This is a genomic window from Novosphingobium resinovorum (assembly GCF_001742225.1).
Taxonomy (GTDB): Bacteria; Pseudomonadota; Alphaproteobacteria; order Sphingomonadales; family Sphingomonadaceae; genus Novosphingobium; species Novosphingobium resinovorum_A.
The window spans coordinates 449,913-505,941 of record NZ_CP017075.1 but is presented as its reverse complement, the minus strand read 5'-3'; the positions used below and the strand labels follow the sequence as shown (position 1 = coordinate 505,941).

Here is a 56,029-nt window from a genome sequence, read left to right as displayed (position 1 = left end):
GTTCTTCGCGGTTCCCGGCGCGTTCACCCCGACCTGCTCGGCCAAGCACCTGCCCGGCTTCGTCGACAAGGCGGAAGAGTTCAAGGCCAAGGGCATCGACGAGATCGTCTGCACCTCGGTCAACGACGCCTTCGTGATGGGCGCCTGGGGCAAGGCCGCCGAGGCATCGGACGTGACCCTGCTGGCTGACGGCAACGCCGACTTCGCCAAGGCGGTGGACCTGACCATGGACGGTTCGGGCTTCGGCATGGGCACGCGCAGCCAGCGCTACTCGATGGTCGTCAACGACGGCGTGGTCGAGCAGCTCAACGTCGAGGCGCCCGGCTCGTTCGAGGTCAGCTCGGCGGAGCACATGCTCGGCCAGCTCTGAGGCTGAGACATATCGGCAAAAGGGCGCCCTTCCATGCGGAGGGGCGCCCTTTTCGTATCGGCGGGGCGGTGGAATGGCCTCGTACCTTGGCCTTGGCGGGGTGCGCGGGTAGCACTTGTGCGAACAATTCATTTCAGGGGTTAGATCATGGCGCGCTCGGTTATCGTCACCGGTGGTTTCGGGGTTCTGGGGCAGGCAGTGGCGCAGGCCTTCGCTGCGGCGGGAGACAAGGTCGCCCGCGTGGACTTCGCGAAGACCGCGCATGAGCCGCTGGACGGCGCGCTCGACATCGGCGGGGTCGACCTGACCGATGCGGCCTCCACCCAGGCCGCGCTCGACACGGTCGCGGCGGCGCATGGCGGGGTGGACGTGCTGGTCAACGTCGCGGGCGGCTTCACCTGGGAGACGCTGGAGGACGGCTCGATCGATGCCTGGGTGAAGATGCAGGCGATGAACCTGCTGACCGGCGCGACGATCACCAAGCTCGCCCTGCCCGCGCTCAAGGCTTCCGCAGCGGGCCGGATCGTCAACATCGGTGCGGGCGCGGCGGGGAAGGCGGCGGCCGGCATGGGTGCCTACACCGCGTCGAAGTCGGGCGTCCACCGGCTGACCGAGGCGCTGTCCGAGGAGCTTTCCGGCACCGCCGTCACCGTCAACGCGATCCTGCCGAGCACCATCGACACGCCGACCAACCGCGCCGACATGCCGGACGCGGACTTTGCGACATGGGTGCAGCCCTCGGCGATCGCGGATGTGATCGTGTTCCTCGCCTCGGCACAGGCGCGGGCGATCAGCGGGGCGCTGATCCCGGTGACGCGCGGCGGATGATGCGCGGCACGTAGACGACGATGCCTTCGCCTGCATAGATCCGCTGCCATGCCCGGCTGCGGGCGAGTGCCTCGGCGAGCGGCGCATTATGGTCATCGTCGAGCACGAAGGCGGCCGGGTTCCACTTGTGCACGACGTCGACGAGCGGGACGATGCCGTTCTCGATCCCGCCATTGTACTGCCATTCCTCGCGCGCGTAGCGGTAGTAGCGGCCGTCGTAGGCGACCTTCCAGTCCGGGTAGCCGGTGTCGATGATGACGCCGCCGAACGGGAAATCGCCGTAGACCGTCCCGCGCACTCCGAATTTGCGCAAGTGCTCCACCGCTTTCAGCGGCAGGGTCGGCGCGAAGCGGGTCGGGGCGAGCAGCGGGGTGACCACAGCGACGAGCGCGAGCGGAGCCAGCACCGTCAGCCATTCCGAACGGGCGGGTTTCGCGCCCTCCTTTCCGGCAGCGCGGGCGATCACCGGCACCATCGCCACCGCCCAGAACAGCACGAAGCGATAGGCCGTCAGCGTCATCACCGAAAGGCCGATGACGACGGCGATTTCCGCCAGATCGACGCACCCGCCCCGACGCACGATCAGCCAGAGCGTCAGCACGGTCACCACCAGCACCGGCAGGGCATTGGCGTAGTTGGCGGGTGTCCAGATCGGGAACCACTCGCTCGCGCCGATGGCTATGCTCGCCTGCGCGTTGGCAGCCGAGGTCGCGAGTATCGAGGCGCCGTCGGGCGTGGCGAACATCGCCGCCACCGAAAGCACGCCGAGGGCGCTCAGCCCCCATGGACGAGCGGCGGCGCGGCCGGTTGTCCAGCGATACCATCCGGCCCCGGCGGCAAGGTTCAGCGCCGCCACCGCGACACTCACCGAAGGATGCAGGTTCTGCCACGCAATCAGCACCGGCAGACCCAACGCCACCATCGGCAGCGGCCGCAAGTCCAGCCGCTGCAGCGCGAGCAGCAGCCCGAAGCACAGGCAGGCAAAGCTCTGCGGGCGCACGCTTGCGGTCGGCAGCGCCGCGACGAAGACCAGCGCCAGCGCCAGCATCACGGCCTGCAGACTAGCGCCCTTCCAGCGGCATGCGGCGGCGACGGCCCAGAAGCCGCCGAGCCAGCACAAGGCGTCGAACACGCGCAGCAGGTCCCAGCCGCCGATCCGCCGCACCGTCGCCATGACCGCCTGCCCGGCCCATGCGACGGCGGGCAGCGGTTCTCCGGCATGGAGCGCGGCGAAAGGCTCGGTCGGCACCGGACCGTCGCGATCGACGATCAGTTCGCCCAGCTTGAGCTGCCAGAAGATATCGACGTCCCACACCGGCCGCAGCAGCAGGACCAGCAACGTCACCGCGGGGACGAGCGCCAGCAGCAGGCGAACGCGCGCCGGTCTTGCCTGAAATGCCCCGTTATTCTGCTCGATCATCTGCCTGTCCGCCTCCGGCCTGCCCTCACCGGATGCCAGCGGCTCTGGCCGCAGGCGCGGCGGCGTTCAAGCGCAATCTTTCGCGGAAGGAAGTCTCCCGCGCGTAGCTCCCCTTCGACCGACCGCGCCGCCACCCCCTGCTTTCGTCATTGCGAGCGTAGCGAAGCAATCCAGGGCAGTGTTACGTCGCCCTGGATTGCTTCGCTACGCTCGCAATGACGAAACGTGGTGGGCCACGGAATTACCGCACCGCCCGCCACGCTGCATAGTCGGCGATCAGTTGCGGATATTCCTCCAGCTCCGGAAAGCGGTCGTAGCGACGCTCCACCTTCGTCTCCACCCACCGTAGCTTCTCCGCCACCTGCATCTCGATGTAGGGGGTGAACACCGAACGATCGTCGAGCAGCGTGGCGCGCGCGTTGACGAATCCCATCGACGGATCGACGCGGGTGAAGACCCAGGACTTGCACCAGACGCAGTGATGGTGATGCGCCTCGTCGCCGTGGATGCCGCCGATCTCGGTCTCGCCGGTGACGACCTCGAAGCCCTGCACCGGCACCGAGATCGTGGTGGAGAAGGCGCTGGCGGTCATTCGCTGGCAGCCGGTGCAGTGGCACAGCCCCTCGATCAGCGGAGGCGCCGTCAGGCGAAAGCGCAGGCGCGAGCAGCGACAACCGCCCTCGAGTACCTGCGCATGACCCATGACGCCTCTCCGCGTATTCAGTAGCCCATCAGGCTGAGCACTTCCTTGCGGGAACGTTCGTCCTCCAGGAAAGTGCCCATCATGCGGCTGGTGATCATGCCGACGCCCGGCGTGCGCACGCCGCGCGCGGTCATGCAGGCGTGGTTCGCCTCGATCACGACCGCGACGCCCTGCGGCTTCAGGTGTTCCCAGATGCACTGCGCGACTTCGGCGGTCAGGCGCTCCTGAATCTGCAGGCGGCGCGCGAAGCCGTGCAGCACGCGCGCCAGCTTGGAGATGCCGACAACGTGGTTGCGCGGCAGGTAGGCGATCGCGGCCTTGCCGATGATCGGCGCCATGTGGTGCTCGCAGTGCGACTGGAAGGGAATGTCCTTCAGCAGCACGACCTCGTCGTAGCCGCCCACTTCCTCGAAGATGCGCGACAGGTGGACCGCCGGATCTTCCTGATAGCCCTGGCAGTATTCCAGCCAGGCGCGCGCCACGCGCTTGGGGGTGTCAACCAGGCCCTCGCGCGTCGGATCGTCGCCGGCCCACTCGATCAGCGTGCGGATCGCGTCCTGAACGTTGTCGGGCACATCCGGCTTGCGCAAGGGGTCATGGCGCGGGCTATCCTCATCGGGACTTACCTGGCTGCTCATCCGACTTGCTCCTTCTCAATCTTTTCATCAGGCGCACACGCATCAGGTGTCCCTTGCCGCGGAACAACCCGCGTCGCGCGATAGGCTCGAACATTTCGCCGGGGCGTTCCGGATCGAGCACCCCGCTTTGGCCGAGTGCTCTTTCAGCTTCCGACAAGTTCTTCAAGGGCAAGGGTTCGAGATATTTCTTTCCGGCCTTGGGTCCGTCGCGATTGAGCGCGTCCACCATCGCCGCCATCGAGCCATGCCGCTCGATCCCGGCCGCCACTTCGCCTTCCGCGATACCGCAGTGCTCGGCCAGCAGGCGCAGGCGCAATTCGGTGATCGTCGCGGGATCGACGTGGGCATTGGCGGGCCGGGCAAGGTCGATGAAGACGTCGCACTCGCTGTCGAGGCCCATCGAACGGTTGTTCATGTTCGCCGAGCCGACGCGCAGCACCTCGTCGTCGATGATCGTCAGCTTGGCGTGGACGTAGATCGGCTCGCCCTCGGCGTTGGAGGGAGTAAAGATGCGGAAACGACCATGCGCGTCCACCGCCTGCAGCGTCTCGACCAGTTCGACGCGGGCGGTGTCCATCGCCTGCTGCTCCAGCCAGCCGTCGGCGGTGACCGGGTTGACGATGAAGAACTCGGGCGGATTGTCCTCGGAGAGCCGCTTGCAGATGGCCTCCGCGATCGCGCGCGAGGCGAAGTACTGCGTCTCGGCATACATGAAGCGCTTCACGCGGGCGATCTGCTCGACGAAGAGCTTCTCGATCTCGGCGACCTGCGGGCAGTCGTTATACTCCGCGCGGGTGCGGGCGATGCCGATCTCGACGTTCTCGAACTCGGCCGTCAGCCCCTCCGGCCAGGGAGTCCCCTCGCGCGGGCGACAGGGCGCGAGGTCTTCGCCGCCGGCGACCTTCCAGCGCTCGCGCCCCAGTTCCCCCAGCGTCGCGGCGACCTCGCCCTCCAGCATCATCGTGACGTCGTGCCAGGGACCGTAGAGCCGCCCGGTCGGCCGCTTGCGGCGCGGGTCGCGGGGCAGGTGGTCAGGCGTGTCCCACCGGTCGGAGGTCATGTCGATGCCGCCGCAGGCCGCCACCTTGTCGTCAATCACCACGATCTTCTGGTGATGGCTGCAGCCGACCGGATGGGCGGCATCGAACTTGAAGTCGATGCGCGGATGCTTCGCCCAGCGCACCACGTCGAACAGCATCGTACCCCGCAGCAGGTACTTGAGCATGGCGACGTTCCACTTGAGCAGCCTGATCTCAAGCTCCGGATTGCGCTTCACCACCCAGAGCATGAACGAGCCGAGGCGCGCGGGAAACTTGCGCTTGCGGCCACGCTGCCACCAGCGCCGCCCGGAGGTCAGCAGGATGCGGGAATCGAAGTCCCACCCGATCATGAAGATGCGCTGGCGCGCGCCTTCCATCGTTTCGCGAATGGCCTCGAAGTAATCGGCCGCGTCCACGACCACGTGCGCGCGCGAAGCCTTGGCATAGCGCCATACCGAAGGCGCAACGCCCTCGTCGTTCTGATCTTGCATCGTCCATCCTGCCGGAGCTTCCACCACGGCCGGTTCAAACGCCGAAGGGCGCGAATGTTCCCCTCGAATGTCAACTTGTGCACACGCAGTCAGACTTCGCCCGACGCGACGAAGCGTTCATCGCAGAGACCTTTGCGATCGTCGGTCATGAGGACCAGACCCTGCCCCGGGTCACAGAGCATCGGGATTCGGGAAGCGATGACCGCCTGGTGGTGACACCGACAACCACTCGCCCACAATCGAAACGGCGAGAACGGCCGAAATCCGCTGTTTTCCACAAGGGCTGACCGGCTCATCGCGGGAATGGCTCGATTCGCCCCTTGTACACGCAACCGTTCACCCTGCGCTGGATTTGCCTGACTATACCTGTCCCTCACCCCGTCTGCCGTGTGCGAAGTTTCGCCGCGGCGGGGCCGGCGAAAGTCGGACGGGGTAACCCCAGCCCGGGTTCGCCGGGCCGCATTTCTCGCCCCTTCAGGGGGGCTTGTTCCGGGCCCGTCCTCCCACGGGTCCCGCAAACAAGGAGTACGCCATGAAGAAAACCCTCATCACCGCCGCCATCGCTGCGGCCGCACTCGCTCCTGCTGCCGTGATGGCTCAGGCCGCTGCACCGGCTGCCGCTCCCGCCGCGGCGGCGACCGCAACCGCCAACCCGACCACCGGCGCCAAGGTCTTCGACGCCGCAGGCGCTGACGTCGGCACTGTCGAGGCCGTCCAGGGCGACATCGTCACCGTCTCCACCGGCACCGCGCGCGCCGGTCTCCCCAAGAATGCCTTCGTCATGCGCGACAAGGGCCTGACCATCGGCATGACCAAGGCCGAGCTGGAATCGGCCGTGAACGGCGCCAAGGCCGAGAACACCGCCGCCAAGGATGCTGCGATCGTCGCCGACGCGCCCATCAAGAGCAGCGACGGCGTCGTGCTCGGCACCGTCAGCAAGGTGGAAGGCGACAACGTCACCGTGGCCCTCAGCGGCGGTTCGGCCGCGCAGCTCAAGAAGTCCTACCTCGGCCTCGGCGCCGACGGTTCGCTGGCTCTGGGCATGAGCGCTGCCGACTTCGCCAAGGCGACCCAGTCGGCCGCCGGCGGCCAGCCGGGCGCCGACGCCGCCGCGACCGCAGGCGGTGCGGCTGCAGCGACCACGCCCGAAGGCCAGTAAGCCTCTGCCTCATCCTGCCCTGGCAGGGTGACCGGCAAAGTGGCCGAGGGCCGGAAGCGATCGAACTCGCTTCCGGCCCTCTCTATTTATCCGGGTCAAAAAGGTCTTGCGATTCGCGCACCCGTTGCCCCAATAGAGGCGCGAGCCCGTCCAGACGCGCAACAAGCGCGCCGCCAGACCATCTTGGGGTCCGCATTGACCATCTCGGAACGCTTCACGGCCTTTTTCAAGGCCGTCCCGGGCATCGACGCCTCGCTCGACCTTGCGCGGCGCCGGGCCGCGACGATCGGGGGAGCGGTGCTGCTCGGCCTGGTCGCGATCGCTTTCGCATGGGCGGGTGACACCGCGCAGAAAGTGTTCCGCGCCTTCGCCGCCGTCCACCCTTACGCTCCGCTCGTCATGACACCCGCGATCTTCGCTGCCGTCGTCTTCATCACCCGGCGCTGGGCGCCCGCCGCGCGCGGCTCGGGCATTCCGCAGGTCATGGCGGCGAGTGAAAACCTCGAACTCGCCCGCTCGCCGCTGCTGCAGATGCGCACCGCCATCACCAAGCTGTTGCTGACGGTGACGATGCTGCTGGCCGGAGGCTCGGTCGGGCGCGAGGGGCCGACAGTACAGGTCAGTGCCGCGATCATGGTTGCCTGCCACCGCGTGCTGCGCGTGCCGATGACGGCGGGCGTGCTCATCGCGGGCGGTGCAGCTGGAGTCGCGGCCGCCTTCAACACGCCGCTGGCCGGGGTCGCTTTCGCGATCGAGGAACTCGCAGCCGCTTTCGAGCAGCGCGTCGCGGTGCTGGTGATGGGCGCGGTCGTCGTCTCCGGCCTCGTCAGCCTCGGGATCGCCGGGGACTACGTCTACTTCGGAGCCATGCGACAGACGCTGGAAGTCGGCTCGGTCGTGATGATCGCGCCGGTCGCGGGAATCTTGGGCGGCGTCCTCGGCGGGCTGTTTTCGCGCCTGCTGCTGGCCTGCGCGCGCGGCGAACATCCCCTTCTCGCGGCCATGCGTTCGCGGCCGGTAGCGACGGCGCTGATCTGCGGGCTTGTCGTCGCGGTGCTCGGCGTCGTCACCGGCGGCTCTACGTGGGGCACCGGCTACGAGACTACCCGCCTGATGATCGACGGCCAGCAGAGCGCCTCCCCCTGGTTCGGCCCGGCCAAGTTCGTCGCCACCGCCGCGACGGCGATCTCCGGCGCGCCGGGCGGCATCTTCGCGCCATCGCTGTCGGTCGGCGCGGGCTTCGGCGAACTGCTGTCCTACGTCTTCTCAGGCGATCCCATGCCCGCCGTCGTCCTGCTGGGCATGACCGGCTACTTCGTCGGCGTCGTGCGCGCGCCGCTGACCGCCGTGATCATTCTGATGGAGACCACCGCAAGCCGCGGGATGATACTGCCGCTGTTCCTGACAGCGATCATCGCCGATACCGCCAGCACGCTGGTGTGCCGGGAAAAGCTCTACCACGGCCTCTCGCGCGGGTTTCTGGCGAAAGGGTGACCGAGCGCCGTTCATCATCACCACGCGTCGTCATTCCCGCGAAGGCGGGAACCCATCTCCTGATGTTCCCTGTCGAGGCGTCATCAGTTGGGTCCCCGCCTTCGCGGGGATGACGGGCAAAATATCAAGACCCGGTGCGGTCGCAGCGATGAAACGCCAAAACGAAAAACCCCGCCGGTGAGGGCGGGGTTTTTCGTTTTGGATGGTGGTGCGCCCGGAACGATTCGAACGTCCGACCCTCAGATTCGTAGTCTGATGCTCTATCCAGCTGAGCTACGGGCGCCTACCATTTTCAACCCAAACAAGGACCACATCACCCCCGGAAGGAAGAGTGGTGCGCCCGGAACGATTCGAACGTCCGACCCTCAGATTCGTAGTCTGATGCTCTATCCAGCTGAGCTACGGGCGCCTTGGAGGGCTGCCTCTAGGGGGGGAATCGGCATCGGTCAACGCCTATGTTCCGCTTTTTTGCATATTGTTTTCCACAGCCCCCAGATGCCGTTCGAGCGCCTCGGCCAGCGGGTAATCGAGCGGCGGCATCCTCAGTCCCGAGATCGCGCCGGGCGCGACCCATGCCACGTCGGCGGCCTCGATGGCGCGCGGCTCGCCCTGCCAGCGGGTGCAAATATAGAGAAGAATCACGAGCGGGCGCGACGGCCCCTTCCCGCCTTCCTCGACCGTAGCGGTGCGGCCGCTGGCGAAGCCCACCGCCTCCAGATCGCCCGGCGCTACGATTACGCCCAGTTCCTCTTCGAGTTCGCGTACAAGGGCGCCCTCCGGGCTCTCACCCGGCTCCAGCTTGCCTCCGGGAAATTCCCATAGGCCGCCATGCACTCCGATGAAATCGCGCTGCTGCATAAGCACTGTGCCGGAACGCCCGTCGTCGCGCCCGCCGTCATCGGGACGCACGAGTGCGCCTGCGACGACGAGTAAAGGTGTCGGTGGACTTTCCAGCTGTGCCTCCTGCCTTAATGCCTAATTAACGCTGCCGTGGGATCAGACGTCCCTCGCGCGAACTAGCACGGTGACCATGCGCCTTCATCGCCTTCTCAAGACGATCATCGAAAACCGGGACGGTGCGTCCACGGTCGAATACGGCATGATCCTCGCCTTCATCGTACTGGCCATCTTCGCCACGCTGCAGGGCGTGGCCAGCGAGACCGTATCTATGTGGAACAACGTAGCCGCCAAGTCGTCGGCTGCGATGTCCAAAAACTAGGGTGAAACAGCCTTAAGCGTTTATCAACGATTGCAGGCTAAAAAGAGATTGTCCAAGGCGCAGAAGAGAGACTGAAGCGAGGCGGACCGGGTACACTAGACTGCTTTATCAGGAGACCACCATGAAGTTTCTCGCCAAGCTGCGCCGCAACGAAAAGGGCGCTACCGCCATCGAATACGGCCTGATCGCCGCTCTCATCGCAGTTGCCGCCATCGCCGCCATGCAGGGCATGGGCTCGCAGCTCGTTTCGACCTTCTCGAAGACCTCGTCGGCAATGTCGAAGGGCGTCAGCTAATAGCTGAATACTTAATCTGTACTTACAGATTAAAGATTGAGGGGCGGCAGGGAAACCTGCCGCCCCTTTCGCTTTGTGCCCTGCGGAAACCATAAAGCCGCAATATCAGTAGGTTACGATCTTCACCTTCTGCCCCGGCGTCAGCGCGGTGTTCGCATCCATGCCGTTGAGCACCAGGAAACGGTCCACCGCCGCGTCGGTATAGGCCATCTTCGCCGCCAGCGAGCGCACGGTGTCGCCCTGCCTTACAGTGACGACGCGCAGCAATCGCGGCTTCACGCTGCCTGCATCCGCCGCCGAGATGCGCCGGATCGAGCGGAACATCGGCGTGAACACTTCTGCACCACCCGCCTGCGCCAGCGTCAGGAAGTGATAGGCCTGCCCGTTGCCGAAGTCGTAGGCGAAGACGACGACGTCCACCGCCCCGCTCTGCTGCTGCACCCGTGCGACTCCGTAAGCGGCGGGGATGCCATTCACCGTGGTTTTTTCGATGCTGGCGGGAGTGATTCGCGCCTGATTCGATTCGGTCAGCCCGGCGAAGACGCCGGTGATGTACGAATCGAGGCTGCCGCTCAGCTTCCCGCCGGAAAATTGTGCCTTCCCCGACGATCCGCTGATCGTAACAGCCTGCGTTCCGTTGACCATGAAGAAGCCGTCAGGGGCCTCGAAGGCGAATCGAAGTGTCGGATGCGTGAACTTTCGGCCGTCCACGACGCCCTGCTTGGGGTCGTCGCCATAGACCAGCCCGTCGATTCGCGTGAGGAAAGTGTCACGATTCGTGGTGCCGCTGCTCCCTTGCCCCGCATATGTCAGTGCGGAGCGCACGCGCGAGGCGGGATCGGGGTGAGTCGAGGCCCATTCCGGCGTCTGATTCGTGCTCCCGCGCAGCTGCGCCTCCAGCGCGTTCTGCCGCGCAAGGCTTTCCAGCACGCTCGACATCGCGCGCGGATCGTAGCCCGCGCGCTTGAGGTAGGTAATGCCCAGCTGGTCCGCCTGCAGCTCCTGCGAGCGTGAGAACTTCAGCGTAAGTAGCTGCGAACCTTGCGAAAACAGCTTCTGCCCGAATTGCCCGAAAGCGTTGTCGCCCAGCACCGCGCCCGCCAGCACCGAGCCCAGCACGCCAAGGATCTGGTTGCGCTGCGCCGCCTTCTGCCGCTGCGCCGAGTGCCGCGCGGCGACGTGGCCGACCTCGTGGCCGAGCACGCCCGCCATCTCCGCCTCGTTGTTCATCAGCGCGGTCAGCTGGCGCGTCACGTAGATATAGCCGCCGGGAATCGCGAAAGCGTTGTTCACCGGCGAATTGAGCAGGGTGACGGTGAAATCCCCCGTCGCGTTCGACAGGCCCGACTGCACCGCGATTCGCTTGCCAACCTGCTCGACGTAGCTGGCCTGCGGACCGGTCAGGCCGCCGCCGAATTCGGCCAGCAGTTCGGGATGGGCCTTGGCCCCTTGCGACTTGTCGGCAGCACTGATCGCATAGACTTGCGGCGCTTTCGACGCCTGCGCCTCCAGCCGCGCCGGCCCCGCCGAGACCACCAGCAGCCCCAGCGCCGAGACGACCGCGCCTCCCCGAACTCCGGCCCGAACCACGCGCTTCACGTTGGATACCATGTCGCTCCCTTCCTCCATTCTGCGGGCCGCCACCCGCGATTCTTGCCCTTCGCGCAACGAGTCGCACGGCGGGCTTGTTCCCTTGCGCCCTACATCTGCCCCTTCGCGAGCGGATGGCGCGAGTTCACCAGTTCCACCAGCCGCGCGCTGTCCACATGCGTATAGATCTGCGTCGTCGCGATGTCGGCATGGCCGAGCAGCATCTGCAGCACGCGCAAATCCGCGCCGCCTTCCAGCAGGTGAGTTGCGAAGGCATGGCGCAGCACGTGCGGCGAGACGCGCTCCGGATCGAGCCCCGCCCTGCCCGCCAGTGCCCGCAGCAACTGGAACAGCCGCACGCGCGTCAGGTGACCGCTTGCCCCGCTCGACGGGAACAGGAACCGCGAGGTCCCCTTCCGCAACGCCAGCCAGCGCGACAGCACCGCGCGAGAGCGGGTGCTGACCGGCACCATGCGCTGCTGCCCGCCCTTGCCGGTTATGTGGAGAAACGGCGCATCCCGCGGCACTGCGGTGACGGGGAGCGAAACCAGTTCGGTCGCGCGCAGGCCGGACCCGTAGAGCAGTTCGAGCAGCGCCAGCAGCCGCACCGCGTCGGACCGCTCGGAAGTCGCCTCCTCGTCCGCCTGCGCGAGAAACCGCTCGACTTCTTCGTGACTGAGCAGGCGCGGCAGCGGGCGGCGCACGCGCCCCTTGGGCAGCGCACCGGAAGGATCGTCCTTGCGCAGCCCTTCATCGATCAGGAAACCATAGAACTGCCGCAGCGCCGAACACCGCCGGGCGAGGCTGGACGCCGCCAGTCCGCTCCACGCGCCTCCGAGCCCCTCCAATGCCTCGGGCGTGGCATTGGCGACATCGCCCAGCACCTCGCGCGCGGCTTCGAGGTCGCGGCGATAGGCGGCGAGCGTATTGGCCGCCGCGCCGCGTTCCGCCGCCAGCATCGCCAGGAACCGCTCGGCGAGATCGTTCCCGGCCGCGGCCACAGTCACTGCGCTCAGACCCGCGCGACCGCCTCGGCGGCGATCATCCGCGCTTCGGCGTCGAGCCCCACCGACCGCAGCGCCGAGACGATGTGATAGAGGTGGCGCGGCGTCATGCGCTGCCAGTTGTCGCCCTGCATGCCGAAGGCCGCGAGCAGCGCGACACTGGCTTCGTCGCCGCGACTGGCGGCATGGTCGATCGCCTGAGTCCAGCGCGTGCTTCCAGCCATGTCCATCCCGGCATAGCGGGTGACCCGCTCGGCGTCGGCGCGATCGACGCGCTCCAGCCCGGCAAGACCGGCGGCAAGGAAGGCCGAGCGGCGCTTCTGCGTGCTGTCGTCGTCATCGACATACGTATTGAGCGTAGAACTGCCGACCGTCGCCACGCGCCCCGGTGCCGCAAGGATCAGCATGCCCCATGCCCGCGATCCGGCCTCGACCACGCTCGACCAGCGCAGGGCATTGGCGTCGTATCCCGCCGCCAGCATCGAGGCGATCAGCGAGGACGCGCTGTCGGCCATGTCGGCGCTGGGCGCCATGCGCGCGGCGGCAGCGGCCGTCAGCACCTGCCGCGCATAGAGCGCCGACCCGGTCACGTTCCAAAGCGCCTGCATCGCCGCCAGCCGAGCGGCGGGGTCCTGCTGCACATAAGCGTCCCGCAGCGATTCCGCGCGGTCCTGCCACTCGCCGGTGACATCGGGATCGGCGAAGATCTGCGAATAGAGGTCCACCATCGCCGCGTTGGACAGCACGCCCGCAGCCGCGGCACGATCCGCCGCCGCCGCCCGGCGGCCAAGGCTGACCATCGGCGCCAGCGCCGTCGCGTAATCGTAGGACGGCCCGGCCGTGGCCATCAGCGCGGTCGGCGGTTCCAGCCCCGTGCCGATCGCGAGACCGTAGCGCCACGGCGTCATCGTCGTGACCTTGTCCCACTCGATCGTCACCGCGCGCCGCGCCTTGCCGGCCGCGCCTGCGTACTTCTGCGCGAGCAGCAGGTCGATCTGGTCCATCTTGCCGCGAACCCGGTCGCGCTCCAGCTTCGAGATCGCCGCCGTGCTGTTGCCGCGAAACGCCTCGCAGATGGTGCGCGAGGTATTCCACGCGGCATCGTCACGCAGCGAGCCCTGCGTCGCCATCACCGGGCACATACCGGTGAAGTCGGCATTGCGGGCATAGACGTCGAACGCCACCTGCCCGAACGCCGGGGTGTAATCGGCGATGTCGAGATCTTGCAGCACCACGCGCGCCGCATCGGTCTCGCCCATGCGCAACAGCAGTCCGACGCGCATCGCCATGAAGTCGGCCGCGCTCATCCCGCTCGGCGGATTGAGGCGCGAGGCCAGCGCGCGGCGCAGCAGGATATGCCCCCAGCGGGAGACCAGTTGCCCCCGGTTGCCCTCCAGCGCGACGCGGATCAGGCTGCCGTTCTGCCCGGCGAGCGAGGCCAGCGGCAGGCCCCCTTCGTCGGCACCGAGCATCCCCGCCTCGTCGGCGGAGCGCCGCGCGGCGGGCGGCATGTCGATCACCACCTTGGCCCCGAGCAGCGCCTCGAAATCCTCGGGCGACATTTTCTCGAGTTCCTCGAGGCTCGGGATACGGCGCAAGGTGCCGTCGTCCTGCGCGATCACCGTGGGCGTCGCGCCCGGCGTACCGGTCGGGATCGCCTGCACCACCGGGGTCGAGGTCGCGGCGGGACGCGGAGCGCTCGACGCCGCAGCACTCGGCGCGGAGGAGTTCTGTGGCTTAGGGGCCTGGGTACGCGGCGCCTGCGGACGCGGGGTGGCCGAGCGCGCGGGTGCGGGCTCGTCGAACATCTTGGGCAGCAGCGATTCGGGGCTGTCCTGCGCCGCCGCCCACACCGAGGTCAGCGCCAGCGCGCCTCCCGCGAGCAGGTGCACCGCTCTCATTTCGACAGTTCCGGCAGCGGGATCGAGACGGTCTGCTGCGTCACCGGCTGCACGCCCGCGTCATTCCATGCGGCAATACCAAGGCCGACCACGGCAATCGGCAGGAGAATGGCAACGGCCGACGCTATACGGCGCCTGCGCTTTACGATGTTCACTCGGCTTCCTTCACCATGCTTGCGCTGCGACCTAGCGCAACTATAGGCGATCGGGCAATGGACGTTCAACAAACCCGGTTTTCCGCGCAGGAAATTGCAGCGCTCGCCCGCCGTATCGACCGGCCCATCGTGCTTGTCGGTATGATGGGCGTGGGCAAGTCCAGCGTCGGCAAGCGGCTTGCGAACCTGCTCGATTGCCCCTTCGTCGATGCCGACGACGAGATCGAACGCTCCGCGCAGATGAGCATCCCGGAAATCTTCGACGCTTATGGCGAGGACTATTTCCGCGACGGCGAGCGCCGGGTGATTTCCCGCCTGATCACGGACAGCGAGACCAGACGGCAGCGCATCGTCATCGCCACCGGCGGCGGCGCCTTCGTCAATGCCGAAACCCGCGCGCTGATCCTCGACAAGGCGATCACGATCTGGCTCGACAGCGAGGTCGATACCCTCGTCGAGCGCACTGCGCGAAAGGAGAACCGCCCGCTGCTGCGCGGCGGCAACCCGCGCGAAATTCTCGGCCGCCTGCGCGAGGAACGGGCGCAGCATTATTGCCAGGCGCCGATCCACGTGCTGAGCAGCGCAGGCCCGCACGTCCAGACGATCAACAAAGTACTTCAGGGAATTTCCCAATGGCTGTGATCCCCGTCGATATCGCCGGTCGCCCTTACGAAGTGCGCGTCGGCGCCGGGCTGCTCGCGGAACTCGCCCCCAACTGCCGGGGCAAGCTGCGCAAGCGCGGCGTGCCAATCGTCACCGACGCCAACGTCCACGCGGCCTGGGGCGACGTGGTGGAAAAGTCCCTGCGCGACAACGGCCACGAACCGCACTGGCGCATCCTGCCTGCGGGCGAGGCGACCAAGTCGTGGGACGAACTCTCGGCCACGGTGAACTGGCTGCTCGGCCTCGAAGTGGAGCGCGGCGATCACATCATCGCGCTGGGCGGCGGCGTGATCGGCGACCTCACCGGCTTCTGCGCCTCGGTGCTGAAGCGCGGGTGCCACTTCATCCAGGTGCCCACCACGCTGCTGGCACAGGTCGATTCGAGTGTCGGCGGCAAGACCGCGATCAACACGCCCGCCGGCAAGAACCTCGTCGGCGCGTTCCACCAGCCCTCGCTGGTGCTGGCCGACCTCTCGGCGCTGGAAACCCTGCCCGAGCGGGACTTGCGCGCGGGCTATGCCGAAGTCGTGAAGTACGGGCTGATCGACGACGCCGACTTCTTCGCCTGGTGCGACGGCAATGCCGCCGCGATGCTGGCGGGCGACAGCGCGCTTCGCGAATATGCGGTGGCGCATTCGGTCGCGGCCAAGGCGCGCATCGTGGCGGAGGACGAGTTCGAGACCACCGGCCGCCGCGCCCTGCTAAACCTCGGCCACACCTTCGGCCACGCGCTGGAGGCCGAGACCGGCTTCGGCGACCGCCTGCTCCACGGCGAGGGCGTCGCACTGGGCATGGTGCTGGCAGCGCGCTACTCGGCAAGGCGCGGGCTGATGCCGCAGGCAAGCGCCGAGCATGTGGCGCAGCATATCGGCGAGATCGGGCTGCCTGCCAGCCTCAACGCGCTCGGGATGGACTGCGACGGTGCCGCTCTCGTGCAGCACATGCTCCACGACAAGAAGATGGACGCCGGCACCCTGCCCTTCCTGCTGATGAAGGGCATCGGCCAGACCTACCTCGACAAGCAGGTTTCGCTGGAAGACGTGGCGGCGTTCCTCGACGAGGAATTGGGGCGCTGACGCTCTCCTGAGCACCGTCCCTTCAACGTCGTCATTGCCATTCACCTCTTGGCGCCTTGTGGCATCTTTGAGTGCCGTTGAGTGCCATTGAATGCACCCTGCAAAACGCCGTGCTTATGCGCCGCTTCGTGGCCGTGCAGCGACGAAGCCCGGATCGATACAGGCTCGCGAACGTTGTATATTTGCACGCTCTTTCAACGGAGTAGGCGTTTGACACGCTGGCCGGGGGGCCAAGACGCCCCGTGCGAATCCCCCGGGGCGTTGCGGAAGGCGGCAGGTCGATCGGCCTGCCGCCTTTTCGTTAGCCACGCATTCAGGTTTGACCCTGTTACGTCGACATGACATTGCTCGCGCAGGAACGGCGATTACGCCGATGCACAAGATAATTACGGGACAGACATGACCGCACCCGAAGCGACGCCCAACCTCGACTTCCCCGAAGAAGCGGCGCGAGATGACCGCGCTTTCCTGGGCCATCCCAAGGGGTTAGGCCTGCTCGGCCTGGTCGAGGGTTGCGAGCGCTTCTCCTACTATTCGATGCAGACGCTGCTGACGCTCTACATGGTCAAGTACCTGCTGGTGCCGGGGCGGCAGGAGGGCGTGATCGGGCTGGACTGGGTCACAACGCACGTGTTCCCCGGTCTTTCCGGGCAACCGCTGGCCTCGGAAATATTCGGACTTTACACGGCTTTAGTCTATCTGACCCCGATCCTCGGCGGCATTCTGGCCGACCTCCTGCTGGGCCGCCGCGCCGCGCTGATCGCGGGCGGCGTGGTCATGTCGCTCGGCCATTTCCTAATGGCGTTCGAAAGCGCCTTCCTGCTGGCGCTGATATCGCTGGTGGTCGGCGTCGGCCTGTTCAAGGGCAACATCGCCAGCCAGGTCGGCGAACTCTACAAGCAGGGTGATATCCGCCGCGCGATGGCGTTCCAGATTTTCTACATATTTATCAATGTCTCGGTAATCGTCGCGCCGCTGATCTCGGGCACGCTGGGTGAGAAAGTCGGCTGGCACTGGGGCTTCGGCTGCGCCGGCGTGGTCATGGTGCTCGGCCTGCTTTTGTACATCTAGGCAAAGCCCTGGCTGCCCGCCGACAGCAAGGCCGCCAAGTCCTCCGAGCCCCGCGCCACGTTCGAGAAGGGAGACGGCCCACGTCTTCTGGCCGTGCTGGTACTGGTGCCGATCATGGGCATCTCGCTCCTGACCAACCAGCAGATTTTCAACGCTTATCTCGTCTGGGCCGATCAGCAGTTCCAGCTCAGCTTCATGGGTGAGACGCTGCCGACCAGTTGGATGATCACCATCGACGCGACGCTCAGCTTCTCGATGCTGGTGGCCGTCGCCGCGTTCTGGGCCTTCGTCGGCAAGCGCACCGGCAAGGAGCCGGACGAACTGGGCAAGATGATCCTCGGCTGCGCCTTCATCGTCGGCGGCGCGGCGTGCCTCTATATGGCTGCGGCGACGCAAGGTGCTGGAAAGATTGGTCTATTCTGGCCGGTCATGTTCCACCTCGTGAACTCGATCGGCTTCGCGCACCTGCTGCCAGTCAGCCTAGCGCTGTTCACCCGCCTTGCCCCGCGCGCGCTGAACGCCTCGATCGTGGGAATCTACTACCTTGCGTTCTTCGGCGCGAACCTGGCTGTCGGCAAGATCGGCACGCTGCTCTCGACGATGCCGACGACGCAGTTCTGGCTGCTGCACATGGCCTCCGCCATGGTCGCGACGGTCGGCTTCGCGGTGTTCAAGCTGTTCTTCGCCAAGCGGCTGATGGGCACCGCGCACTGATGCCCGTCATCGGCTGCCTGCTGCTGATCGTCCTGCCTCTGCTGGGCCTCGCAGCAGGCGGCTTCCTGTGGGGAGTCGAGGGCGCGAAGTGGGGCGCCGGGATCGGCTTTTTCGTCGCGCTCGTGGCCTTCGGCGGCGGTAGCTACGCTTTCATCAAGGGCATTCGCGGCCGCTAAAATCAGCCAAAAACGGCTACCGACTGCATACCCGCAATGGCTGGAACGCCATCGGCGTTCCACTGCATGATGTGCTCGCTCGCCCCGCCATGCGCCGCATGCAGGCTGGTCGAGCGGATCATCCACCAGCCGTCCGCAGAGGGCTTCGCGTCCAGCCTGTTGACGTGCCACTGCATCGAGGAAATCGGCACCTTGAAGCCCAGCAGCGGCCACACCGCCACCGGCAGCACATCGCCGCACAGCAAGCACTCGACCTCGGGATCGAGGCCCCTACGCTCACGCGGCCGCACCCACCAGGCGAGGTCCGCCTCGCCCAGCGCATTCTTCGGCATGGCGAAGCGCGCCTCGAAGTGATTGCGCAGGAAAGCCGGGGCATGATCCATCGGCACCGCCTTCGCCTCGTCGAGCGCAATGACGCCGTCCGGCAGCGGATAGTGATCGATCGACAGCACGCTCTCGATCTGGCGCATAAAGACGAAGGCGGCGGTGAAGCCCACTCCCGCCTCGCTGGTGAGTTCGGCGGAAACCCAGGTCGCATTGCGCCCCTGCCGCAGCACTTTCGCGCGAGCCTTGATGCGCCCGGCCAAGGGGCCGACCATCGAAAGCTGACCCGAGCGCAGCGGCGGCAGATCGTCGGAAACGCCTTTTGCCACCGCCAATGCGATCGCCGAAGTCAGTCCTCCGTAAGCGGTGCGCCCCTGCAGCCAGTCCTCGGTGATCTCCAGCGCGAAACCGCCGTCGAGCGGCTCCGCAGCGGCAAGCATATCTCCCAGCCCCGCCATCAGAACAGCCGCGATCCATCGGGTACGCGCTTGTCGGGCGAGAACAGCGTCACCCGCCCTTCCTCGTCCGCGAAGCCGAGCGTCAGCACTTCGGACAGCGCCTTGCCGATCTGGTGCACGGGAAAGTTCACGACCGCCGCCACCTGCCGCCCGGTCAGCTCCTCAGGAGAATAGAGCGCGGCCACCTGGCCGACGCTCTTCTTCTCACCGATGCCGGGACCGAAATCGATCCGCAGCTTGTAACTGGGTTTCCGTGCGCCCTCATAGACTTCCGCGCCGACGATCGTGCCGATGCGGATGTCCACCTTGAGGAAATCGTCGAAGCCTATGGTTTCGCCCGGAGGCGCGGCAGGGTCGTGATCGAGATGCATGTCACTCCATCTCGAGGATGATCGCATCCACCGCAAGGCTTTCCCCCGCCTTGGCGTTGACGGACTTCACCGTGCCCGACTTCTCGGCGCGCAGGATGTTTTCCATCTTCATGGCCTCGACCACTGCCAGCGGTTGCCCTGCCTCGACCTTGTCGCCCTCGCCTACGCTCAGCGAAACGAGGAGGCCCGGCATCGGGCAGATCAGGTACTTCGAGAGGTCCGGCGGGATCTTCTCGATCATGTGCTGCGTGTAACCAGCGATGTGCGCGGGCAGGCAGTCTACCTTGTGGATCGCGCCGCGCGTGGTCATCCGGAAACCGGTGCGGGTGACGTCCAGCTTGAGCGTCAGATCCTCGCCATCGACCTCGGCATCCACGAAGCGGTCGCCCGGGGTGTATTCCAGCTCCAGCTCGACTTCCTCGCCGTTGACCGTCAGCAGGTCTTCGTCGAGCTCCACCGCGAAGACATCGCCATCGATGGTCACGGTCCACTCACCCGGAGGATCGAGCGGCGCGCCCAGCTGGCCTTCGACCCGGCGCGAACGATCGGCGCGCGCGGTGGCGACGAAGGCGGCGACGGCTGCCAGCTGCACCTTCAGCTCGTCCGACGCCGGTGCGCCGTGGAAGCCTTCGGGATATTCCTCGGCGATGAAGCCGGTGGTCAGCTCGCCCGAGCGGAAGCGCGGGTGCTGCATGATGGCCGAGACGAAGTCGATGTTGTGGCCCAGACCCTCGATCTCGAACGCATCGAGCGCGGCGATCTGCTTGTCCGCCGCCTCGTCGCGCGTCTCGCCCCAGGTGATCAGCTTGGCGATCATCGGGTCGTAGAACATCGAGACTTCGCCGCCTTCGTAGACGCCATCGTCCACGCGGATGCCGTCGATGCCCCGGCGGCCGTTCTCCTCGCCGTCATCCGTCCAGCCTTCGACCGGCGGATTGTAGCGCACGAGGCGGCCGGTGGAGGGTAGGAAGCCGCGATAGGGATCTTCGGCGTAGACGCGGTTCTCGATGGCCCAGCCGTCGATCTTCACATCGTCCTGCGTCAGTTCCAGCTTCTCGCCTGCCGCGACGCGGATCATCTGCTCGACCAGGTCGACGCCGGTGATCGCTTCGGTGACTGGGTGCTCCACCTGCAGGCGGGTGTTCATTTCAAGGAAGTAGAAGCTCTCGCCCGTCGGGTCCGCGCCCGAGACGATCAGTTCCACTGTGCCCGCCGAATAGTAACCCACCGCGCGCGACAGGGCGACGCACTGCTCGCCCATCGCCTTGCGCATCGCCGGCGTGACGAAGGGCGACGGCGCTTCCTCGACCACCTTCTGGTGGCGGCGCTGGATCGAGCATTCGCGCTCGTTCAGGTAGAGGATGTTGCCGTGCTTGTCGCCGAGGATCTGAATCTCGATGTGGCGCGGGTTGAGGATGAACTTCTCGATGAAGACGCGGTCGTCGCCGAACGAGTTCAGGCCCTCGCGCTTGGTAGCCTCGAAGCCTTCGCGCACGTCGTTTTCGTTGTAGGCGAGGCGCATGCCCTTGCCGCCGCCGCCCGCGCTGGCCTTCATCATCACCGGGTAGCCGATCTCGGCCGAGATGCGCACCGCATGCTCGGTATCCTCGATCTCGCCGACGAAGCCGGGGACGACGTTGACGCCGGCGGCCTTGGCGAGCTTCTTGGACTCGATCTTGTCGCCCATCGCCGCGATCGCGCCGACAGGAGGGCCGATGAACTCGATGCCCTCTGCCGCCAGCGCCTCTGCGAACGAGGTGCGCTCGGACAGGAAGCCGTAGCCGGGGTGCACGGCGTCGGCGCCGGTCTGCTTGGCGGCGGCGATGATCTTGTCGGCAATCAGGTAGGACTGCGCGGCCGGCGCGGGGCCGATGTGCACAGCCTCATCCGCCATCTGCACGAACGGCGCGCGGGCGTCGGCGTCGGAATAGACGGCGACCGTGGCGATACCCATGCGGCGCGCCGTCTTGATGACGCGGCAGGCGATCTCGCCCCGGTTTGCGATCAGGATTTTTTTGAACATGGCACCTCGAAGCCCCATTCGGGGTCTTGTTTGTTGGCGGTCGGAAACAGGAACTGCAGCGCCTGCGGCGAGAGGACGTGATAGGCCGTGGCGTGGGTCAGATCCTCACGCGGCGAGAGGCAGACCAGCGAGCCGCCCGCTGCCGCGACGCGCTGCGCGGCCCGAGCGGTTTCCTGACCTTCGTTCGAATATGTCAGATACAACGGACCGGCCCGGGGAGACGTAGCGATCAGCCCTGCGGCCGCTTTGGCGAGGGCCGCGTCATCCCACCACAGGCTCGCGTCGATGGCGGCATAACGGTGGAACAGGCCAGGCTCGCGCAGCCACGTCTCGACGATGAACAGACCGGCGAGCGATTCACCGATCACGCCATCGTCGCCATTGGTGCGATAATCCGCCTCGATCAGCGGCTTGACCTTGTCGCGCAGGAAGGCGCGAAAACGCGTGGACTGGCCTGCAGTCGGATACTGTTTGTGCTGCGCTGCATTGCCCGCGCTGCCGATCAGTTCGGCGCGGCGGTCCTTGCTTTCGATGCCGACGACGATCACCGGCAGCGAGCGCCCCCAGACCGCATTCAGCGCGCTCGTTCCGGCAACATGCAGGAAGTCCTGCGAAAGCCCCCCGTCGATGAGGTACAGCACCGGATAGCGCTTAGCCCCATCCGCATAGCCTTCGGGCAGATAGACGTTGATCTGTCTCGAATCGCCGTCGGCAAAATCCACGAGGTGTGTTTGCCCGATCGTGATCGGGGTCGGCGCGGACGAGGCGGCTACCGCAACGCCCGGCACGGAAAGGAGGCAGGACAACGCCAGCAGCATTGATCCCGCCCGTTTCATCACTCGGCAGCCTCCAGCTTTGCGCAGCCCTTGGGCATGCGCTGGGCCTCGACTTGCGCCGGCGTCAGTTCGATGGCCATCGGCTTGAGGCCGAGGCGGGCGAACATCGCAAGGTCGTTGTCGTCGCCCGCATTCGGCGCGGTGAGCAGCTTGTCGCCGGTGAAGATCGAGTTCGCACCCGCCAGGAAGCACATCGCCTGCGTCATCTCCGACATCGACTCGCGACCGGCAGAGAGGCGCACCATCGATTGCGGCATGGTGATGCGCGCGACCGCCACGGTGCGCACGAACTCCACGTCGTCGATCTTCGCGAGCGGCGTATCGGCCAGCATGTCGCCCAGCACGGTGCCCTTGACCGGCACCAGTGCGTTGACCGGCACCGATTGCGGGTGCTCGGGCAAGGTGGCGAGCGTGTGGACGAAGCCCACGCGATCGGCGCGCGTCTCGCCCATGCCGACGATGCCGCCCGAGCACACGTTGATGCCCGCCATGCGCACGTTCGACAGCGTATCGAGGCGGTCATCCATCGTGCGCGTGGTGATGACCTGATCGTAGCGCTCGGGTGAAGTGTCGATGTTGTGGTTGTAGTAATCGAGGCCCGCGTCGCTCAGCATGTCGGCCTGATCGGGGGTCAGCATGCCCAGCGTCATGCAGGTTTCCATGCCCATCGCGCGCACGCCCTTCACCATCTCGATGATGGCGGGCATGTCGCGGTCCTTGGGGTTGCGCCAGGCGGCGCCCATGCAGAAGCGGGTCGAGCCCTGATCCGCCGCCTGCGCCGCGCGCTGGAGCACCTGCTGCACCTCCATCAGCTTGGTCGCCTTGACGCCGCTGTTGGCCGAAACCGACTGCGAGCAGTAACCGCAATCCTCCACACACCCGCCGGTCTTGATCGAGAGCAGCGTGGAAAGCTGCACTTCGTCGGCCTTGTGGCTGGCCCGGTGGACCTCGGCGGCGCGGAAGACCAGCTCGGTGAACGGCAGGTCGAACAGCGCCGCGATTTCCTCACGGGTCCAGTCAGTGCGGGGGGCGAAGGCGGGGGTTTGGGTCATAGTCATTCCTCAGGCGGCACGCGCGCGGCTCGGAGCCAAAGCCCTGTCATAGAACGCGATGCCGCGCTGATCCAGCATCCCCTTACTCGGCCGCCTGCAGTTCGGAGCCGGCCGGCGGCATGTTGTGGCCGAGCAGGCGCAGCACATCGGCAGCACATTCGACCACGTTCGAGCCGGGACCGTAGATGCCCTGAACGCCGGCGTTGCGCAGGTATTCGTAATCCTTCGCCGGGATCACGCCGCCGGCGATCACCTTGACGTCGCTGCGCCCGGCATCGCGGAGCTGCTGGATCAGTTCGGGGATCAGCGTCTTGTGACCGGCCGCGAGGCTGGAGGCACCGACGACGTCGACTTCGTTCTGCAAGGCCAGCACCACGGTTTCCTCGGGCGTCTGGAACAGCGGGCCGGAGACGACCTCGAAGCCCATGTCGCCGAAGGCCGAGGCGATGATGTTGGCGCCGCGATCGTGGCCGTCCTGGCCCATCTTGGCGACGAGCAGCTTGGGCTTGCGGCCAAGGCGGCGCTCCACCGCAGCCACGCCGTCGAGCACCTGCTGCCAGCGGCTGTCGCCCTCGTAAGGCGCGCCGTAGACACCCTTCACCGGGGTCGGCTGAGTGCCGTAGCGCTCGAAGCTCTCCTCCATCGCGGAGGAAATCTCGCCGAGCGTCGCGCGCGCACGGGCCGCTTCGACCGCGAGAGCCAGCAGGTTGTTCTCGATGCTGGCGGGCGCGGCGGCACCATCTGCCAGCGCCTTGAGTGCGGCCTGGCACACGGCTTCGTCGCGCTCCGCCTTCATCTTGTTGATGCGAGCGATCTGGCCTTCGCGAACCTTGGCGTTGTCGATGTCAAGCGTCTCGATCGCGTCCTCGGCGGCGAGGCGGTACTTGTTGACGCCGACGATCACGTCGTCACCCCGGTCCACGCGCGCCTGACGGGAAGCGGCGGCGGTTTCGATCATCGCCTTGGGCCAGCCGGCGGCGACCGCCTTGGCCATGCCGCCATCGGCCTGCACCCGCTCGATGATCTCCCAGGCCTGATCGACGAGGCTCTGCGTCAGCGATTCGATGTAGTACGACCCACCCAGCGGATCGACGACATTGCACATGCCGGTCTCCTCCTGGATGATGATCTGTGTATTGCGAGCGATGCGCGCCGAGAAGTCGGTCGGCAGCGCGATCGCCTCGTCCAGTGCGTTGGTGTGCAGCGACTGGGTGCCGCCCAGCATCGAGGCCATAGCTTCGATGGTGGTGCGGATCACGTTGTTGTAGGGGTCCTGCTCCTGCAAGCTGACGCCGGAGGTCTGGCAGTGGGTGCGCAGCATCTTCGAACGCTCATCCTTGGCGCCGAGATCGGTCATCACGCGGTGCCACAGCACGCGCGCGGCGCGCAGCTTGGCCACTTCCATGAAGAAGTTCATGCCGATCGCGAAGAAGAACGACAGGCGGCCCGCGAACTTGTCGATGTCGAGGCCCGAGGCCACGCCGTATTTCACATATTCGGCACCGTCGGCGATGGTGAAGGCCAGTTCCTGAACCTGCGTCGCGCCGGCTTCCTGCATATGGTAGCCGGAAATCGAGATCGAGTTGAACTTGGGCATCTCGCGGCTGGTGTAGCCGAAGATGTCCGAGATGATCCGCATGCTCGGCTCGGGCGGGTAGATGTAGGTGTTGCGGACCATGAACTCCTTGAGGATGTCGTTCTGGATGGTTCCGTCGAGCAGCTTGCGATCGACGCCCTGCTCTTCACCGGCGACGATGAAGAAGGCGAGGATCGGGATCACCGCGCCGTTCATGGTCATCGAGACGGACATCTTGTCGAGCGGGATGCCGTCGAACAGGATCTTCATGTCTTCGACCGAGTCGATCGCCACGCCCGCCTTGCCGACGTCGCCCACCACGCGCGGGTGGTCGGAGTCATAGCCGCGGTGCGTTGCGAGGTCGAAGGCGACCGACAGGCCCTTCTGGCCCGCCGCGAGGTTGCGGCGGTAGAAGGCGTTCGATTCCTCGGCGGTGGAGAAGCCCGCGTACTGACGGATGGTCCAGGGCCGGCCCGCATACATCGAGGCGCGCACGCCGCGCGTGAAGGGCGCGAAGCCCGGAAGGCCTGGATCGACGGTCACGTCCTCGGCGGTGTAGAGCGGCTTGACCGCGATGCCCTCGGGCGTGTCCCAAGTAAGGTCCTTGCCCTTGACTTCCTTGGTCGCCGCTGCCTGCCAGTCGTTGATGTCGGGCATCGTGGTATCCTCTTTTACTCGTCGTCCCGGACTTGATCCGGGACCGGTGCCTGTCTTTAAGCGGGGCCTCTCTTCAAGGTGCCTCGCCGCGAGGTGAGCCGTTCCCGGCCAGCGGTCCCGGGTCGAGCCCGGGACGACGTCAGTTCAATGCGCGCCCTTCGGCGTTTCCATGATCTCGGTAAGCTGGCCACCCATGTCCTTGGGGTGGACGAAGAAGATCAGCGTCCCGTGCGCACCCATGCGCGGCTCGCCCAGCACGCGCTTGCCGAGGCCCTCGAACCACGCCTTGGCGGCGTGGATATCGGGCACTTCATAACAGATGTGATGCTGCCCCCCGAGCGGGTTCTTCTCCAGCCACTTGCCGACCGCCGAGTCCGGCGAGGTGGGCTGGAGCAGCTCGATCTGCGTGCCCGCAGTGCCATCCTCGCCCGGCGTGTTGACGAAGCAGACGCGCACCTGCTGACTTTCGAGCACGAACGGCTCGGTCACGTCGGTAGCGCCCATCACCTCCCTGTAGAACGCGATGGAAGCGTCGAGATTGGGCGTGGCGACGCCGATGTGGTTGAGGCGGCCGAGCTTCATGCCAGTTATCCTACGTTCTCGATGACGTTTTCGATCACAAGGGCGATGCCCTGCCCGCCGCCGATGCACATGGTGACGAGGCCGTACTTGCCGCCGATGCGCTTCAGCTCGTACATGGCCTTGATGGTCAGCATGGTTCCCGTCGCGCCGACGGGGTGACCGATCGAGACGCCCGAACCGTTGGGGTTCACCTTCGCCGGATCGAAGCCGAGCACCTTGGCGACGGCGGCCGCCTGCGCGGCGAAGGCCTCGTTGCTCTCGATCACGTCCATCTGGTCAAGGTTCAGCCCGGCGCGCTTAAGGGCGATCGGCACGGCCTTGATCGGACCTTCGCCCATGTATTCCGGCTCGACGCCCGCGTGACCCCAAGCGACGATGCGCGCGAGCGGCTTGAGGCCGCGCTTCTCGACTTCAGCACCCGTGGCGAGCACCACGGCGGCGGCGCCGTCGTTGATGCCGCTCGCGTTGCCCGCCGTGACCGTACCGTCCTTCTTGAAGGCCGGGCGCATCTTGCCCAGCACTTCGACGGTGGTGTCGGCCTTCACGTGCTCGTCGGTGTCGAAGACGGTGACACCCTTGCGGGTCTTCACCTCGACGGGAAGAATCTGGTCCTTGAAGCGGCCTTCGGCGATGGCATGCGCAGCGCGGGCGTGGCTGGTCGCGGCGAGCGCGTCCATGTCCTCGCGGCTCACGCAGTGGCGCTCCGCCACATTCTCCGCCGTGATGCCCATGTGGTAGCCGCCGATGGCGTCCGACAGGCCGAGCGTCAGCGCGTCTTCCTGCGTGTTGGCGCCCATCTTCCTGCCCCAGCGCACGCCGTGGTCATGGTAGGGGATGTTGGACATGACTTCGGCGCCGCCTGCGAGCGTCACCGAGGCTTCGCCCAGCTTCATCATCTGTGCGGCCGAGACGATCGCCTGCACGCCCGATCCGCACAGGCGGTTCAGCGTCAGCGCCGGAGTGGCGAGCGGGATGCCGGCATTGATGCCGATCACGCGGGCCAGCATCTGGTCGCGCGCGCTGGTGGGCATGACCTGGCCGATGACCACATGCTCCACCGCGTCCGCCTCGATCCCGGCGCGGGCAAGCGCTTCGGTAGCGACGAGGCCGCCGAGGTCCGAAGGCATGAACGACTTCAGCGAACCGCCGAAATCGCCGACTGCCGTGCGCACGCCGCTGACGATGTAGATCTCTTCCATGACCTGACTTCCAATCCCTTATCCTTCGACCGGGCGCCGTATTCGGCTTTCACATCCGGTCCGTGTACTCTCAAAAAGGCCACCTGCCGTGCGTCACAGCGGGATGTTGTCGTGCTTCTTCCAGGGATTCTCGAGTTCCTTGTTCCGCAGCTTGCGCAGGCCCAGCGCGATGCGGCGGCGGGTCGAGTGCGGATAGATGACCTCATCGATGTAGCCCCGGCTTGCCGCCACGAAGGGGTTGGCGAAGCGGTCCTCGTATTCCCTGGTCTTGGCGGCGATGCCGTCGGCGTCCTGACCGCGGAAGATGATCTCAACCGCGCCCTTGGCGCCCATCACCGCGATTTCCGCAGTGGGCCAGGCGTAGTTGAGATCGCCGCGCAAGTGCTTGGAACTCATCACGTCATAAGCACCGCCATAGGCCTTGCGGGTGATGACAGTGATCTTGGGCACGGTCGCCTCGGCATAGGCGAACAGCAGCTTGGCGCCGTGCTTGATGATGCCGTTGTGCTCCTGGTCGGTGCCGGGCAGGAAGCCCGGAACATCGACGAAGGTGATGAGCGGAATGCTGAAGGCATCGCAGAAGCGCACGAACCGCGCCGCCTTCTTCGAGGAGTTGATGTCGAGCACGCCCGCCAGCACCATCGGCTGGTTGGCGACGATGCCGACAGTCTTGCCCTCGACCCGACCGAAACCGATGATGATGTTGCCCGCGTGGAGCGGCTGGAGCTCGAAGAACTCGCCCTCGTCCACCGTCTTGCGGATCACTTCGTGCATATCGTACGGCTGGTTGGCCGAAGGCGGAATGATCGTGTCGAGGCTGGGCTCCAGACGGTCCCATGCGTCGGCGGAGGGACGTTCCGGCACGCCGTCGCGGTTGGACGAGGGCAGGAAGTCGAAGAAATCGCGCGCCGCGAGCAGCGCCTCGATGTCGTTCTCCAGCGCAAGGTCGGACACCGAAGTCTTGCTGGAGTGCGTGATCGCGCCGCCCAGTTCCTCCTGCGTGACGACTTCGTTGGTGACCGTCTTCACCACTTCGGGGCCGGTGACGAACATGTAAGAGCTGTCCTTCACCATGAAGATGAAGTCGGTCATCGCCGGCGAGTACACCGCGCCGCCCGCGCAGGGCCCCATGATAAGCGAGAGCTGCGGCACCACGCCCGATGCCAGCACGTTGCGCTGGAACACGTCGGCATAGCCGCCGAGCGAGGCCACGCCTTCCTGAATGCGTGCGCCGCCGGAATCGTTGAGGCCGATGACCGGCGCGCCCACTTTCAGCGCGGCGTCCATCACCTTGCAGATCTTCTGCGCGTGGCGGGCCGAGAGCGAGCCGCCGAACACGGTGAAGTCCTGGCTGAACACGTAGACGAGGCGGCCGTTGATGGTGCCCGAACCGGTAACCACGCCGTCGCCGGGGATCTTCTGGTCCTGCATGCCGAAGTCGACGCAGTCATGCTCGACATAGAGGTCCATCTCCTCGAAGCTGCCTTCGTCGAGCAGCACGTCGAGGCGTTCGCGCGCGGTCAGCTTGCCCTTGGCATGCTGCGCGTCGATGCGCTTCTGACCACCACCCAGCTTTGCGGCGGAGCGGCGCTTCTCCATTTCGGCGATATTTGCGGACATCCGGATTCCCTTGCCTCGGCGCACACAGCGTCAATTGCTGCATCCGCGTAAGACCGGGAAAGGCCTCTGGTCAACTGTTTTTAATCGACCGGTTAAACTTATCCGGGGTGCGTCTGCGATCTATCCGTCAGGCGATATGACCGAGCCCACCCACCCGTCATTGCGAGCGAAGCGAAGCAACCCAGGGCAGCATTACGCCGCCCTGGGTTGCTTCGCTTCGCTCGCAATGACGAAAGAGGTTTTCGTCCTCCTACTTCATCAGCACCAGTTCTTCCGACATCGTCGGGTGAACCGCCACGGTGGCGTCGAAATCGGCCTTGGTCAGCCCCGCCTTCACCGCGATCGCCGCGACCTGGATCAGTTCCGGCGTGTCCGCGCCGATCATGTGGATGCCCAGAACCTTGTCGGTCTCGGCATGGCAGATCATCTTGTAGAGCGAGCGCTCGTTGCGCTGCGCCAGCACGTTCTTCATCGAGCGGAAGTCGCTGGTGTAGACCTTGCAGGTGCCGAACTGCTCGGTCGCCTGCGCTTCGGTCAGGCCCACGCCCGCGAGCGGCGGGTGGCTGAACACTGCAGAGGCAATGCACGAATAGTCCACGCTGGCCTCCTTGCCGCCGAACACGCGGTCGGCGAAGGCTTGTCCCTCGCGGATGGCGACGGGGGTGAGCTGCACGCGGTCGGTCACGTCGCCCACCGCATAGATGCTCGGCACGCTGGTGCGCGCGTTCTCGTCCACCGCGATGGCGCCCTTTGCGTTCAGCTTCACGCCGACGTCTTCGAGGCCGAGGCCCTCGATATTGGGCACGCGTCCGGTGGCGAACAGGACGAGGTCGACTTCGATCGGCTCGTGATTGCTCATGTGGACGACCAGCGAACCGTCCTCCTGCTTCATGATCTTCTCGAAGTTCGCGTTGAAGCGGAACTCCATCCCCTTCGCCAGCGAGATCTGGAGCAGGCGGTCGCGCACGCTTTCATCGTAACCGCGCAGGATCTGGTCGGAGCGGTTGATGAGCGTCACATGGGCGCCGAACTGGTGGAAGATGCCCGCGAACTCGTTGGCGATATAGCCCGCGCCCGCGATCAGCACGCGCTTCGGGATCGCGTCGAGGTGGAACGCTTCGTTGGAGGTGATGCCATGCGTATGCCCCGGGCATTCCGGCACATGCGGCCGCGCGCCGGTGGCGATCAGGATATGCTTCGCGGTCTTCTTCTCGCCGTTCGCCAGCGTAATCTCGTGCAGGCCGGTGATCGTCGCGCGCTGGTGGAAGATCTCGACCTTATTGTTGTCGAGCGTCTGCGTGTAGAGGCCATTGAGGCGGTCGACGTCGCCCAGCACGTTGTCGCGCAGGGTCTTCCAGTCGAACTTCGGCTCGCCGACGTCCCACCCGAAGTGGCGCGCGTCCTCGAGGTCTTCGGCGAAGTGCGCGGCGTAAACGAGCATCTTCTTGGGCACGCAGCCCCGGATCACGCACGTACCGCCGACCCGGTACTCCTCCGCCACCGCCACGCGCGCGCCGTAAGCGGCCGCCACGCGGCTGGCGCGCACGCCGCCCGAACCGGCGCCGATGGTGAAGAGGTCGTAGTCATAATCGGCGTCTTGTGCGGGCATGCGATGAAGCTCCTTTGGTCGCGGGGCATATGGGACATGGGGCCTGCGATTGCCAGCACACGGGGACGCGGCAGGCGCATTTCCATCCGGCGCTCAAGAATTTCTTCCTGCCGCTTTGACCTCGGAACGCATTGTCAACTTTATCAGTTGAGTTTACATTCGAGCCCATAGCACAAGGGAGATCGCCGATGCCCCGTTCTCTTCAAAGTCGTTCGCCCCAGAGCGAATCCGAAAAGCAGGAACCGCTGATCCTTCTCGTCCCCGGCCTCGACGGCAGCGGACCGCGCCACTGGCAGCGGCGCTGGGCGGAAGAGTTCGACAATGCCCAGCTGGTGGAGCTGGGCACCTGGGACACCCCCCACCGCAACACCTGGATCAACCGTTTGAACCTGGCCGTGCACCGCGCGGGACGGCCCGTGGTGATCGTCGCCCACAGCCTCGGTTGCATCCTGACCGCGTGGTGGTCCAAGTTCGAGCAGCCGAGCTGGTCCGCCCCGGTGATCGGCGCGATGCTGGTCGCGCCGCCGGAAGTCGACTTTTTTCCGCGCGACGAACGGGTGACCGGCTTCGCGCCGACGCCTGCCGATGCGCTGCCCTTCCCTTCGCTGCTGGTGGCGAGCCACAACGATCCGTGGATGGGCTTCGAGACATCCAAGAGCCTGGCGCGGCGCTGGGGCAGCACGTTCGTCGACGCCGGGAATAGCGGGCATATCAATGCAGATTCCGGCCTCGGCAGCTGGGAGGACGGCAAGCGCCTGCTCTCGCAGTTGATCGAGATCGGCGCATCCTCGCCGGGATCCGCCCTGCCTGCTCATGCCGATTGGGCCGAGGGCCTCGAACACCGCGCCTGACGGCGCGTTATCCTACCCTTGCAGGGCGCCGGGGCGACCTCACCGTCGTCCCGGCGTATTATTTTCAGGCGATTCCCGCCAGCGCCAGCAGTGCGGTGGTCGAGGGATCGAACTCCACGCCGCCCTGCTCGATCTGCTTGGCGATCTCCTTGCCGAGTTCCACCCCGAACTGGTCGAACGGGTTGATCCCCAGCAGCACGGCGTTGGCGAAAGTCCGGTGCTCATGGAACGCCACGAGGGCGCCGAAGGTGGCGGGCGTCAGGTCATCCACCAGGATTGTCGCCGAGGGGCGGTCGCCCGGATAGGCACGCGCCGGGTCCTCGCTCGCCTTGCCCGCCATCAGCGCGGCACCCTGCGCGAAGCAGTTCGACAGCAGGATGCGGTGGTGATCGAACGCAAGGTCGTGCCCGGGCGCGATCGAGGCGATGAAGTCCACCGGCACCAGGTTGGTGCCCTGGTGCAGCAGCTGGAACACCGCATGCTGCGCATCGGTGCCCACCCCGCCCCAGGTGATCGGCGCGGTCGGCCCGTCTATCGGCTTGCCATCGAAGGTCACCTGCTTGCCGTTGGATTCCATCTCCAGCTGCTGGAGATAGTCGGGCAGCAGCGCCATGCGCTCGTCATAGGCGAAGACCGCGCGGGTCTGGCAGCCGCGCAGGCGGGTGTAGTACTGGTCGGCGAAAGCAGCACGCAAGGGCAGGTTCGCAAGACCGTCAGTATCGCGGAAATGCACGTCCATCGCCGCCGCACCGTCAAGGAACTCGGCGAAGTCCGGCCAGCCCAGCGCCATCGCCACCGGGAACCCGATCGACGACCACAGCGAGTAACGCCCTCCCACGCTCTCGGAGAACGGCAGAATGCGGGTTTCGTCCACGCCCCATTCCATCGCCTTTTCCGGCGCGGCGGTGAGCGCGACGACCCGGCCGTAGGGATCTTCGACACCGTTCTCGCGCAGCCAGATCAGCACGCTGTCGGCGTTGGTCATCGTCTCGATGGTGGTGAAGGTCTTGGAAGCGACCGCGAGCATCGTGGTGGCCGGATCGCACTTGGCAAAGGCCTGCTCCAGCGCGCAGCCGTCGATGTTGGAGACGACATGCACGTCCACCATCGCGCCCTCACGGGCCAGCGCGTCGATCGCGAGCGCCGGGCCGAGCGCCGAACCGCCGATGCCGACATGGATAAGGTGCCTCACCTCGCCCATGGCGCCGCGGTGGATGGCCTCGACGATGGCGGCCATGCGGTGGTGGTTCTCGGCAGCGATCTGGACGCTCTCGTCCTTGCCGACGCCGCGCTGGGCGGTGTGCTCGGCGGCGCGGCCTTCGGTCGGATTGACGATCTCGCCCGCGAACAGCGCCGCGCGGCGGCCAGCGAAGTCCTGCGCCTGCGCCAGTTCCTCGAAGGCGGCGACGTGCGCGGCGTCGAGGTGCGTCTTCGACCAGTCGAACAGGATTCCGGTGGAGTTCTCCTCCTCACCCAGTTCTAAGCGCGTCGCGAAAGCATCCAGACGGCCGGAATCGGCATCGAAAAGCTGCCTCAAGGTGGGTTTGTCGAGGCCCTGCAGCTTGTTCCATACCGCTTCGCTCATACAACGCATCTCCTGTAAGCATTCGGTGCGCCTTATGCGTTCCGCAGTTGCGAAATCCAAGCCCGAGTTGTGCAATTATCGGCCAGCACCTCATGTTGGTCGGGATCGCTCTTGACGGAAGCACGCGGCCATGGGCAAGGGTTTGCCCATGAGCGACACCCATAGCGCGACAAAGATCGAAGCCGGCCAGGCACCCGCCGGAGCCCCTGATGCCAAGCCCAAGAAGGACGAGAACTTCTTCTCGTTCCTGTTCTGGCTGGTGCTGGGCGTGGTGGTGCTGCGCAGCTTCATCGTTTCGCCCTTCAACATCCCCAGCGAGTCGATGCTGCCACGGCTGCTGACCGGCGACTATCTGTTCGCCACCAAGTGGTCCTACGGCTTCTCGAAATACTCGCTGCCGTTCAGCGTGCCGCTGATCCCCGGGCGCATCCTGGCCAGCCAGCCCGAGCGCGGCGACGTCGTCATCTTCAAGGCCCCGCCGGACAACGACGTCGACTACATCAAGCGCGTCATCGGCCTGCCCGGCGACGAGATCCAGATGAAGGGGGGCCAGCTGTGGATCAACGGCAAGTCGGTGCCCAAGGTGAAGGTCGCCAACTTCACCGTGCCCGTCAGCCCCAACACCGATTGCGGCCCCGGCTTCGAAACCACGGACAACGGCAAGGACGTCTGCTCCTACCCACAGTTCCGCGAGACGCTGCCGAACGGCAAGAGCTACACCGTGCTCGACATGGGGCCGACCCCGCAGGACGACACTGGCGTTTTCGTGGTCCCTGAAGGCCACCTGTTCCTGATGGGCGACAACCGCGACAACTCGATGGACAGCCGTTTCCCGGCGGTCGAGGGCGGCGGCGTCGGCATGGTCCCGCAGGAGAACCTTGTCGGCAAGGCGGCAGTCATGATGTTCTCGACCGACGGTTCGTCCGAATGGATCAAGCCCTGGACATGGTTCACCGCCGCGCGCTGGAGCCGCATCGGGAGCGTGATCTGAGTGCTTGAAGCAAATACCCGCGCCTTTCTGATCAAGCATTCCGGCCAGGAGCCGCTCGACGAAGCGCTCTGGCAAGCGGCCCTGACGCACGGCTCCACCGGCGAGAAACGCAATTACGAAAGGCTGGAGTTCCTGGGCGACCGGGTGCTCGGCCTCTCGGTGGCCGAATGGCTCTACCGCGGCAGCGACGAGGCGGAAGGCCGCCTCTCGCAGCGCCTCAACGCGCTCGTCAGCCGCGCCACTTGCGCCACGATCGCCCGCGACATCGGCCTCGGCCCGCACATGCGCCTCGGCAAGCAGGCGCGCGATGACGGCGGACAGGATTCGGAGAACATCCTGGGCGACGTGATGGAGGCGATCATCGGCGCCTGCTTCACCGAGCGCGGTTTCGAAGCGGCGCGCGATATGGTACTCGGCCTCTGGGCGGATACGCTCCAGGGCAAGACCGGCAAGCGCAAGCATCCCAAGTCCGCGCTGCAGGAATGGACCGCAGGCAACCGCCGCCGAATGCCCGAGTACAAGCTGATCGAGCGTTCAGGTCCGGATCACGCCGCGCGCTTCACGGTCGAGGTGTCGGTCCATAACGTCGGTTCGGCACAGGCCACCGCCCATTCCAAGCAGGACGCCGAGACCGGCGCCGCAGAAGAGTTCATGAGGAAATTCGGCTAGCGAGGCGTTCTGCTTCATCACCCTTCGACAAGCTCAGGGTGAGCGGATTTGTAATACGGGAATTTTATATTCTTAAGTACGTTATGTATGGATATGCCAGCATGAACCTTGAATTTCCGCTCATGCTGAGCTTGTCGAAGCACAGGCCGCATGGCGCAACCGGAGCCGCACAATCATGACCCAGCACTGCGGTCTCGTCGCCGTCATCGGCGCCCCCAACGCGGGCAAGTCCACGCTCGTCAACGCGCTCGTCGGGCAGAAGGTCGCGATCACCTCGGCCAAGGCGCAGACCACCCGCGCCCGCCTGCTCGGCATCGCGCTCGAGGGCGAGGCGCAGATCATCCTCGCCGACACCCCCGGCATCTTCGCGCCCCGCCGCCGCCTCGACCGCGCGATGGTCGCCGCCGCCTGGGAAGGCGCGCAGGAGGCCGACGCGATCCTGCTGATCGTCGATGCGGTGAAGCTGCGCCGCCACGAACTGATGCCGCTGCTCGAAACGCTGAAGGACCGCACCGAACGCAAGGTGCTGGTGCTCAACAAGGTCGATGCAAGCGCCAAGGAAAAGCTGCTGGTGCTGGCGCAGGAATTCACCGCAGAAGTGCAGTTCGACGAAGTGTTCTTCGTCTCCGCCCTCAGCGGCGACGGCGTGCCGGAACTGAAAACCTGGCTCGCCGGGCAGATGTCCGAAGGACCCTGGCACTACCCCGAAGACCAGGTTTCCGACGCCAGCGAACGCCTGCTCGCCTGCGAAATCACGCGCGAACAGCTCTACCGCCAGCTCCACGAGGAACTGCCCTACGACGCCGCCGTGCGTCCTGAGGCCTATACCCCGCGCAAGGACGGCTCGGTGGAAATCCGCCAGCAGATCGTCGTCACCCGCGACAACCAGCGCGCCATCGTGCTGGGCAAGGGCGGCTCGAAGATCAAGGCGATCGGCGAGGCCGCGCGCAAGGAACTGAGCGAAGTGCTCGGCCAGAAGGTCCACCTCTTCCTCCACGTGAAGGTCGAGGAGAACTGGGCCGAAACCAAGGACATCTACGAGGAAATCGGACTCGACTGGGTGAAATGATGAAGGCCGCATTCTCGACCCTCACTGCCACCGCATTCCTGCTGTGCGGCTGCGCCACGCCTTACATGAAGGCCGTGGCCGCCGAGAAGGCGCAGGTCACCCTGGTGGAAGAGAACCTGGCCGGGCAACGCTACGTCGCCATCGGCTCGTCGTTCGCGGCTGGCCCCCAGCTTCCGCCCGTGAAGCCGAGTTGGCCCGCACGCTGCGGTCAGAGCTTCAACAACTACCCGACGCTGCTCGCCGAACGCTTCGGCATGGTGCTGATCGACCGTTCCTGCTCGGGCGCGGTGACCGACAACGTGCTCGGCCCCTGGGGCGAAGTGCCGCCGCAGATCAACAGCGTCACGCCCGACACCCGGCTGGTGACGATCACCATCGGCGGCAACGACCTGTCGTACATCGGCAACCTGTTCTCCGCGACTTGCGCCTTCAATGCCAAGATCATCGCCACTTCGGGCGCCAAGACCAAGGCCTGCGGTCCGGTCCGCATCCCCACGGAGGCCGACTACGTTCGCGACGAGGCGCAGCTCAACGAGATCGCCCGCCGCATCAAGGCGACCGCCCCGCAGGCGCGCATCGTCTTCGTCCAGTACCTGACCCCCGTGCCGCCGCCGGGCAAGCTCTGCGCCGACACCCCGGTCAGCGAGACCGACGCCGCGATCGTGCGCGAGATCGGCCGCCGCCTTGCCGAGATCACCGGCCGCGTGGCGCAGGCGCACGGCACCATCGTCGTCGAGATGAACCAGTCCTCGGCCACCCACACCCCTTGCGACAAGGAGCCGTGGATGATCGGCTCCCCGCAAGGCTACGACGGGCGGCAGGGCTTGCAATGGCATCTCAACAAGGCCGGCATGCAGGCGACGGCTGACGGCATTTCGTCCTGGCTCATCAAGGCCGGCGTAAGGCCAGTGAAGCCTTCGGTGACGGTCGAGCCCGGCCTCAATCCTCCGGGACCGGCGCCGACGAAGCCTGCACCCGGGCAGCCGATTCCCGCCGTCCCGGTGCCGGCACCGACGGCCGCCCCAACGGCCAAGCCTACACCGGCGCCGACGGCCAAACCGTCGAACGAGACGAAGAAGCGCTCGTAACGCCGCGGAAGTCTGGCGACGGCGCGATCCGCCGTCGCATTCCTGCAATCAAAACGCCTTAAGCGCCCTTTCCCAACAACCGCCGTTCCCCCCGCGGCCGGAACGAGGAAAGGGTCGCTCATGGTCGCGCGGAGTGCCGCTGCGGCGCAACGGAATGTTCCGATTGCCGTTCGCCGTCCTATCGGCGCCCGGCTTCGGTTGGGTTCGCTCGCGCTGTACCTGCCGATCGCCTTCGCATTGCGACTGCTGATGCTGGGCAAGCCCGCATTCCAGTCGGACGAGCAGTTCTACCTCCTCGTCGGGCAGCGCATGGCGCAGGGCGCCCTTCCCTACGTCGACATCTGGGATCGCAAGCCCTGGGGCCTGTTCGCGCTCTATCGCGCCGTTTACGCCCTGCGGTTCGATCCGGTCTTGACTTATCAGTTGCTCGGCCTTGCCTGCTCGGTGCTCACCGCGCTGGTCATCGAGCGCATCGCCCGCCGCATCGCTCCGCCCCGCGCAGCGCAGTGGGCGGGGCTGGTCTATCTGCTTTGGCAGCCGGTGTTCAACGTGGCGCTTGGCCAGTCGCCGGTGTTCTACAACCTGCCTGTCGCCCTTGCCGCGTTGATCGTCGTCGATGTGCGAACGCGGGCGCACGATCCCTTGCTTGCCCGCCGCGGCCTGGAGGCGATGCTGCTGTTCGGGCTTGCGATGCAGATCAAGTACACGGCGGTCTTCGAAGGCGCTGCCTTTGGCCTGATGCTGCTGGGACGCGGCTGGGCGGACGGCTGGCCGCCCCGGAGACTGGTCCTGGCGGGCGCTGGATGGATCGCGGCGGCGCTGGCTCCGACTGCGGCGGTCTGGACAGGCTATGCATGGCTCGGCCACGGCGATGCCTTCGTGCAAGCCAATTTTACCTCGATCCTAGGCCGCACGACGGACATGGCCGATGCCTTCGGTCGGCTCGCCAAGGAATGCCTGGCGCTGATCCCTTTCGCGCTCGCCCTGCTTCTGGCACCCCATCGCCTGCGCCCCGTTCGCGGAGAGCGCCCGGCAGCCCTGCCGTCCCTGCGCATTTGGGCGCTGGCGAGCATCGGCGGGTTCCTGGTTTTCGGCACTTGGTACGACCACTATCTCGGCCCCGTGCTGGTGCCGCTGAGCGTGCTTGCTGCCCCGGCCCTCGCACGTAGCCGCCCGGGAGAGCGCTGGTACGGCCAACTGCTCCTGGGCATGGGTGTCGTCGATGCAATCGCGGTACCCGCCCTGCAGGTCCGCGAAAGGGGCGATGCCACGCAGTTCGCGAGCATGACACACGCGATCACGCGCGAACTGCACGGCCGCTGCCTTTACGTCTTCGAGGGCGACAGCGCGCTCTACCGCACCACCAACGCCTGCATTCCAACGCGATTTGCCTACCCAAGCCACCTCAATGCGATGAATGAAGCGGGCGCGCTGAACATCGACCCGGTGAGCGAAGTACGCCGCATCATGGCCAGCCGCCCCGGCGTGGTGGTGGTCGGGCTGTCCAAGCGCCCGAACCGCGCCAACGACAAGACGCGCGACATCGTCATGGAAGCGCTGCGCAGCGACTACCAAACTTATACGCAAGTCAGCCTAGGCACCCGCCGGTTCGCGCTGTGGCGGCTGAAATGACGCCGCCCCGGAACTGATCCGGGGCAGGAGACCGTCACCGCGCCTTGGCGATGTTCATGCCATGCTGGCGCGCCGCATCCTTGGTCGATTCCTCGGTTCGGTTGAGGGCCTTGGCAATTTCCTTGAGGCCCTTGCCCTTGCCCGCGAGGGTCTGCAGCTTCTGCAGTTCCTCGGGCTTCCAGGGCTGCTTGTGCTTGGCAACCTTGTCGCTCATGCTTCGACATCCCACGGTGCGGCGCCGTCCTGATCGGCATCTGCGGCCGCCTTCTTTTTCGGTGCTGCTTTCTTGGCCGTTGCCTTCTTTGCCGCCGGCTTCTTGGCACCGTCCGTCTTGGCGGCGGCAGTCTTCTTGGGCGCCGCCTTCTTGGCTGGCGCCTTCTTCTTGCCCTTGGCCGGCCCCTTGGCCGCCTTCTCGTCGATCAGCACGACGGCCTGCTCGGCGGTGAGGTCCTCCGGCTTCTGGTCGCGCGGGAGGGTGGCGTTGGTGGTGCCGTCGGTGACGTAAGGACCATAGCGGCCCGCCATGACCTTGATCTCGCCGCCGCTGGTTGGATGCGCGCCCAGCACCTTGAGCGGTTCCGCCTTGGTGCGCGAGGCCGCGCCGCCGCGATTGGCGGCGTCAGCCAGCATCGAGACCGCGGCGTTCATGCCGGTGTCGAACACTTCCGCCGTCGAACGCAGCCGTGCATACTTGCCGTCATGCGCAAGGTACGGGCCGTAACGGCCGATGCTTGCAGTGATATCCTTGCCCGTCTCCGGGTGCTGACCCACGGTGCGCGGCAGGCTGAGCAGCTTGATGCCCCATTCCAGCGTCAGTTCGTCGATATCCTTGGGGATCGAGGCACGCTTAGCCTCCTTGCCCTCGCCGAGCTGGATGTAGGGACCGAAGCGCCCGGTACGGCGCATGATCTCCATGCCGGTCTCGGGGTCCTTGCCCAGCCCTTCGTCATCGCCGCCTTCGGCGTTGCCGCCGGGCTGCGCGAACTTGCGGGTGAACTTGCACTCCGGATAGTTCGAGCACGCCACGAACGCGCCGTAGCGCCCGCCGCGCAGGGACAGGCGCCCCTCTCCGCACTTGGGGCAGACACGCGGATCCGTGCCGTCGGCCTTGGGCGGGAACAGGTAATCGGAGAGAAATTCGTCCAGCGCCTCGGTCACTTCCGAGGGCTTCTTCTCCATCACCTCGTCGGACTTGGGCTTGAAGTCGCGCCAGAACGCTTCGAGCAGCGCCTTCCATTCCTGGCGTCCGCCCGAAACGTCGTCGAGTTCGTCCTCCATGCCCGCCGTGAATTCATAAGCCACGTAGCGGGGGAAGAAGCGTTCGAGGAACGAGGTGAGAAGTCGCCCCGTCTCCTCTGCGAAGAAACGGTTCTTCTCGGTCCGCACGTAAGCGCGGTCCTTGATGACCTGGATCGTCGCGGCATATGTCGAAGGACGCCCGATGCCCAGTTCCTCCAGCCGCTTCACAAGACTGGCTTCCGAGAAGCGCGGCGGCGGCTGGGTGAAGTGCTGCTCGGCGGTCACGTCCTTCTTGGCCGGCATGTCGCCCGCCTTCATGAAGGGCAGCAGGCCTGCCTCGTCGTCATCGTCGGCCTTGTTGTCGCGGCCTTCCTCGTAGACGGCAAGGAAGCCCGGGAATTTCACCACGGTGCCGGTGGCGCGCAGTTCGTTGCGGCCAGTTCCGTCGCGCAGGGTTACGGTGGTACGCTCAAGCTGGGCCGAAGCCATCTGGCTGGCCATCGCGCGCTTGAAGATCAGATCGTACAGGCGCGCCTCGTCCCCTGAACCGAAGCGGTCCTTGGTGAACTCGGTGGGACGGATCGCCTCGTGCGCTTCCTGCGCGTTCTTGGCCTTGGTCTCGTAGTGGCGCGGCTTTTCGGGAACGAAGTGGCCGGAGAAGCGCTCTGCGATGGCGGCGCGGGCGGCCGAGATCGCACTCGGGTCCATCTGCACGCCATCGGTACGCATGTAGGTGATCGCACCCGCTTCATAGAGCGTCTGCGCCACGCGCATCGTCTGGCTGGCCGAGAAGCCCAGCTTGCGTGCGGCCTCCTGCTGCAAGGTCGAGGTGGTGAACGGCGGCTGCGGGTTGCGGCGATGCGGCTTGGTCTCGACGCCCTCGACCTTGAAGGCGCCCTGCTCCACCGCGGTCTTGGCCCGCATGGCGATGCCCTCTTCACCCAGGCTCAGGCGGTCGAGCTTCTGGCCCTCGAACGTCACCAGCTTGGCGGTGAAGTCGGTCCCGTCATGCGCCATCTGCGCGGCAACGGACCAGTATTCCTGCGGCGTGAACGCCTCGATCTCGCGCTCGCGATCGACGATCAGGCGCAGTGCCACCGACTGCACGCGGCCCGCCGACTTGGCGCCGGGCAGCTTGCGCCACAGGACAGGCGAAAGCGTGAAGCCGAACAAGTAGTCCAGCGCACGGCGGGCGAGGTAGGCGTCGATCAGGTCCTGATCCAGCTCGCGCGGCTGGGTCATCGCCTTAGTGACGGTTTCCTTGGTGATCGCGTTGAAGGTGACGCGCTGCACGTCCTTGGGCAGCGCCTTGCGCTTGGCCAGCAGTTCCTTCACGTGCCACGAGATCGCCTCGCCCTCGCGATCAGGGTCGGTCGCGAGGATCAGGCGGTCGGCGGTCTTGGCCGCATCGGTGATCGCCTTCACCTGGCGCTGCTTGTCGCCGTAGAGTTCCCAGTCCATCGCGAACTCCTCGTCCGGGCGGACGGAGCCGTCCTTGGGCGGCAGGTCGCGGACGTGGCCGTAGCTGGCGAGGACCTTGTAGTCCTTGCCCAGGTACTTCTCGATGGTCTTTGCCTTGGCGGGCGATTCTACGATGACTAGCTGCATTCTCTAACTCGATCTGCCCCTCGCGTGCGCGCACGCATACATACACGTACAAGGTGGGTCGTGTTCGACCGGGCCGTCAAGCCCCGCCGGGACGGCTCCCTTGCCGCATAAGCGCTGCGGGATAAAGACGCACCGTCGATTTCTTCCGGGCAGCACGCTCACCCAAGACTGACCCGCCCACCGGCGTGGCGGGCAAGCCTGCCGTCCAGTTCCAACTCTAGCAGGGCAAGCTGAACGGCAGCGGCGCTCGCGCCCGACTGGCGGATCAGTTCATCGACGGCAACCGGCGCGGTCGTGAGCAGACCCGCCACGTCGGCGGGATTGGCGGCCGCTGCCGACGGCACCTCCTCGACCCAGTCGCGGGGCGCTTCGCGCAGGCTCGTCGGCATCGCGCCCGAAAAGTCGGTCAGTTCCTCGATCACGTCCTGCGCTGCCTGCACCAGCGTGGCGCCGTCGCGGATCAACTGGTTGCAGCCATGCGAGCGCGAATCGAGCGGAGAGCCGGGAATCGCCATGACCTGCCGCCCCATCTCGCCCGCCAGCCGCGCGGTAATGAGCGAGCCGGACTTCGGCGCTGCCTCGACCACCAAGGTGCCCAGGCACAACCCGGCAATAATCCGGTTGCGGGAGGGGAAATGGCGTGCCAGCGGCTCGGAGCCGGGAGGCTGCTCCGCCAGCAGCAGACCGCGCGTCGCGACCTCTTCCTGCAGGGCTGCGTGCTCGGGCGGATACGTGATGTCGATGCCGCTGGCGATGATGCCCACGGTCGCTCCACCCGCCGCGAGTGCGCCCTGATGCGCGGCCCCGTCGATGCCGCGGGCGAGGCCGGAAACGACTGTCCAGCCCTCTCCGGCAAGTTCATGCGCAAACTCCCGTGCCAGCCGGATCGCGGCAGCGGAAGCATTGCGCGCGCCGACCATGGCGACGCACGGCCGCGCCAGCACGGACATGTCTCCGCGCCAGGTCAGGATCGGCGGCGCGCCCTCGGTCTCGCCGAGAAGGCGCGGATAGTCCGGCGAATCGTGGAAGAGATAACGCGCGCCGGTTTTGCGAGCGGCGGCGATCTCGTCGTGAACGCGGCGCTCCGGCGCGGGCGCGTAAGGACGTCCGGATCGCCCCGCGACCTCCGGCAAGGCCGCGATCGCGTTTACTGCGTTGCCGAACCGGGCCAGGAGGTGGCGGTAAGTGACCGGTCCGACATGGGGCGAGCGTAACAGGCGAATGCGGGCGAAGGCCTCGTCCCGCGAAAGACCGCCCGGGGCACTCACTTTTTCTTGCCGCCTCCGATGCGCGGTTCGGTTCCCGCACGCAGACGGGCGATGTTCTCACGGTGCTGGAACAGCACGAGCGCGGCAATGACGGTCAGGACCAACCCCGCCTGCGGATAGCCCAGCACGAACGCGGCAAGCGGCGCGACGATCGCCGCAGTCATGCCCGATACCGAGGAGATGCGCACCGTCGCCAGCAACCCGATCCACGTCAGCGCGTAAGCCAACCCGACCGGCCATGCGAGACCGAAGGCCACGCCCGCTGCGGTCGCCACGCCCTTGCCCCCCTTGAAACGCAGCCAGACCGGGAAGCAGTGGCCGAGGAGCGCGCCCAGGGCTGCCAGCGGTGCCGTTTCGGGCCAGATCTGCGCAGCGATCAACACCGCCGCCAGCCCCTTGAGCAGGTCCAGCAGCAGCGTGGCAGCGGCAAGGCCCTTGCGCCCGGTGCGCAGCACGTTGGTCGCGCCGATGTTGCCCGATCCGATCGAGCGCAAGTCGCCGGCGCCGGTCACCCGGGTCAGAATGAGGCCGAACGGCACGGAGCCGAGCAGATAGCCGAGTACGAGCGGAAGAATCCAAGTCATGCGACGCGCCTTAGCGCCCTATCGCGCTTTGCAGAAGACAGGTTGCAGCATTCGGCGTTGCCGGGACAACCCCGACGCGGTTAACAGGTGGCAAGGTCCAGGGATTGATGATGGCTTCCGATATCGAGAGCGCGCCGCAGAGCGTCGCCACCACGCTTGCAAGGATCGATGCGACGTCGCCGATCCTGCTGTTCGATTCGGGCGTCGGCGGGCTCACCGTGCTGGAGGAAGTGCGCAAGGCCCTGCCTGATGCGTCGATCATCTATGCCGCCGACACCGCCGGACTGCCTTACGGCACCAAGACCGAGGCGCAGATCGCGGCGCGCGTGGCCGGGCTGCTCGGCCGCATGACGGAGCGTTTCCGCCCGCGTCTGGTCTGCATCGCCTGCAATACCGCCTCGACCATCGCGCTGGGCATGGTGCGCGAAGTGCTGGAAGTGCCGATCGTCGGCACCGTGCCCGCCATCAAGCCCGCCGCCGCGATGACGAAGACCGGCGTGATCGGCCTGCTCGGCACCGAGGCGACTATCCGGCAGGCCTATGTCGACCGGCTGGAGCACGAATTCGCCGCCGGAAAGCGGCTGCTCCGCCACGGCGCGCCCGGTCTCGTCGAGGCGGCCGAGGCCAAGCTGCGCGGCGAACCCGTCGATCCCGCGCTCATCCGTCATGCCGCCCAGGCGCTGCGCATGCAGCCCGATGGCGAGCGCATCGACACCGTGGTTCTCGCGTGCACGCATTTCCCGCTGGTCGAAGCCGAACTCGCCGAGGCTTTCGGCCCAGGCGTACGCTTCGTGCACGGCGCACAAGGCATCGCGCGGCAGGTCGCGCGTCTCACTGCGGGACAGGAATATTCTCGCCAACGACCCGACCGCGCGCTATTCACCGGACAGGGAGAATTGCCCGGTGCCTATGCCGAGAAGCTGGCGCATTACGGGCTCATGAGGATCGAGAGGTTTTGACGCGACGGCTCAATGTATGGTTGTTGTCGGTACTGCTCATCATCGCCATCCCCTACTACTGGTTCCTGGCCGATGCCGGGGCCGGGATCGGGAGCGGTGAGCCCAGGGCAAAGCCGCTGACGATAGGCGCTCTGCGCAAGCTCGCGGACGCGAGCGATGGCCAGCGCCCCATCGAACTGCGCGTCGAGACGGTGGGCCTGCGCATGACCTCGCGCAACATGCTGGTGGCGGGCGGCGGTCTGCGGCAAGCTCCCAACATTATCAGCGCTTATGAACTGATCGTGCCGGGCAACGGCCCGATCGTGATCGACGCCGGGATCTCCCGCTCCTCGGCCATGACGCACGAGTTCGATCGGTACAGCGGTGAGGCACAGGCCCGCATCGAGACCGCATTGTCGAAAGCCTCCCACGTCATCCTGCTCGCCGACAAGCCGACTCACAACGGCGGCTATCCAACGGGCACGCACCGGGTGGAGCAGGAACTGCCGCCCTCGGGCGACGTGCCTTATACGCTCGCGCCCGGCGTCGTGGTGATTCCGGCCAGCGGCGTCGCGCCGGAAGCGAACATGGTCTACGTCCGGCTCTCGGACGATCGCGAGTTCCTGTTCACCGGTGACATCGCCAAGCTCGCCGTCAACTGGAAGGAATTGCGCCTTCCCGCACGCATCGCCACGCGCGGAGAGATTGCCTCTTTCCGCAGAGAAACCCTCTCCTGGTTGATGACGATCAATGCATTGCACCGCGCCGCGCCGCAGATGACGATCGTTGCGGGGCACGAGCCTTCCAAAATCCCGTTTTCCGCAGGCACGTTTTCCGATTAGCCCTTAGGTACAAGCGACTGGCAATGAGAGACGCGATAAGCTATTGGCCGCAGCAAATGCAGTCCGGGCAACGGGCGCAACGCTTTGGGCAGGCGCCGGAACAGGCAAGGCAGGACAAAGTCGACACCGTGAACTACGAGCACATTTTCGACCAGGCGATCGAGCGCCTTCACTCCGAAGGGCGCTACCGCGTCTTCATCGACATCCTGCGCAACAAGGGCGCCTATCCGAACGCGCGGTGCTTCGCCGGCCACAACGGGCCGAAGCCGATCACCGTGTGGTGCTCCAACGACTATCTCGCCATGGGCCAGCACCCCAAGGTGATCGAGGCCATGGAAGAGGCGCTGCACGACGTCGGCGCCGGCTCCGGCGGCACCCGCAATATCGGCGGCAACACGCATTACCATGTCGACCTCGAGGCCGAACTGGCCGACCTGCACGGCAAGCAGGGCGCGCTGCTGTTCACTTCGGGCTACGTCTCGAACGACGCCACGCTCTCGACGCTGGCCAAGCTGCTGCCCGGCTGCGTGATCTTCTCGGACGAACTGAACCACGCCAGCATGATCGCAGGCATCCGCAATTCGGGCTGCGAAAAGAAGGTCTGGCGCCACAACGACCTCGAACACCTCGAGGAACTGCTGGCCGAGACCGATCCTGCCCTGCCCAAGCTGATCGCCTTCGAATCGGTCTATTCGATGGACGGCGACGTCGCCCCGATCCACGCGATCTGCGACCTCGCCGAAAAGTACAACGCCCTCACCTACATCGACGAAGTCCACGCGGTCGGTATGTACGGCCCACGCGGCGGCGGCATCACCGACCGTGACGAGGCCGCCCACCGCATCGACATCATCGAGGGCACGCTGGGCAAGGCGTTCGGTGTCATGGGCGGCTATATCGCCACCAACAACAAGATCATCGACTGCATCCGCTCCTACGCGCCGGGCTTCATCTTCACGACCTCGCTCTCGCCGGTGCTGGTCGCGGGCGTGCTCGCTTCGGTGCGTCACCTCAAGAGCTCGAGCGTCGAGCGTGAGGGCCAGCAGCGTTCCGCCGCGATGATGAAGCTGATGTTCCGCGATGCGGGCCTGCCGGTTATGGACTCCGTCACGCACATCGTCCCGCTCATGGTGGGCGATCCGGTGCGCGCCAAGCAGATCAGCGACATCCTGCTCGCCGAGTATGGTGCCTACGTGCAACCGATCAATTTCCCGACCGTCCCGCGCGGCACCGAGCGCCTGCGCTTCACCCCCGGCCCCGCGCACACCGAAGAGATGATGCGCGAACTGACCGAAGCCCTGGTCGAAATCTGGGACAGGCTGGAAATGCGCCTCGCCGCCTGAGACGAGCGGCACGCTTTCGCAGTTGCAAGATATTCTTGTCCGAAAGGCCCTCCGCACCGCGCGGGGGGCCTTTTTTCTCACGCGCTCCGTTCCCAAGTGCACGTGCGTTGCGGCGCTTCCAGCGCTCTCTCCCCCCTTTGCAACGACATGACCAGAGGACCATCCATGGCAAAGCTCTTCGAGCCCCTTACTCTCGGCGACGTCACGCTCGCCAATCGCATCGTCATCGCGCCGATGTGCCAGTATTCCGCCGAGGACGGCCGCATGACCGACTGGCACACCCAGCACCTCGGCCAGCTTGCCCAGTCGGGCGCCGCCATCCTGACGATCGAGGCAACCACCGTCCTGCCCGAGGGGCGCATCTCCTACGCCGACGTGGGCCTGTGGGACGACGCCACCGAGGCAGCCATGGGCAAAGTCCTGGAAAGCGTCCGCCGCTGGTCGAAAATGCCCATCGCCATCCAGCTTGCCCATGCCGGTCGCAAGGCCAGCACCGCCAAGCCATGGGACGGCGGCGCCCAGATCGCACCGGACGCAGCCAACGGCTGGCAGACGGTCTCTGCCTCCGACCTGCCCTTCCAGAAGCATGAGAACGCGCCGGTGGCGTTGGACAGCGCCGGGCTAGCCCGCGTCCGCACCGCCTTTGCCGAGGCCGCGCATCGCGCCGCACGGCTCGGGATCGACGCCATCCAGATCCATGCCGCGCACGGCTACCTGTTGCACCAATTCCTGTCGCCGCTCTCCAACACGCGCACGGACGAGTATGGCGGCAGCCTCGAGAACCGCATGCGCTTCCCGCTGGAAGTCTACGACGCGGTGCGCGCAGCCTTTCCTGCCGAGAAGCCGGTGACAGTGCGCCTCTCCGGCACCGACTGGGTAGAGGGTGGCTGGGACATCGAGCAGACCGTCGCCTTCTCCAGGGCTCTGGAAGCGCGCGGCGCGGCTGCGATCCACGTCTCCAGCGGCGGGCTGCACATCGAGCAGAAGATTCCCGTCGGCCCCAACTATCAGGTGCCGCTGGCAAGGGCGGTGAAGCAGGCGGTGTCCATACCGGTGATCGCCGTGGGCCTCATCACCGAACCGGAGCAAGCCGAAGCCATCATCGCAACCGGCGATGCCGACATGATCGGGCTTGCGCGTACCGTGCTCTACGACCCGCGCTGGCCGTGGCATGCCGCAGCGGCGCTGGGCGCAAAGATCGCCGTGGCGCCGCAGTTCCTGCGCAGCCAGCCGCGCGCCTACAAGGACCTGTTCGTCAGCGCCTGACAAACAGCGTGTCGCCGCCCGCCCGCTTCGCCACGACGAAGCCCGGCGGCGGCGGCAGGTCGACCGGAATCCCGCCCGAAACCCAGACCGCGTCGAAACCATCCGCACGCATGCCCGCAATCTTTACGTTCATCGCGGCAAGGTCCGGCCGGTTTTGAGGGCAAAGCGGCGCCACGTCCTGCGTCCCACCGGACCAGCGCTGCGCGAGGAGCGGGTCGCGGACGGTCATCAGCTTGGCATTGTCGACCATAAACAGCGTGTTGACGTAGACATCCCTGCGCGTGAGCGCATAGCTGCCCAGCTTCTCGTCCGGCACCAGACGCCAGGGAAAACCGCAATCCGGCGCCGCCCAGAGATAGCCGACGCGCCCTCCGCGCGGCACGGCGCCGAGCAGCGTCAGGCGTTGTTCGAGGACGTGGCCATGGCGCACCCAATCCCGGGTCACTGTCCCCACGCGCACGCAGAACAACGCGATTCCCGCCATCACGATCAGGCGCTCCCGTTCGGGACGGGCGCTCGGCGTGATCGCCAGCACGAGGGCCAGCAGCGCGATAGGCGCGGTACGCAAGTCCGTGCCCCATGCATTGAGGATCGTCGTGGGGGCCGCGACCGCCGCGAAGGCGAGCAGCACCCCGCTGACGAGCAACCTTCGCTCCAGCCTGCGCCCCGACGCCCACAGCAAGGCAACCCCACTGACGCAGGCCAGCGCCGCCAGCAAACCGATATCCACCAGCTTGTCCGTGCCTCGCAGCACGCTGGCGAAGACCACGATCTTGGTGTTAACGAAGTCGACGTAGGCCGGGCCGCTCCCGTGCCCCGCCGCCTCGGAACGCCAGAGCAGCAGCGGCACGACCGGCACCAGCAGAACGAGATTGCGCCGCATCGCCGGCCACACCTCGCGCCAGCTTCCGAGCTTCCCCAACTCGTTGCCCGCCGCGAGGATAAGCAGGACCACCCAACTCGCCATATGCGCCGTCCACACGACCAGCGCCGCAACTGCCAGAATCACCTGCTCGCGTCCGCTTTCGCGCGGCCGGGTGTACAGCCATGCCGCAACCAGCAAGGCCAGACCGATGCCCATGCAGTAATTGAGAAACCCCCACATCCATGCCTGATGCATGGCGAAAGGCAGTGCAACGAAAGCGCTTGCGCTCACTCGCCCATGCGCGGCGCGGGAAAGCTGGAACAGGCCCATGACCGTCAGCGGCGCCAGCAAGGCTCCAACCACCAGCGTCGCACGCTCGCTGCCCAGCAGGGGCGCCAGCAGCACCGAAGGCAGATCGGCGCCGAGGTTGGCGATCCACTGCCAATGTACCGCGAACATCCTGCTCAGCGCAGGATCGGCAGTGATGTTGGCCAGAACGTGATGCCGTGCCATGTGCGACGGCATGTCGACGAAACCCGGCACCGGCGCCAGCAGCACCGGCAGGAAAGCCAGCGCCACCATCGCAGGCATGAGCATCCGCCAGCGCGGGATCGGGGTGCGGTCGTCGAGTTTCGGCATCAGCGCCATGTAGCCCGCGGAGTGTTAAGATCGCCCCAATCGCCCACGCAAACGAAAACCCCCGGAACCATCGGTCCCGGGGGCCTCTCGTTATTCCTAACTGATCGGATCAGCGCAGCGAGACGACGTTGTCCGAAACGCGCGGGTCCTTCCGGCCGGTGTAGAGGCTGGCCATCGGCTCGTCCTGGGCAAGGACGACCTCACCGCCGCCGAAGCCGTTGAACGCCGTGCGCATGGCGGCACCATAGGCGCCAAGCATGCCGACCTCGATCCAGTCGCCCGCCTTGATGTCAGCGGGGAGCAAGAAGGGGCCTTCCATGAAGTCGGCATCGTCGCAGGTCGGGCCGTAGAAGGAGAACTCCTTCAGCTCCGACGAACGTTCGCCGTCCTTGGCGATCGCCTTTACCGGGAAGCGCCATGCAACGTGCGCCGCATCATAGAGCGCGCCGTAGGCACCGTCGTTGATGTACAGCTCGTCGCCGCGACGCTTCTCGACCTTGACGATCAGCGAGTTGTACTCGGCTGACAGCGCGCGGCCCGGCTCGCACCACAGCTCTGCGTTGTAGGCGATCGGCAGCGCCTCGAAGTGACGATGGATGATCGCGAAGTAGTCCTCGAGCGGCGGCGGTTCCATGCCCGGGTACGACGAGGGGAAGCCCCCGCCGACGTCGACCATGTCGATGACCACGCCAGCGGCTGCAATGGCCGCACGGGCGCGCTCGAGCGCCTGCACGTAGGCGAACGGCGTCATCGCCTGCGAACCGACGTGGAAGCACACGCCCAGCCAGTCGGCGACCTGACGGGTGGCCTGCAGCAGTTCGCCCGCATCGGCAACGTCGATGCCGAACTTCGACGCGAGGCTCAGTTCCGAATACTCAGACGAGACGCGCAGGCGCACGCAGAGGCGCAGGTCGGTGGCGGTGTTGCCCTCGGCATCGGTGGTGGCTTCGACGATCTTCTCGACTTCCTCAAGGGTGTCGAGGCTGAAGGTGCGCACGCCGTGCTGGAAGTAGGCTTCGCGGATCGCGCTGGCGGTCTTGACCGGGTGCATGAAGCACAGGGTCGCGTCCGGCAGGACGCCGCGCACCATGCGCACCTCGGTGATCGAGGCGACGTCGTAGTGCGTGATGCCGTTGTCCCAGAGGATCTGGACGAGGTCGGGCGACGGGTTCGCCTTCACCGCATAGAGCGACTTGCCCGGAAACTTCGTGGCGAAGAATCGGGCAGCGCGCGCCGCAGCATGCGGGCGGTTCAGAATGACTGGTTCGTCAGGCGCGAGGGTGCGCGCTACGGCCGGTGCGTCGAGGAATGCGTGCAACTCAAGGGACCCCCAAACGGTGTGTTAACAGACAAGAGCTGCCTTGCGGTTTGGAAGTCCCCATGGGGCAGCGAGGGGCGGGATATAAGGCTCAGGACATGAATCGCAAGTGAAAAACGGGGACTTTCACAAAAACGTCATCTAGCCGGAAGCGGGCGCCGAACCGGGCGTACGATCTCATGAAATTCCGTTTTTCTGCAGCGGCTTGCATTGATCCACTCCATTGCAGCGTGATGACACCCCAGTGACAGTCAGGCCGTCCGTGTCATCGTTTGCAACGCGGCAAGGCGCAGGATCGGTCCCGGACGATTCGCCTTAACGGGATTGGCTGCATCATGGGCACGGCGGGTGGTTGCAGCTTCGCAGACACCCGCCCCTTTCATGCTTAACGCCCGCGTCAGGATACCTCCGGGGATCAGCTCAGACGGCCGCGGAAGTCCTCGTAATCGAACCGGCGGACGCATTCGAGCGCGTCGGTTTCCGAATCCCACAGCCAGATCGACGGCAACGGCACGCCGTTGAAGGTCGTCGTCTTGACCATCGAGTAATGCGCCTGGTCGAGGAACGCGAAGCGCTGTCCGGCTTCGGGATCGGCCGGCAGCACATAGTCGCCGATCACGTCGCCCGCGAGACACGACGGGCCGCCGAGACGTATGGCCTCGGCTGCATCCTCACCGCGCTCGCCCAGCATGGCGGGGCGATACGGCGCCTCGATCACATCGGGCATGTGGCACGTGGCGGAAATGTCGACGATCGCCACCGGCATGCCGTTCCAGCCCACATCGAGCACGGTGCCCACCAGAATCCCGGCGTCCAGCGCAACCGCCTCGCCAGGTTCGATGTAGATTTCGGCGCCGGTATCCTCGGCCATGTCGGCGAGGAATTCGATCAATTCCTCGCGCTGGTAATCCGCGCGGGTGACGTGGTGGCCGCCGCCGATGTTGATCCACTTGAGCTGGCCGAAGAACGGTTCGAGGAAATCGAACACCTTTTCCCAGGTGCGCTGGAGCGGCTCGAAATCCTGCTCGCACAAGTTGTGGAAGTGGATGCCGTCGATCAATCCGACGTGCTCTTCGGTAAGCTGGTCGATCGGGAAGCCAAGGCGCGAATGCGGGGCGCTCGGGTCGTACTTGGGGACTTCGCCTTCGGGGTGCAGCGGGTTGACGCGCAGTCCGATGTCGAAGCTCTCGCCGCGCGCGCGGGCACCTTCGATGAAGGGCCAGAAGCGCTCGATCTGGGCGGGCGAGTTGAAGATCACGTGGTCGGAGAGGCGCAGGATCTCGTCCATGTCCTCCGCCTTGTAGGCCGCGCAGTACGTGGCGATCTCGCCGTCGTAGAATTCCGAGGCGAGGCGCGCTTCCCACAGGCCCGAAGTGCAGACGCCGTCGAGATACTCGCCCACGATCGGCGCGGTGGACCACATCGAGAAGGCCTTCAGCGCCGACAGCACCTTCGCGCCAGACTGTTCGCCAATGTCGCTCAGGATGCGCAGGTTGGAACGCAGTTTGGCCGCATCGACCACGAAGGCGGGACTGTCGACGCGCGACAGGTCGAAGTTCGCGAAAGCGCCCGGATCGCCGGCTCTGGTTTCCATGATGCTTAGTCCCAAGTCAGCCCAGCGGGCCTTTGAAGATGAACCACGCCCCTGCCCCGACAAGGCAAAAGCCGACGATCTCGTTCCAGCCCGGCTTCTGCCCGAACAGCGCCCAGGCCACGAGCACGAAGCCCAGCAGCGAGAACGCCTCCTGCATGACCTTGAGCTGGCCGAGCGAATAGGCGGAACTGCCGATCCGGTTGGCCGGAACGGCGAGGCAATACTCGAAGAAGGCGATGCCCCAGCTCATCGCGATCGCCACCCACAGCGCCTTTCCGGGCACCTTGAGGTGGAGATACCACGCCGTGTTCATGAACAGGTTGGAGCCCGCCAGCAAAGCCACGGGCGCGACGAAGGACCAGTTCATGCCGCTCAGTCGACGCAGATCGCATAGGCGGACTTGCCGCCCTTGATCTCCGCATAGCAGCCGAACAGGCGATCATCGGCCTGGCATTGCCCGGTCGCCGCCTTGTCCGGCGCCACCGAACCCGCGCTGCCAACGCACTTGCCCTCGCACTGCGCGGAATCGGTGCACTGCCTGCCCGCGTCCGCGTAAGCATACACGCACATTTCCATGCCGAGCATCCCGCGCCGCTGCACCGTGCCGCCGCCGGAGGTGCAGGCCGCCTTGTCCGCCGCGCTCATATCGCGCGCGTAGGACTGGTTGCCTGCAGGCTCGGCGGGACCGGTCGGCGCCGTGGGCGTGACCGGCCCGGGCGCAACAGGACCGGGTTTGGGCGCTTCGGCGGGGGTGCAGCCACCCAGCGCCAGCGCACCCAGCGCGGTCAGGAACAGGAGGCGCGAGCGGCCGCCCATCAGAACGGAAGCGGCTCAGACAGTTCCTCGACGGTCCACGGCAGGCCGTGCTTGTTGAGCATGTCCATGAAGGGATCGGGATCGAACTGCTCCATGTTGAACACGCCCTCACCCGACCATGCACCCGTCACGACCATGGCCGCGCCGATCATCGCGGGCACGCCGGTGGTGTAGCTGACGGCCTGGTTACCGGTCTCGGCATAGGCGTCTTCGTGATCGCAGATGTTCTTGATGTAGAACGTCTTTTCACCCGAACCGTCGAGCGCTTCGCCGGTCGCGATGTCGCCGATGTTGGTCTTGCCCTTGGTCGTGGGACCAAGCGATGCAGGCTCGGGAAGGACCGCCTTCAGGAACTGCAGCGGCACGATTTCCACGCCGTTGTAGATCACCGGGTCGATGCGGGTCATGCCCACGTTCTGCAGCACGGTGAGGTGCTGGATATACGCATCGCCGAAGGTCATCCAGAAGCGGCCTCGTTCCATTTCCGGCAGGAATTTCGCAAGGCTTTCAAGCTCTTCGTGGTACATCATGTACATGTTCTTGGGGCCGACGCCCTCGAAGTCGAAGCTCACCTTCTTGGCCATCGCCGGGGTCTCGACGAAGTCGCCGTTCTCCCAGTGGCGGGCGGGCGCGGTCACTTCGCGGATGTTGATTTCCGGATTGAAGTTCGTCGCGAAAGCCTGGCCGTGGTCGCCGCCGTTGCAGTCGAGGATGTCAAGCGTGCGGATGGTCTTCAGCTTGTGCTTCTTGAGCCACATCGCGAAGACGCTGGTGACGCCCGGGTCGAAGCCCGAACCGAGCAGCGCCATCAGGCCCGCTTCCTTGAAGCGCTCCTGGTAGGCCCACTGCCAGTGGTACTCGAACTTGGCCACGTCCTTGGGCTCGTAGTTCGCAGTGTCCATGTAGTGCGTGCCGGTCGCAAGGCAGGCATCCATGATCGCAAGGTCTTGATAAGGCAGGGCAAGATTAACCACCAGCTTCGGACCGATCTCGCGGATCAGGGCCGAGGTCGCCGCCACGTCATCGGCGTCGATGGCGTAAGTGCCGATCGTCACGCCGGTGCGCGCCTTGACCGATTCCGCGATCGCCTCGCACTTCGAGACCGTGCGGCTGGCGAGGTGAATGTCCGAGAAGATATCGGGATTCATCGCCATCTTGTGGACCGCGACCGATCCGACGCCGCCCGCACCGATCACCAGAACCTTGCTCATCAACCTGTCTCCAATGCGCCTTGCCGATTGAACGAGGCCAATCGAAAGCGGGCCATATAGGGCCGTTCTGTGACAACTCAACTGTCCGGCACCCAAAGGCACCCTAACGGCACACAACGCAACCGCAAACGCCGCACAGGCCGCCCCGAAGTGTCATAAACCGCCTTCAACCCGTCATCACCCGGTCACCCCACGGTGTCATCCGCGCCGCATCCCTTCGCAGGAGCCAGTGCCATGACCAGCCCTCTTTCCGGCAACCGTTCAAATCTCATCGAGAACGCGGTCGTCCGCGACGAAGCATCGCGCAAGAGCAAGCTGCTCGACAAGGCTTTCGCCATGGCCTTCAAGGGCCTCGTCTACGCGCAGATCTGGGAGGACCCGGTCGCCGACATGGCGGCGATGGAGATCACGCCCGACAGCCGCATCATCACCATCGCCAGCGGCGGCTGCAACGCGCTGTCGTATCTGACCGCGGACCCGGCGGGCATCACCGTGGTGGACCTCAACACCGCGCACATCGCGCTCAACAACCTGAAGCACGCCGCCGTGCGCCACCTCAGCCATGTCGAAGTGCGCCGCTTCATCGCCGAGGCCGACCGTGCCGAGAACGTCGCCCTCTACCGCGAGAAGCTGGCCCCGCACCTCGACGAGGCGACGCGCCGCTACTGGGAAGGCCGCGACCTCGTCGGCCGCCGCCGCATTGGGGCCTTCACGCGCGGCGTCTACCGCCATGGCCTCCTCGGCGGCTTCATCGGCGCAGCGCACGTCATCGCGAAACTGCACAAGGTGAACCCCGCCGAAATCCTCGACGCTGCATCGATGGAAGAACAGCGCCGCATCTTCGACGAGCGCTTCGCCCCGGTGTTCGAACGCCGCTTCGTGCGCTGGCTGACCAAGCACCCCGCCTCGCTGTTCGGCCTCGGCATCCCCCCTGCGCAGTACGACGCGCTGGCGGGCGGCCAGTCGATGGCAGACGTGCTGCGCGGCCGGCTGGAGAAGCTGGCCTGCCACTTCCCGGTTAACGACAACTACTTTGCATGGCAGGCGTTCTCGCGCGGCTACGGCAAGGGCACCGAAGCCCCCCTGCCCCCGTACCTGCAGGAAGCCAACCTGCCGCTGGTCCGCGACCGGCTCGACCGGCTGGACCTGCGCCACGCCAACTTCACCCATGTCCTCGCCGCAGCGGACGACGCCAGCTACGACCGCTACGTCCTGCTCGACGCGCAGGACTGGATGACCGACGCGCAGCTTACCGAACTGTGGACCGAGATCACCCGCACCGCCAAGCCCGGCGCCCGCGTGCTGTTCCGCACCGCTGCCGAACCCTCGCTCCTTCCCGGCCGCGTGCCCGATGCCATCCTCGACCGCTGGGACTACCGCGTCGAGCAGTCGCAGACGGCGACGCTGGCCGACCGCTCGTCGATCTACGGCGGCGTCCACCTTTACGTGTTCAAGGGCTGAGCCCGCATGGCAACTCTCGCCCCCGACCACGCCGCGCTGATGGATCGCATCTACCGCTGGCAGCGCCCGATCTACGACCTGACCCGCAAATACTACCTATTCGGCCGCGACCGCCTGATCGACGAACTCGACGCCAAGCCCGGCATGGCGGTGCTGGAGATCGGCTGCGGCACCGGCCGCAATCTCGCGCATGTCGGCAGAACGTGGCGCGGGGTGAAGCTGTTCGGCCTCGACATCTCCAGCGAGATGCTGCGCGCCGCGCGCAAGACGCTGGGCACGAACGGCACACTGGCGCTGGGCGACGCCACCCGCTTCGACGCCGCCGCGCTGCTGGGCCGCGAAGGCTTCGAGCGCGTGATGCTATCCTACGCCGTCTCGATGATCCCGGACTGGCAAGCCGCGCTTGCACAGGCCGCCGCGACGCTTGCTCCGCGCGGACGGCTGCACGTCGTGGACTTCGGCGACTGCTCCGGCCTGCCCGGCCCCTTGCGCAAGCTGCTGCTCGGCTGGCTGGCTCGCTTCCACGTCACGCCCCGGCTGGACCTTGCCGACGTGGCGGGCCGCGTCGCGCATGAGCAGGGGTTGGAACTGGAGGTTTGGCGCGGGCCTTTGGGATATTACCAGATGGTGCGACTTTCGCGGACCTGAAGGCTGAAAGGGAAAAGAGAGGGCCATTGCCCTCGCGCTCCCGGAACTGGCCACGCTGAACACGCAGCTTTTTTCGCTGACTGTAACCAAAGAGTCATACTGCAGAATACTTACAGACATTAAACTGTCACAATTGAGTCATAGTCGGCGCACTCCATTCGGGAGGGAGATAACCAATGCGCTCGATCAT

At 66.0% G+C, this 56,029-nt stretch carries 54 protein-coding genes and 2 tRNA genes (2 of these 56 only partly in view); 24 read left to right on the top strand and 32 right to left on the bottom strand.

Features of this window, described 5'->3' with window-relative positions; all coding sequences use genetic code 11:
* Nucleotides 1-370: the 3' portion of a peroxiredoxin gene (locus BES08_RS02285; protein ID WP_069707599.1), read on the top strand. It extends 110 nt beyond the left edge of the window; only the last 370 of its 480 coding nucleotides appear in the window; its start codon lies beyond the left edge, outside the window; it ends in the stop codon at nt 368-370.
* 147 nt (nt 371-517) lie between these two features.
* Nucleotides 518-1,198, top strand: a complete 681-nt coding sequence (locus BES08_RS02280) for an SDR family NAD(P)-dependent oxidoreductase (protein ID WP_069707598.1) — start codon at nt 518-520, stop codon at nt 1,196-1,198.
* On the opposite strand, the gene BES08_RS02275 is transcribed toward BES08_RS02280, so the two are convergent.
* From BES08_RS02275 to BES08_RS02260, 4 genes are all read right to left on the bottom strand, one after another.
* The gene (locus BES08_RS02275) at nt 1,161-2,618 is read right to left on the bottom strand and encodes a hypothetical protein (protein ID WP_069707597.1); all 1,458 of its coding nucleotides are present in this window, start codon (nt 2,616-2,618) and stop codon (nt 1,161-1,163) included. The genes BES08_RS02280 and BES08_RS02275 overlap by 38 nt on opposite strands.
* Before the next feature lie 241 nt (nt 2,619-2,859).
* Nucleotides 2,860-3,321: a GFA family protein gene (locus BES08_RS02270; RefSeq protein ID WP_069707596.1), complete on the bottom strand. Its 462-nt coding sequence runs from the start codon at nt 3,319-3,321 to the stop codon at nt 2,860-2,862.
* A 17-nt stretch (nt 3,322-3,338) separates the two neighbouring features.
* A complete protein-coding gene (gene folE / locus BES08_RS02265; protein WP_069707595.1) occupies nt 3,339-3,959 on the bottom strand; it encodes a GTP cyclohydrolase I FolE in 621 nt (206 codons plus the stop codon).
* On the bottom strand, nt 3,934-5,490 hold the full coding sequence (locus BES08_RS02260; protein ID WP_069707594.1) for a phospholipase D-like domain-containing protein: 1,557 nt from the start codon (nt 5,488-5,490) through the stop codon (nt 3,934-3,936). The genes folE and BES08_RS02260 overlap by 26 nt, the downstream gene beginning before the upstream one ends.
* A gap of 532 nt (nt 5,491-6,022) precedes the next feature.
* On the opposite strand from BES08_RS02260, the gene BES08_RS02255 reads away from it, so the two are divergent.
* On the top strand, nt 6,023-6,649 hold the full coding sequence (locus BES08_RS02255; protein WP_069707593.1) for a hypothetical protein: 627 nt from the start codon (nt 6,023-6,025) through the stop codon (nt 6,647-6,649).
* 195 nt (nt 6,650-6,844) lie between these two features.
* Complete coding sequence (locus tag BES08_RS02250) at nt 6,845-8,143, top strand: chloride channel protein (RefSeq protein ID WP_231958136.1); 1,299 nt, start codon at nt 6,845-6,847, stop codon at nt 8,141-8,143.
* Nucleotides 8,144-8,349: 206 nt separating this feature from the next.
* On the opposite strand, the gene BES08_RS02245 is transcribed toward BES08_RS02250, so the two are convergent.
* The 3 genes from BES08_RS02245 to BES08_RS02235 all read right to left on the bottom strand — a co-directional run bounded on the left by BES08_RS02245 (nt 8,350) and on the right by BES08_RS02235 (nt 9,052).
* Nucleotides 8,350-8,426: transfer RNA gene (locus BES08_RS02245), tRNA-Arg, on the bottom strand.
* Nucleotides 8,427-8,475: 49 nt separating this feature from the next.
* Nucleotides 8,476-8,552, bottom strand: a tRNA-Arg gene (locus tag BES08_RS02240).
* A gap of 44 nt (nt 8,553-8,596) precedes the next feature.
* Complete coding sequence (locus BES08_RS02235; RefSeq protein WP_083274565.1) at nt 8,597-9,052, bottom strand: (deoxy)nucleoside triphosphate pyrophosphohydrolase; 456 nt, start codon at nt 9,050-9,052, stop codon at nt 8,597-8,599.
* Between the two features lie 121 nt (nt 9,053-9,173).
* Here BES08_RS02235 and BES08_RS02230 point away from each other — a divergent pair, with 121 nt between their 5' ends.
* Complete coding sequence (locus tag BES08_RS02230; RefSeq protein ID WP_008829679.1) at nt 9,174-9,362, top strand: Flp family type IVb pilin; 189 nt, start codon at nt 9,174-9,176, stop codon at nt 9,360-9,362.
* A gap of 121 nt (nt 9,363-9,483) precedes the next feature.
* Nucleotides 9,484-9,657, top strand: a complete 174-nt coding sequence (locus BES08_RS02225) for a Flp family type IVb pilin (RefSeq protein WP_008829680.1) — start codon at nt 9,484-9,486, stop codon at nt 9,655-9,657.
* A gap of 105 nt (nt 9,658-9,762) precedes the next feature.
* On the opposite strand, the gene BES08_RS02220 is transcribed toward BES08_RS02225, so the two are convergent.
* The 4 genes from BES08_RS02220 to BES08_RS32615 form a co-directional block, all read right to left on the bottom strand.
* Nucleotides 9,763-11,268, bottom strand: a complete 1,506-nt coding sequence (locus BES08_RS02220; protein WP_197524446.1) for a M48 family metalloprotease — start codon at nt 11,266-11,268, stop codon at nt 9,763-9,765.
* An 89-nt stretch (nt 11,269-11,357) separates the two neighbouring features.
* On the bottom strand, nt 11,358-12,254 hold the full coding sequence (locus tag BES08_RS02215; RefSeq protein WP_008829682.1) for a tyrosine recombinase: 897 nt from the start codon (nt 12,252-12,254) through the stop codon (nt 11,358-11,360).
* 5 nt (nt 12,255-12,259) lie between these two features.
* Nucleotides 12,260-14,152, bottom strand: coding sequence for a hypothetical protein (locus BES08_RS02210; protein WP_069707590.1), 1,893 nt, complete (start codon nt 14,150-14,152; stop codon nt 12,260-12,262).
* Complete coding sequence (locus BES08_RS32615; protein WP_155986147.1) at nt 14,149-14,307, bottom strand: hypothetical protein; 159 nt, start codon at nt 14,305-14,307, stop codon at nt 14,149-14,151. Before BES08_RS32615 ends, BES08_RS02210 begins: the two co-directional genes overlap by 4 nt.
* A gap of 57 nt (nt 14,308-14,364) precedes the next feature.
* Here BES08_RS32615 and BES08_RS02205 point away from each other — a divergent pair, with 57 nt between their 5' ends.
* The 5 genes from BES08_RS02205 (at nt 14,365) to BES08_RS33555 (ending at nt 18,007) form a co-directional block, all read left to right on the top strand.
* Entirely contained in the window at nt 14,365-14,949 is a 585-nt protein-coding gene (locus BES08_RS02205; protein WP_069707589.1) for a shikimate kinase, read from the top strand.
* Entirely contained in the window at nt 14,940-16,046 is a 1,107-nt protein-coding gene (gene aroB, locus BES08_RS02200) for a 3-dehydroquinate synthase (protein ID WP_069707588.1), read from the top strand. The genes BES08_RS02205 and aroB overlap by 10 nt, the downstream gene beginning before the upstream one ends.
* Nucleotides 16,047-16,445: 399 nt before the next feature.
* Nucleotides 16,446-17,117 (top strand): oligopeptide:H+ symporter, encoded by a 672-nt coding sequence (locus BES08_RS34610; protein WP_338043849.1) that lies wholly within the window; start codon nt 16,446-16,448, stop codon nt 17,115-17,117.
* A 114-nt stretch (nt 17,118-17,231) separates the two neighbouring features.
* The gene (locus BES08_RS34605; RefSeq protein WP_338043848.1) at nt 17,232-17,831 is read left to right on the top strand and encodes an MFS transporter; all 600 of its coding nucleotides are present in this window, start codon (nt 17,232-17,234) and stop codon (nt 17,829-17,831) included.
* A complete protein-coding gene (locus tag BES08_RS33555) occupies nt 17,831-18,007 on the top strand; it encodes a hypothetical protein (protein WP_197524417.1) in 177 nt (58 codons plus the stop codon). Before BES08_RS34605 ends, BES08_RS33555 begins: the two co-directional genes overlap by 1 nt.
* A gap of 2 nt (nt 18,008-18,009) precedes the next feature.
* On the opposite strand, the gene BES08_RS02190 is transcribed toward BES08_RS33555, so the two are convergent.
* The 10 genes from BES08_RS02190 to gor all read right to left on the bottom strand — a co-directional run bounded on the left by BES08_RS02190 (nt 18,010) and on the right by gor (nt 30,314).
* Complete coding sequence (locus tag BES08_RS02190) at nt 18,010-18,789, bottom strand: thioesterase family protein (RefSeq protein ID WP_069707587.1); 780 nt, start codon at nt 18,787-18,789, stop codon at nt 18,010-18,012.
* The gene (locus tag BES08_RS02185; RefSeq protein ID WP_069707586.1) at nt 18,789-19,160 is read right to left on the bottom strand and encodes a tRNA-binding protein; all 372 of its coding nucleotides are present in this window, start codon (nt 19,158-19,160) and stop codon (nt 18,789-18,791) included. Before BES08_RS02185 ends, BES08_RS02190 begins: the two co-directional genes overlap by 1 nt.
* A 1-nt stretch (nt 19,161) precedes the next feature.
* Nucleotides 19,162-21,183 (bottom strand): acetyl-CoA carboxylase biotin carboxylase subunit, encoded by a 2,022-nt coding sequence (locus tag BES08_RS02180; RefSeq protein ID WP_069707585.1) that lies wholly within the window; start codon nt 21,181-21,183, stop codon nt 19,162-19,164.
* Nucleotides 21,165-22,019: an alpha/beta hydrolase gene (locus BES08_RS02175; RefSeq protein ID WP_231958135.1), complete on the bottom strand. Its 855-nt coding sequence runs from the start codon at nt 22,017-22,019 to the stop codon at nt 21,165-21,167. Before BES08_RS02175 ends, BES08_RS02180 begins: the two co-directional genes overlap by 19 nt.
* Nucleotides 22,019-23,071, bottom strand: a complete 1,053-nt coding sequence (bioB, locus tag BES08_RS02170) for a biotin synthase BioB (protein WP_069707583.1) — start codon at nt 23,069-23,071, stop codon at nt 22,019-22,021. Before bioB ends, BES08_RS02175 begins: the two co-directional genes overlap by 1 nt.
* Before the next feature lie 82 nt (nt 23,072-23,153).
* Entirely contained in the window at nt 23,154-25,304 is a 2,151-nt protein-coding gene (scpA, locus tag BES08_RS02165) for a methylmalonyl-CoA mutase (protein ID WP_069707582.1), read from the bottom strand.
* Nucleotides 25,305-25,448: 144 nt separating this feature from the next.
* Nucleotides 25,449-25,886 carry a methylmalonyl-CoA epimerase gene (gene mce, locus BES08_RS02160; protein ID WP_069707581.1) on the bottom strand — a complete coding sequence of 146 codons (438 nt, stop codon included), beginning with the start codon at nt 25,884-25,886 and terminating at the stop codon, nt 25,449-25,451.
* 5 nt (nt 25,887-25,891) lie between these two features.
* Nucleotides 25,892-27,085: a beta-ketothiolase BktB gene (bktB, locus tag BES08_RS02155; RefSeq protein WP_069707580.1), complete on the bottom strand. Its 1,194-nt coding sequence runs from the start codon at nt 27,083-27,085 to the stop codon at nt 25,892-25,894.
* A 93-nt stretch (nt 27,086-27,178) separates the two neighbouring features.
* Nucleotides 27,179-28,705: an acyl-CoA carboxylase subunit beta gene (locus tag BES08_RS02150; protein WP_069707579.1), complete on the bottom strand. Its 1,527-nt coding sequence runs from the start codon at nt 28,703-28,705 to the stop codon at nt 27,179-27,181.
* A gap of 250 nt (nt 28,706-28,955) precedes the next feature.
* Entirely contained in the window at nt 28,956-30,314 is a 1,359-nt protein-coding gene (gene gor / locus BES08_RS02145; RefSeq protein ID WP_069707578.1) for a glutathione-disulfide reductase, read from the bottom strand.
* 188 nt (nt 30,315-30,502) lie between these two features.
* Between gor and BES08_RS02140 the strand changes: the two genes are divergently transcribed.
* A complete protein-coding gene (locus BES08_RS02140; RefSeq protein WP_069707577.1) occupies nt 30,503-31,165 on the top strand; it encodes an RBBP9/YdeN family alpha/beta hydrolase in 663 nt (220 codons plus the stop codon).
* A 64-nt stretch (nt 31,166-31,229) separates the two neighbouring features.
* Here BES08_RS02140 and pgi read toward each other — a convergent pair whose 3' ends face one another.
* A complete protein-coding gene (gene pgi / locus BES08_RS02135; RefSeq protein ID WP_156799750.1) occupies nt 31,230-32,750 on the bottom strand; it encodes a glucose-6-phosphate isomerase in 1,521 nt (506 codons plus the stop codon).
* A gap of 148 nt (nt 32,751-32,898) precedes the next feature.
* Between pgi and lepB the strand changes: the two genes are divergently transcribed.
* From lepB to BES08_RS02110, 5 genes are all read left to right on the top strand, one after another.
* Entirely contained in the window at nt 32,899-33,741 is an 843-nt protein-coding gene (lepB, locus tag BES08_RS02130; protein WP_069709122.1) for a signal peptidase I, read from the top strand.
* Nucleotides 33,742-34,410: a ribonuclease III gene (rnc, locus tag BES08_RS02125; RefSeq protein ID WP_008828823.1), complete on the top strand. Its 669-nt coding sequence runs from the start codon at nt 33,742-33,744 to the stop codon at nt 34,408-34,410. It abuts the gene before it with no gap.
* Nucleotides 34,411-34,585: 175 nt separating this feature from the next.
* Nucleotides 34,586-35,479, top strand: a complete 894-nt coding sequence (era, locus tag BES08_RS02120; protein ID WP_036522661.1) for a GTPase Era — start codon at nt 34,586-34,588, stop codon at nt 35,477-35,479.
* Nucleotides 35,476-36,567, top strand: coding sequence for an SGNH/GDSL hydrolase family protein (locus BES08_RS02115; RefSeq protein ID WP_069707576.1), 1,092 nt, complete (start codon nt 35,476-35,478; stop codon nt 36,565-36,567). Before era ends, BES08_RS02115 begins: the two co-directional genes overlap by 4 nt.
* 120 nt (nt 36,568-36,687) lie before the next feature.
* A complete protein-coding gene (locus tag BES08_RS02110) occupies nt 36,688-38,199 on the top strand; it encodes an ArnT family glycosyltransferase (RefSeq protein ID WP_083274564.1) in 1,512 nt (503 codons plus the stop codon).
* A 34-nt stretch (nt 38,200-38,233) separates the two neighbouring features.
* Here BES08_RS02110 and BES08_RS02105 read toward each other — a convergent pair whose 3' ends face one another.
* From BES08_RS02105 to plsY, 4 genes are all read right to left on the bottom strand, one after another.
* Nucleotides 38,234-38,413, bottom strand: coding sequence for a hypothetical protein (locus tag BES08_RS02105; protein ID WP_008828827.1), 180 nt, complete (start codon nt 38,411-38,413; stop codon nt 38,234-38,236).
* Nucleotides 38,410-41,046: a type I DNA topoisomerase gene (gene topA, locus BES08_RS02100; protein ID WP_069707575.1), complete on the bottom strand. Its 2,637-nt coding sequence runs from the start codon at nt 41,044-41,046 to the stop codon at nt 38,410-38,412. The genes BES08_RS02105 and topA overlap by 4 nt, the downstream gene beginning before the upstream one ends.
* A gap of 158 nt (nt 41,047-41,204) precedes the next feature.
* Entirely contained in the window at nt 41,205-42,314 is a 1,110-nt protein-coding gene (dprA, locus tag BES08_RS02095; RefSeq protein WP_069707574.1) for a DNA-processing protein DprA, read from the bottom strand.
* On the bottom strand, nt 42,311-42,898 hold the full coding sequence (gene plsY, locus BES08_RS02090; protein WP_008828830.1) for a glycerol-3-phosphate 1-O-acyltransferase PlsY: 588 nt from the start codon (nt 42,896-42,898) through the stop codon (nt 42,311-42,313). Before plsY ends, dprA begins: the two co-directional genes overlap by 4 nt.
* A 107-nt stretch (nt 42,899-43,005) precedes the next feature.
* Here plsY and murI point away from each other — a divergent pair, with 107 nt between their 5' ends.
* From murI to BES08_RS02070, 4 genes are all read left to right on the top strand, one after another.
* A complete protein-coding gene (gene murI / locus BES08_RS02085; RefSeq protein WP_375154514.1) occupies nt 43,006-43,857 on the top strand; it encodes a glutamate racemase in 852 nt (283 codons plus the stop codon).
* The gene (locus tag BES08_RS02080) at nt 43,854-44,678 is read left to right on the top strand and encodes a hypothetical protein (RefSeq protein WP_069707572.1); all 825 of its coding nucleotides are present in this window, start codon (nt 43,854-43,856) and stop codon (nt 44,676-44,678) included. Before murI ends, BES08_RS02080 begins: the two co-directional genes overlap by 4 nt.
* Before the next feature lie 128 nt (nt 44,679-44,806).
* On the top strand, nt 44,807-46,021 hold the full coding sequence (gene hemA, locus BES08_RS02075; RefSeq protein WP_069709120.1) for a 5-aminolevulinate synthase: 1,215 nt from the start codon (nt 44,807-44,809) through the stop codon (nt 46,019-46,021).
* A 165-nt stretch (nt 46,022-46,186) separates the two neighbouring features.
* Nucleotides 46,187-47,287, top strand: coding sequence for an NADH:flavin oxidoreductase/NADH oxidase (locus BES08_RS02070; RefSeq protein WP_069707571.1), 1,101 nt, complete (start codon nt 46,187-46,189; stop codon nt 47,285-47,287).
* On the opposite strand, the gene BES08_RS02065 is transcribed toward BES08_RS02070, so the two are convergent.
* The 6 genes from BES08_RS02065 to BES08_RS02040 all read right to left on the bottom strand — a co-directional run bounded on the left by BES08_RS02065 (nt 47,277) and on the right by BES08_RS02040 (nt 53,730).
* Nucleotides 47,277-48,791: a hypothetical protein gene (locus BES08_RS02065; RefSeq protein WP_231958134.1), complete on the bottom strand. Its 1,515-nt coding sequence runs from the start codon at nt 48,789-48,791 to the stop codon at nt 47,277-47,279. The two genes, BES08_RS02070 and BES08_RS02065, sit on opposite strands and share 11 nt — an antisense overlap.
* Nucleotides 48,792-48,900: 109 nt before the next feature.
* A complete protein-coding gene (locus BES08_RS02060) occupies nt 48,901-50,109 on the bottom strand; it encodes a type III PLP-dependent enzyme (RefSeq protein ID WP_069707569.1) in 1,209 nt (402 codons plus the stop codon).
* Between the two features lie 415 nt (nt 50,110-50,524).
* Nucleotides 50,525-51,703: a carboxynorspermidine decarboxylase gene (locus BES08_RS02055; protein ID WP_069707568.1), complete on the bottom strand. Its 1,179-nt coding sequence runs from the start codon at nt 51,701-51,703 to the stop codon at nt 50,525-50,527.
* Nucleotides 51,704-51,719: 16 nt separating this feature from the next.
* The gene (locus BES08_RS02050) at nt 51,720-52,070 is read right to left on the bottom strand and encodes a DMT family protein (protein ID WP_008828838.1); all 351 of its coding nucleotides are present in this window, start codon (nt 52,068-52,070) and stop codon (nt 51,720-51,722) included.
* Nucleotides 52,071-52,075: 5 nt separating this feature from the next.
* Nucleotides 52,076-52,519 carry a hypothetical protein gene (locus BES08_RS02045; protein WP_069707567.1) on the bottom strand — a complete coding sequence of 148 codons (444 nt, stop codon included), beginning with the start codon at nt 52,517-52,519 and terminating at the stop codon, nt 52,076-52,078.
* On the bottom strand, nt 52,519-53,730 hold the full coding sequence (locus BES08_RS02040; RefSeq protein ID WP_008828840.1) for a saccharopine dehydrogenase family protein: 1,212 nt from the start codon (nt 53,728-53,730) through the stop codon (nt 52,519-52,521). Before BES08_RS02040 ends, BES08_RS02045 begins: the two co-directional genes overlap by 1 nt.
* 234 nt (nt 53,731-53,964) lie before the next feature.
* On the opposite strand from BES08_RS02040, the gene BES08_RS02035 reads away from it, so the two are divergent.
* From BES08_RS02035 to BES08_RS02025, 3 genes are all read left to right on the top strand, one after another.
* Entirely contained in the window at nt 53,965-55,191 is a 1,227-nt protein-coding gene (locus BES08_RS02035; protein ID WP_069707566.1) for a BtaA family protein, read from the top strand.
* A 6-nt stretch (nt 55,192-55,197) separates the two neighbouring features.
* A complete protein-coding gene (locus tag BES08_RS02030; RefSeq protein WP_069707565.1) occupies nt 55,198-55,839 on the top strand; it encodes a class I SAM-dependent methyltransferase in 642 nt (213 codons plus the stop codon).
* Between the two features lie 176 nt (nt 55,840-56,015).
* A protein-coding gene (locus BES08_RS02025; RefSeq protein ID WP_008828843.1) for a DUF2490 domain-containing protein crosses the window boundary here: on the top strand, nt 56,016-56,029 show its beginning. It continues 667 nt past the right edge of the window; 14 of the gene's 681 nt are visible here — the first part of the coding sequence; it begins with the start codon at nt 56,016-56,018; its stop codon lies beyond the right edge, outside the window.

Coding starts and splice junctions, on each gene's coding strand:
- BES08_RS02115 (WP_069707576.1), top strand. CDS start 35,476: ATGATGAAGGCCGCATTCTCGACCCTCACTGCCACCGCATTCCTGCTG.
- BES08_RS02210 (WP_069707590.1), bottom strand. CDS start 14,152: ATGAGAGCGGTGCACCTGCTCGCGGGAGGCGCGCTGGCGCTGACCTCG.
- bktB (WP_069707580.1), bottom strand. CDS start 27,085: ATGGAAGAGATCTACATCGTCAGCGGCGTGCGCACGGCAGTCGGCGAT.
- lepB (WP_069709122.1), top strand. CDS start 32,899: ATGAGCGACACCCATAGCGCGACAAAGATCGAAGCCGGCCAGGCACCC.
- BES08_RS02175 (WP_231958135.1), bottom strand. CDS start 22,019: ATGAAACGGGCGGGATCAATGCTGCTGGCGTTGTCCTGCCTCCTTTCC.
- BES08_RS02070 (WP_069707571.1), top strand. CDS start 46,187: ATGGCAAAGCTCTTCGAGCCCCTTACTCTCGGCGACGTCACGCTCGCC.
- aroB (WP_069707588.1), top strand. CDS start 14,940: ATGGCTGTGATCCCCGTCGATATCGCCGGTCGCCCTTACGAAGTGCGC.
- bioB (WP_069707583.1), bottom strand. CDS start 23,071: ATGACCCAAACCCCCGCCTTCGCCCCCCGCACTGACTGGACCCGTGAG.
- BES08_RS33555 (WP_197524417.1), top strand. CDS start 17,831: ATGCCCGTCATCGGCTGCCTGCTGCTGATCGTCCTGCCTCTGCTGGGC.
- topA (WP_069707575.1), bottom strand. CDS start 41,046: ATGCAGCTAGTCATCGTAGAATCGCCCGCCAAGGCAAAGACCATCGAG.
- folE (WP_069707595.1), bottom strand. CDS start 3,959: ATGAGCAGCCAGGTAAGTCCCGATGAGGATAGCCCGCGCCATGACCCC.
- BES08_RS02225 (WP_008829680.1), top strand. CDS start 9,484: ATGAAGTTTCTCGCCAAGCTGCGCCGCAACGAAAAGGGCGCTACCGCC.
- BES08_RS02230 (WP_008829679.1), top strand. CDS start 9,174: ATGCGCCTTCATCGCCTTCTCAAGACGATCATCGAAAACCGGGACGGT.
- BES08_RS02035 (WP_069707566.1), top strand. CDS start 53,965: ATGACCAGCCCTCTTTCCGGCAACCGTTCAAATCTCATCGAGAACGCG.
- era (WP_036522661.1), top strand. CDS start 34,586: ATGACCCAGCACTGCGGTCTCGTCGCCGTCATCGGCGCCCCCAACGCG.
- BES08_RS02205 (WP_069707589.1), top strand. CDS start 14,365: ATGGACGTTCAACAAACCCGGTTTTCCGCGCAGGAAATTGCAGCGCTC.
- BES08_RS02185 (WP_069707586.1), bottom strand. CDS start 19,160: ATGCATCTCGATCACGACCCTGCCGCGCCTCCGGGCGAAACCATAGGC.
- gor (WP_069707578.1), bottom strand. CDS start 30,314: ATGCCCGCACAAGACGCCGATTATGACTACGACCTCTTCACCATCGGC.
- murI (WP_375154514.1), top strand. CDS start 43,006: ATGATGGCTTCCGATATCGAGAGCGCGCCGCAGAGCGTCGCCACCACG.
- BES08_RS02180 (WP_069707585.1), bottom strand. CDS start 21,183: ATGTTCAAAAAAATCCTGATCGCAAACCGGGGCGAGATCGCCTGCCGC.
- BES08_RS02030 (WP_069707565.1), top strand. CDS start 55,198: ATGGCAACTCTCGCCCCCGACCACGCCGCGCTGATGGATCGCATCTAC.
- BES08_RS02050 (WP_008828838.1), bottom strand. CDS start 52,070: ATGAACTGGTCCTTCGTCGCGCCCGTGGCTTTGCTGGCGGGCTCCAAC.
- BES08_RS02140 (WP_069707577.1), top strand. CDS start 30,503: ATGCCCCGTTCTCTTCAAAGTCGTTCGCCCCAGAGCGAATCCGAAAAG.
- BES08_RS02065 (WP_231958134.1), bottom strand. CDS start 48,791: ATGCCGAAACTCGACGACCGCACCCCGATCCCGCGCTGGCGGATGCTC.
- BES08_RS02275 (WP_069707597.1), bottom strand. CDS start 2,618: ATGATCGAGCAGAATAACGGGGCATTTCAGGCAAGACCGGCGCGCGTT.
- BES08_RS02190 (WP_069707587.1), bottom strand. CDS start 18,789: ATGGCGGGGCTGGGAGATATGCTTGCCGCTGCGGAGCCGCTCGACGGC.
- BES08_RS02040 (WP_008828840.1), bottom strand. CDS start 53,730: ATGAGCAAGGTTCTGGTGATCGGTGCGGGCGGCGTCGGATCGGTCGCG.
- BES08_RS34610 (WP_338043849.1), top strand. CDS start 16,446: ATGACCGCACCCGAAGCGACGCCCAACCTCGACTTCCCCGAAGAAGCG.
- BES08_RS02110 (WP_083274564.1), top strand. CDS start 36,688: ATGGTCGCGCGGAGTGCCGCTGCGGCGCAACGGAATGTTCCGATTGCC.
- BES08_RS02260 (WP_069707594.1), bottom strand. CDS start 5,490: ATGCAAGATCAGAACGACGAGGGCGTTGCGCCTTCGGTATGGCGCTAT.
- BES08_RS02270 (WP_069707596.1), bottom strand. CDS start 3,321: ATGGGTCATGCGCAGGTACTCGAGGGCGGTTGTCGCTGCTCGCGCCTG.
- plsY (WP_008828830.1), bottom strand. CDS start 42,898: ATGACTTGGATTCTTCCGCTCGTACTCGGCTATCTGCTCGGCTCCGTG.
- BES08_RS34605 (WP_338043848.1), top strand. CDS start 17,232: ATGGGCATCTCGCTCCTGACCAACCAGCAGATTTTCAACGCTTATCTC.
- BES08_RS02220 (WP_197524446.1), bottom strand. CDS start 11,268: ATGGTATCCAACGTGAAGCGCGTGGTTCGGGCCGGAGTTCGGGGAGGC.
- BES08_RS02280 (WP_069707598.1), top strand. CDS start 518: ATGGCGCGCTCGGTTATCGTCACCGGTGGTTTCGGGGTTCTGGGGCAG.
- BES08_RS02255 (WP_069707593.1), top strand. CDS start 6,023: ATGAAGAAAACCCTCATCACCGCCGCCATCGCTGCGGCCGCACTCGCT.
- BES08_RS02105 (WP_008828827.1), bottom strand. CDS start 38,413: ATGAGCGACAAGGTTGCCAAGCACAAGCAGCCCTGGAAGCCCGAGGAA.
- BES08_RS02045 (WP_069707567.1), bottom strand. CDS start 52,519: ATGGGCGGCCGCTCGCGCCTCCTGTTCCTGACCGCGCTGGGTGCGCTG.
- mce (WP_069707581.1), bottom strand. CDS start 25,886: ATGAAGCTCGGCCGCCTCAACCACATCGGCGTCGCCACGCCCAATCTC.
- scpA (WP_069707582.1), bottom strand. CDS start 25,304: ATGCCCGACATCAACGACTGGCAGGCAGCGGCGACCAAGGAAGTCAAG.
- BES08_RS02150 (WP_069707579.1), bottom strand. CDS start 28,705: ATGTCCGCAAATATCGCCGAAATGGAGAAGCGCCGCTCCGCCGCAAAG.
- BES08_RS02055 (WP_069707568.1), bottom strand. CDS start 51,703: ATGGAAACCAGAGCCGGCGATCCGGGCGCTTTCGCGAACTTCGACCTG.
- pgi (WP_156799750.1), bottom strand. CDS start 32,750: ATGAGCGAAGCGGTATGGAACAAGCTGCAGGGCCTCGACAAACCCACC.